This window comes from Natrinema gari JCM 14663 (assembly GCF_000337175.1).
GTDB lineage: Archaea > Halobacteriota > Halobacteria > Halobacteriales > Natrialbaceae > Natrinema > Natrinema gari.
Map to the genome: position 1 here is coordinate 1 of NZ_AOIJ01000039.1, position 57,671 is coordinate 57,671.

General features: G+C 63.5%; 51 protein-coding genes, 1 tRNA gene and 3 pseudogenes (1 of these 55 running past the window's edge). 33 read left to right on the forward strand and 22 right to left on the reverse strand.

The annotated features are described in order from the left end of the window. The 5 genes from C486_RS05135 to C486_RS05155 all read left to right on the forward strand — a co-directional run. Positions 1-699, forward strand: a 699-nt coding sequence (locus tag C486_RS05135) for a glycosyltransferase (protein ID WP_008453784.1), incomplete at its 5' end; no start/stop codon positions are given. Next, a complete protein-coding gene (locus tag C486_RS05140) occupies positions 696-1,784 on the forward strand; it encodes a glycosyltransferase family 4 protein (protein WP_008453786.1) in 1,089 nt (362 codons plus the stop codon). The genes C486_RS05135 and C486_RS05140, both read left to right, overlap by 4 nt. After that, positions 1,781-3,268 carry a sulfatase-like hydrolase/transferase gene (locus C486_RS05145; protein ID WP_008453788.1) on the forward strand — a complete coding sequence of 496 codons (1,488 nt, stop codon included), beginning with the start codon at positions 1,781-1,783 and terminating at the stop codon, positions 3,266-3,268. The genes C486_RS05140 and C486_RS05145 overlap by 4 nt, the downstream gene beginning before the upstream one ends. 67 nt (positions 3,269-3,335) lie before the next feature. After that, complete coding sequence (locus C486_RS05150) at positions 3,336-4,445, forward strand: sulfatase-like hydrolase/transferase (protein ID WP_008453790.1); 1,110 nt, start codon at positions 3,336-3,338, stop codon at positions 4,443-4,445. Then, positions 4,442-5,359, forward strand: a complete 918-nt coding sequence (locus C486_RS05155; protein ID WP_008453792.1) for an alkaline phosphatase family protein — start codon at positions 4,442-4,444, stop codon at positions 5,357-5,359. The genes C486_RS05150 and C486_RS05155 overlap by 4 nt, the downstream gene beginning before the upstream one ends. Positions 5,360-5,743: 384 nt before the next feature. On the opposite strand, the gene C486_RS05160 is transcribed toward C486_RS05155, so the two are convergent. Then, positions 5,744-5,818: transfer RNA gene (locus C486_RS05160), tRNA-Met, on the reverse strand. A 154-nt stretch (positions 5,819-5,972) separates the two neighbouring features. On the opposite strand from C486_RS05160, the gene C486_RS05165 reads away from it, so the two are divergent. From C486_RS05165 to C486_RS05175, 3 genes are all read left to right on the forward strand, one after another. Next, entirely contained in the window at positions 5,973-6,983 is a 1,011-nt protein-coding gene (locus tag C486_RS05165; protein WP_008453794.1) for a polysaccharide pyruvyl transferase family protein, read from the forward strand. Between the two features lie 91 nt (positions 6,984-7,074). Then, on the forward strand, positions 7,075-8,484 hold the full coding sequence (locus C486_RS05170; RefSeq protein WP_008453795.1) for a sulfatase-like hydrolase/transferase: 1,410 nt from the start codon (positions 7,075-7,077) through the stop codon (positions 8,482-8,484). Between the two features lie 99 nt (positions 8,485-8,583). Further along, a complete protein-coding gene (locus C486_RS05175; protein ID WP_008453797.1) occupies positions 8,584-10,020 on the forward strand; it encodes an oligosaccharide flippase family protein in 1,437 nt (478 codons plus the stop codon). Here C486_RS05175 and C486_RS05180 read toward each other — a convergent pair. From C486_RS05180 to C486_RS05190, 3 genes are all read right to left on the reverse strand, one after another. Continuing rightward, positions 10,017-10,835, reverse strand: coding sequence for a sensor protein (locus C486_RS05180; RefSeq protein WP_008453800.1), 819 nt, complete (start codon positions 10,833-10,835; stop codon positions 10,017-10,019). The two genes, C486_RS05175 and C486_RS05180, sit on opposite strands and share 4 nt — an antisense overlap. An 87-nt stretch (positions 10,836-10,922) precedes the next feature. Further along, positions 10,923-11,951, reverse strand: coding sequence for a 4-demethylwyosine synthase TYW1 (gene twy1 / locus C486_RS05185; protein ID WP_008453802.1), 1,029 nt, complete (start codon positions 11,949-11,951; stop codon positions 10,923-10,925). Between the two features lie 52 nt (positions 11,952-12,003). Then, on the reverse strand, positions 12,004-12,339 hold the full coding sequence (locus C486_RS05190) for a hypothetical protein (RefSeq protein ID WP_008453805.1): 336 nt from the start codon (positions 12,337-12,339) through the stop codon (positions 12,004-12,006). A gap of 184 nt (positions 12,340-12,523) precedes the next feature. Here C486_RS05190 and C486_RS20030 point away from each other — a divergent pair. Beyond that, a pseudogene (locus tag C486_RS20030) lies at positions 12,524-12,888 on the forward strand (hypothetical protein). A gap of 35 nt (positions 12,889-12,923) precedes the next feature. Here the strand turns inward: C486_RS20030 and C486_RS05200 are convergent. The 6 genes from C486_RS05200 to C486_RS05225 form a co-directional block, all read right to left on the reverse strand. Then, the gene (locus C486_RS05200; RefSeq protein WP_008453809.1) at positions 12,924-13,829 is read right to left on the reverse strand and encodes a hypothetical protein; all 906 of its coding nucleotides are present in this window, start codon (positions 13,827-13,829) and stop codon (positions 12,924-12,926) included. Between the two features lie 549 nt (positions 13,830-14,378). After that, positions 14,379-14,966: a hypothetical protein gene (locus tag C486_RS05210; RefSeq protein WP_008453815.1), complete on the reverse strand. Its 588-nt coding sequence runs from the start codon at positions 14,964-14,966 to the stop codon at positions 14,379-14,381. A gap of 86 nt (positions 14,967-15,052) precedes the next feature. Beyond that, the gene (locus C486_RS05215) at positions 15,053-15,736 is read right to left on the reverse strand and encodes an HAD-IIB family hydrolase (protein ID WP_008453817.1); all 684 of its coding nucleotides are present in this window, start codon (positions 15,734-15,736) and stop codon (positions 15,053-15,055) included. Positions 15,737-15,870: 134 nt separating this feature from the next. After that, entirely contained in the window at positions 15,871-16,257 is a 387-nt protein-coding gene (locus C486_RS05220; protein WP_008453819.1) for a hotdog domain-containing protein, read from the reverse strand. Between the two features lie 336 nt (positions 16,258-16,593). Continuing rightward, positions 16,594-16,734: a hypothetical protein gene (locus tag C486_RS21585; RefSeq protein WP_008453820.1), complete on the reverse strand. Its 141-nt coding sequence runs from the start codon at positions 16,732-16,734 to the stop codon at positions 16,594-16,596. After that, positions 16,731-17,087 (reverse strand): helix-turn-helix transcriptional regulator, encoded by a 357-nt coding sequence (locus C486_RS05225; protein WP_008453822.1) that lies wholly within the window; start codon positions 17,085-17,087, stop codon positions 16,731-16,733. Before C486_RS05225 ends, C486_RS21585 begins: the two co-directional genes overlap by 4 nt. Before the next feature lie 269 nt (positions 17,088-17,356). Between C486_RS05225 and C486_RS20835 the strand changes: the two genes are divergently transcribed. Further along, the gene (locus C486_RS20835) at positions 17,357-17,494 is read left to right on the forward strand and encodes a DUF7557 family protein (RefSeq protein WP_008453824.1); all 138 of its coding nucleotides are present in this window, start codon (positions 17,357-17,359) and stop codon (positions 17,492-17,494) included. A gap of 632 nt (positions 17,495-18,126) precedes the next feature. Here C486_RS20835 and C486_RS05230 read toward each other — a convergent pair. Continuing rightward, positions 18,127-19,203 (reverse strand): hypothetical protein, encoded by a 1,077-nt coding sequence (locus tag C486_RS05230; RefSeq protein WP_008453826.1) that lies wholly within the window; start codon positions 19,201-19,203, stop codon positions 18,127-18,129. 2 nt (positions 19,204-19,205) lie between these two features. Continuing rightward, positions 19,206-20,747 (reverse strand): glycerol kinase GlpK, encoded by a 1,542-nt coding sequence (gene glpK / locus C486_RS05235; RefSeq protein WP_008453827.1) that lies wholly within the window; start codon positions 20,745-20,747, stop codon positions 19,206-19,208. A 302-nt stretch (positions 20,748-21,049) separates the two neighbouring features. Here glpK and glpA point away from each other — a divergent pair, with 302 nt between their 5' ends. The 5 genes from glpA to C486_RS05260 all read left to right on the forward strand — a co-directional run bounded on the left by glpA (position 21,050) and on the right by C486_RS05260 (position 28,808). Further along, positions 21,050-22,759, forward strand: a complete 1,710-nt coding sequence (gene glpA, locus C486_RS05240) for an anaerobic glycerol-3-phosphate dehydrogenase subunit GlpA (RefSeq protein WP_008453829.1) — start codon at positions 21,050-21,052, stop codon at positions 22,757-22,759. Beyond that, positions 22,760-24,064, forward strand: a complete 1,305-nt coding sequence (glpB, locus tag C486_RS05245) for a glycerol-3-phosphate dehydrogenase subunit GlpB (protein WP_008453831.1) — start codon at positions 22,760-22,762, stop codon at positions 24,062-24,064. A gap of 85 nt (positions 24,065-24,149) precedes the next feature. After that, entirely contained in the window at positions 24,150-25,478 is a 1,329-nt protein-coding gene (locus C486_RS05250; RefSeq protein WP_008453833.1) for an anaerobic glycerol-3-phosphate dehydrogenase subunit C, read from the forward strand. Continuing rightward, a complete protein-coding gene (locus C486_RS05255) occupies positions 25,478-26,644 on the forward strand; it encodes a Cdc6/Cdc18 family protein (RefSeq protein WP_008453835.1) in 1,167 nt (388 codons plus the stop codon). The genes C486_RS05250 and C486_RS05255 overlap by 1 nt, the downstream gene beginning before the upstream one ends. Before the next feature lie 88 nt (positions 26,645-26,732). Further along, positions 26,733-28,808, forward strand: coding sequence for a hypothetical protein (locus C486_RS05260; protein ID WP_008453837.1), 2,076 nt, complete (start codon positions 26,733-26,735; stop codon positions 28,806-28,808). A 75-nt stretch (positions 28,809-28,883) separates the two neighbouring features. On the opposite strand, the gene C486_RS22570 is transcribed toward C486_RS05260, so the two are convergent. Together C486_RS22570 and C486_RS05265 are read right to left on the reverse strand one after the other, a co-directional pair. Further along, positions 28,884-29,018 carry a DUF7503 family protein gene (locus C486_RS22570; protein ID WP_007108947.1) on the reverse strand — a complete coding sequence of 45 codons (135 nt, stop codon included), beginning with the start codon at positions 29,016-29,018 and terminating at the stop codon, positions 28,884-28,886. Positions 29,019-29,607: 589 nt separating this feature from the next. Continuing rightward, positions 29,608-32,520 carry an oligosaccharyl transferase, archaeosortase A system-associated gene (locus C486_RS05265; RefSeq protein ID WP_008453844.1) on the reverse strand — a complete coding sequence of 971 codons (2,913 nt, stop codon included), beginning with the start codon at positions 32,518-32,520 and terminating at the stop codon, positions 29,608-29,610. Between the two features lie 166 nt (positions 32,521-32,686). On the opposite strand from C486_RS05265, the gene aglG reads away from it, so the two are divergent. Beyond that, positions 32,687-33,646, forward strand: a complete 960-nt coding sequence (gene aglG / locus C486_RS05270) for a glucosyl-dolichyl phosphate glucuronosyltransferase (protein WP_008453846.1) — start codon at positions 32,687-32,689, stop codon at positions 33,644-33,646. 14 nt (positions 33,647-33,660) lie between these two features. Here the strand turns inward: aglG and C486_RS05275 are convergent, their stop codons facing one another. Then, positions 33,661-34,827 (reverse strand): glycosyltransferase, encoded by a 1,167-nt coding sequence (locus tag C486_RS05275; RefSeq protein ID WP_008453848.1) that lies wholly within the window; start codon positions 34,825-34,827, stop codon positions 33,661-33,663. 425 nt (positions 34,828-35,252) lie between these two features. Here C486_RS05275 and C486_RS05280 point away from each other — a divergent pair, with 425 nt between their 5' ends. From C486_RS05280 to aglJ, 6 genes and pseudogenes are all read left to right on the forward strand, one after another. Further along, a complete protein-coding gene (locus tag C486_RS05280; protein ID WP_008453850.1) occupies positions 35,253-36,665 on the forward strand; it encodes an oligosaccharide flippase family protein in 1,413 nt (470 codons plus the stop codon). 94 nt (positions 36,666-36,759) lie between these two features. Next, a pseudogene (locus C486_RS20035) lies at positions 36,760-37,421 on the forward strand (IS6 family transposase). 542 nt (positions 37,422-37,963) lie between these two features. Beyond that, positions 37,964-38,902: a glycosyltransferase family 2 protein gene (locus tag C486_RS05285; protein WP_083865999.1), complete on the forward strand. Its 939-nt coding sequence runs from the start codon at positions 37,964-37,966 to the stop codon at positions 38,900-38,902. A gap of 230 nt (positions 38,903-39,132) precedes the next feature. Further along, positions 39,133-39,867, forward strand: coding sequence for a UTP--glucose-1-phosphate uridylyltransferase AglF (gene aglF, locus C486_RS05290; RefSeq protein WP_008453856.1), 735 nt, complete (start codon positions 39,133-39,135; stop codon positions 39,865-39,867). Positions 39,868-39,965: 98 nt separating this feature from the next. Then, a complete protein-coding gene (gene aglM, locus C486_RS05295; RefSeq protein WP_008453858.1) occupies positions 39,966-41,255 on the forward strand; it encodes a UDP-glucose 6-dehydrogenase AglM in 1,290 nt (429 codons plus the stop codon). A gap of 105 nt (positions 41,256-41,360) precedes the next feature. Next, a complete protein-coding gene (gene aglJ / locus C486_RS05300; RefSeq protein WP_008453860.1) occupies positions 41,361-42,368 on the forward strand; it encodes an S-layer glycoprotein N-glycosyltransferase AglJ in 1,008 nt (335 codons plus the stop codon). A 69-nt stretch (positions 42,369-42,437) separates the two neighbouring features. On the opposite strand, the gene C486_RS05305 is transcribed toward aglJ, so the two are convergent. Continuing rightward, positions 42,438-42,767: a DUF5789 family protein gene (locus tag C486_RS05305; RefSeq protein WP_008453862.1), complete on the reverse strand. Its 330-nt coding sequence runs from the start codon at positions 42,765-42,767 to the stop codon at positions 42,438-42,440. Between the two features lie 159 nt (positions 42,768-42,926). On the opposite strand from C486_RS05305, the gene C486_RS05310 reads away from it, so the two are divergent. Beyond that, positions 42,927-43,136 carry a ribbon-helix-helix domain-containing protein gene (locus C486_RS05310; protein ID WP_006186097.1) on the forward strand — a complete coding sequence of 70 codons (210 nt, stop codon included), beginning with the start codon at positions 42,927-42,929 and terminating at the stop codon, positions 43,134-43,136. 224 nt (positions 43,137-43,360) lie between these two features. Here C486_RS05310 and C486_RS05315 read toward each other — a convergent pair whose 3' ends face one another. Both C486_RS05315 and C486_RS05320 read right to left on the reverse strand, forming a co-directional pair. Continuing rightward, positions 43,361-43,783 carry a hypothetical protein gene (locus C486_RS05315; RefSeq protein ID WP_008453868.1) on the reverse strand — a complete coding sequence of 141 codons (423 nt, stop codon included), beginning with the start codon at positions 43,781-43,783 and terminating at the stop codon, positions 43,361-43,363. A 74-nt stretch (positions 43,784-43,857) separates the two neighbouring features. Then, positions 43,858-44,541, reverse strand: coding sequence for a hypothetical protein (locus tag C486_RS05320; protein ID WP_008453869.1), 684 nt, complete (start codon positions 44,539-44,541; stop codon positions 43,858-43,860). Between the two features lie 155 nt (positions 44,542-44,696). On the opposite strand from C486_RS05320, the gene C486_RS05325 reads away from it, so the two are divergent. Both C486_RS05325 and C486_RS05330 read left to right on the forward strand, forming a co-directional pair. After that, entirely contained in the window at positions 44,697-45,383 is a 687-nt protein-coding gene (locus tag C486_RS05325; RefSeq protein WP_008453871.1) for a VOC family protein, read from the forward strand. A gap of 91 nt (positions 45,384-45,474) precedes the next feature. Continuing rightward, a complete protein-coding gene (locus C486_RS05330) occupies positions 45,475-45,798 on the forward strand; it encodes a hypothetical protein (RefSeq protein ID WP_152419125.1) in 324 nt (107 codons plus the stop codon). Positions 45,799-45,851: 53 nt separating this feature from the next. On the opposite strand, the gene C486_RS05335 is transcribed toward C486_RS05330, so the two are convergent. Continuing rightward, entirely contained in the window at positions 45,852-46,142 is a 291-nt protein-coding gene (locus C486_RS05335; RefSeq protein WP_008453875.1) for a DUF5779 family protein, read from the reverse strand. Between the two features lie 250 nt (positions 46,143-46,392). Then, positions 46,393-46,848 (reverse strand): ferritin-like domain-containing protein, encoded by a 456-nt coding sequence (locus C486_RS05340; protein ID WP_008453877.1) that lies wholly within the window; start codon positions 46,846-46,848, stop codon positions 46,393-46,395. A gap of 465 nt (positions 46,849-47,313) precedes the next feature. Between C486_RS05340 and C486_RS05345 the strand changes: the two genes are divergently transcribed. The 8 genes and pseudogenes from C486_RS05345 (at position 47,314) to C486_RS05380 (ending at position 55,624) form a co-directional block, all read left to right on the forward strand. After that, positions 47,314-48,570, forward strand: a complete 1,257-nt coding sequence (locus C486_RS05345; RefSeq protein WP_241432467.1) for a LeuA family protein — start codon at positions 47,314-47,316, stop codon at positions 48,568-48,570. A gap of 326 nt (positions 48,571-48,896) precedes the next feature. After that, a complete protein-coding gene (gene ilvB / locus C486_RS05350) occupies positions 48,897-50,702 on the forward strand; it encodes a biosynthetic-type acetolactate synthase large subunit (protein WP_008453879.1) in 1,806 nt (601 codons plus the stop codon). Further along, positions 50,699-51,361, forward strand: coding sequence for an acetolactate synthase small subunit (gene ilvN, locus C486_RS05355; protein WP_008453880.1), 663 nt, complete (start codon positions 50,699-50,701; stop codon positions 51,359-51,361). Before ilvB ends, ilvN begins: the two co-directional genes overlap by 4 nt. Continuing rightward, a complete protein-coding gene (ilvC, locus tag C486_RS05360) occupies positions 51,354-52,409 on the forward strand; it encodes a ketol-acid reductoisomerase (protein ID WP_008453883.1) in 1,056 nt (351 codons plus the stop codon). Before ilvN ends, ilvC begins: the two co-directional genes overlap by 8 nt. A gap of 18 nt (positions 52,410-52,427) precedes the next feature. Continuing rightward, positions 52,428-52,712, forward strand: a complete 285-nt coding sequence (locus tag C486_RS05365; protein ID WP_008453885.1) for a hypothetical protein — start codon at positions 52,428-52,430, stop codon at positions 52,710-52,712. Continuing rightward, positions 52,709-54,130: a 3-isopropylmalate dehydratase large subunit gene (gene leuC / locus C486_RS05370; protein ID WP_008453887.1), complete on the forward strand. Its 1,422-nt coding sequence runs from the start codon at positions 52,709-52,711 to the stop codon at positions 54,128-54,130. The genes C486_RS05365 and leuC overlap by 4 nt, the downstream gene beginning before the upstream one ends. Continuing rightward, a complete protein-coding gene (gene leuD, locus C486_RS05375) occupies positions 54,127-54,762 on the forward strand; it encodes a 3-isopropylmalate dehydratase small subunit (protein ID WP_008453889.1) in 636 nt (211 codons plus the stop codon). Before leuC ends, leuD begins: the two co-directional genes overlap by 4 nt. A gap of 124 nt (positions 54,763-54,886) precedes the next feature. After that, positions 54,887-55,624: pseudogene (locus C486_RS05380) on the forward strand (transposase). A gap of 509 nt (positions 55,625-56,133) precedes the next feature. Here the strand turns inward: C486_RS05380 and C486_RS20840 are convergent. Together C486_RS20840 and C486_RS20845 are read right to left on the reverse strand one after the other, a co-directional pair. After that, a complete protein-coding gene (locus tag C486_RS20840) occupies positions 56,134-56,631 on the reverse strand; it encodes a hypothetical protein (RefSeq protein ID WP_152419126.1) in 498 nt (165 codons plus the stop codon). Positions 56,632-56,715: 84 nt separating this feature from the next. After that, positions 56,716-57,671, reverse strand: partial view of a hypothetical protein gene (locus C486_RS20845; RefSeq protein WP_152419127.1) — the 3' portion only. 22 nt of this gene lie beyond the right edge of the window; 956 of the gene's 978 nt are visible here — the last part of the coding sequence; its start codon lies off the right edge, out of view — the gene reads right to left on this strand; it ends in the stop codon at positions 56,716-56,718.

Sequence of the window (57,671 nt, forward strand, 5' to 3'; positions counted from 1 at the left end):
GACCAGTTCGTCGCGAACAGCGACCTGGTCCAGGACCGCATCCGGCGGTTCTACGACCGCGACGCGGCGGTAGTCTACCCGCCGGTCACCGGTGACTGGCGCAATGAGGGCGACGACGGCTACTTCGTCACCTGGTCCCGGCTTGCCCCCGAGAAGCGGATCGCTCTGATCGCGACGGCGTTTGCGGGGCTCGACGAACGCCTCGTGATCGCCGGCGACGGCGAACAGCGCGACCGACTCGAGACGGTCGCCGAGAACCACGACAACATCGAGGTACGCGGTTACGTCGAGGATGTCGAGTCGCTCGTCGCGCGAGCGAGCGCGGTCGTCTACGCGCCGAAACAGGAGGATTTCGGCCTCGTCGGGGCCGAAGCCATGATGGCCGGCAAGCCACTGCTCGGCGTCGACGAGGGGTTCACGCGGTATCAGGTCCGGGAGGGACGAACCGGGCTGTGCTTCGCGCCGACGGTCGCGTCCCTCCGCGAGACGGTCCGACGGTTCGATCCCGACGACTTCGACGCCGACGAGATCCGCGCGGCGGCCCGGCGCTACGAGTACGATCGCTTCGCCGCGGGGCTTCGCGAGATCGTTGCCGAGACGGCGGCCGGCGACGCTCCCCCGGAACCGGTGAGCGAATCGGCCCACGCGGACGACGTTCGCGGACCCGAGCGGCGTCCCGAGGAGGTGCTCGATCCGTGAAACCGACCGCACGCGATCGAGGCGATGACTCGATGACTCGAGCGCCGACCGAGACATCGCGTTCGCGGCAAGCGGCGACGAGCGACCGGTGTCTGCTCTATCAGAACAGCGACGCACACCCTGCCCACCGGGTCTTCGCCGACGCCGTGAGCGCCGATCGCCGCCACTTCGAAACCGGCACTCGACCGCCTGAACCCGGCGGCAACACCGACCGGACGCTCGACCGGCTTCGAACCGCCGGCACGTTGCCCGCCTACGAGACGCTCATCGCGGAGGGGAGCGCACCGCTCCAGACGGGACTGGCCTACAAACTGCGCCATCCCGGGACGACCCTCGTCTACCTCGCCGCGGACGAGACCTTCTATACGCTCGCCGAACGGCCGACGCGATACCTCTGGCGCGCCCTCAGACCGCTCACGAACCGGCTGCTCGACGGCGTGATCGCGGTCGGCCGCGACGCCTTCCGCTGGGCACGGCCGTACATCGGCGACGTCCCGGTCGCGTACGTTCGGCCCCCGATCGCCGACGCGAAGTACGAACGGCTCGCCGCGCTCTCCCCGCGTTCGCCCGCGGACCCGTTTACCGTTCTCTCGGCGGGCGAGGCCAAACCCGCGAACGGCTACGATCGGCTGGCTCGAGCCGTCGACCGGTTCGCCGGGGCCGTCGAGACAGCCGTTCGACTGGTCGTCCTCGGAGCGGGCCACGACGAGCAGCCGTACGCGGCACTGCCCCGCGTCGTCACGCCCGGCTTCGTCGATCCGGACGCGTTCGCCGACTGGTTCGACCGTGCGAGCGTCTACGTTCAATCCTCGCGGGGCGACGCGTTTCCCGTCGCCGCGCTCGAGGGACTCCTTTCGGGAACGCCGACGATCGTCACCGAGGCGACCGGAGTCCGGGAGTTGCTGCCGGCTCGACAGGTCGTTCCGCCGACCGAGGCGGGCCTGTTCGACGGGCTGGTGGCGTTCGCCGACCTGTCGCCCGCGGCGCGGCGGTCCATCGCGAGCGACCAGCGCGGCCTCGTCGCCGACCTGACCGAATCGACACAGCGGAAGCGCTTCAGCGACGCACTTCAGCACGTCACATGAGCGGAACGACCCGTCCGAACGTCGTCGTCCTCTGTCTGGACACCGTCAGGAAGGACATCTACGACCGGTACGCCACCCGCCTCCGAGAGATGGCGACGGTCCGGTTCGAGGGCATGCGGGCGCTCGCCGGCTGGAGCGTCCCGAGCCACGCCGGCCTCCTGACGGGGTCGGTCCCGTCGGAAACGGGCGTCCACGCCCACCAGCGCCGGTTCGACCCGATCGACGCCGCGGACACCTGGATCGCGGCCCTCGAGCGGCAGGGCTACGAGTCGGTCTGTGTCTCGTCGAACATCTACGCCAGCCCCGTCTTCGGGTTCGACCGCTTTTTCGATCGCACGGTCCCGATTTCGCCGAGTCGCCGGCTTCCGGCGGGGATGGACGTCCAGCGCCATATCGCCGATCGATCGACCGACGGCGTCGAGGCCTACGCCGCCTTCGTCCGTCAGGCCCTCGCACACGACCACCCGCTGCGGTCGCTGTGCAACGGCGTCCTGCTCAAACTCGACGACGTGAGTCGGAGGCTGCCGATCGAGAAACCGACCGACTTCGGCGGCCGCGCGATCGCCCGCACCCTCGAGCGGTCGGTTACCGAACCCGATGGACCGGTACTCGCGTTCGCCAATGTCATGGATGCCCACGGCCCGCATACGCCGTTTCGCGGGTTGGACGACTCGATCCACGGCGTCTCCGCCGACTTCCACTCGAGTTCGTTCCGCGATTCGGACGTGAACGCCGCGGACGGCCTCGGCGAGTTCGGTGCGGCGGTCGAACGCGTCCGCCGGCTGTACGCGGCGACGGTCGACTACCTCGACCGAGTCGTCGCCGACCTCGTGAGTGCCCTCGAGCGTGGCGACGACCGCGAATCGATCCTGGTCGTGACGGCCGACCACGGCGAAAACCTCGGCTACGAATCGGACGGCTACCTCATGAATCACATGAGCAGCCTCTCCGAAGGGCTGTTGCACGTCCCGTGCGACATCATCACGACCGGTGGTCACACCCTCGAGTTCGCGGTCGACGACGCACCACCCGCCCAGCGGGGCGCGGTCGCCGACGGCACTGCCCTCGTCGATGTCGACGGGCTCAGTTCCCACGCCGACCTCGGGAGCGTGATCCGAGCGCTCGCGAGCGAGGAGCCGTTCGATCCGTTCGCCTTCGAGCGCGAGCGCGCTCGCGCCGAGATCGTCGGCTCGGGCTCCGGCATCCCGGAGGGCGGCGACGAATCCTACTGGGACCGGGGCCAGCGGGTCGTCTACCGAGGTGCGTGGAAGTACTCCCGCGACCAACTCGGCACCGAGGCGGTGTACGACGTCTCCGGGCCGCCGTCGAAGCAGGCCGAACGTCCCGACGAGACGGTCCCGGACGGTTGCTTCGAGTCCGCCTTCGGCGACTGGGTGACCGCCGCCGAGCGCGACGAGACGGCGGTCGGCGAGACGGTCGACGCGGCGAGCCGCGCGCGACTGGAGGACCTGGGCTACCTATGAGTACGAGCGGATCACGGCGACCCACGAACACGAGTCCGCTGCCGACGGTGGACACGAATCACTACCCATGACGGAGACAACCTTGCTAGTCACGGTCGACTCGCTCAGAACCGATCACGTCCAGTCTATGCCCCGTACCCTGGACTTCCTGGATGCCACCCACGACGCCGCCTTCGCGACGAGCACCGCGACACCTGGCAGCTTCCCAGCCATTATCGGCGGGGAATACCCGGCCGGCAACGGCCTCGAGTCGACGGCGAGCGTCGCCCACGCGTTCGACGCTCACTGCGTCGGGATCACGACGAATCACCTGCTGTCCGCGGCGTACGGCTACGCGGCCGGCTTCGACTCGTTCACGTCGCCGAAAGGCGGCGGCGAGTCGCTGAAGGACAAGGGTGCGATCCTGCTTGAGCGCGGCTCGCTGCCCTACAAGCTCGCCAGTTGGGGCTACAACCGATACCAGCAGCTCCGGAGCTACGTCGACGAACCGGAGAAATCGTTCCGGCCCGCGGACGCCGTCGTCGACCAGTTCCTGGCCGAGATCGACGGCCACGAGGAGTGGTTCGGCTGGTTGCACTTCATGGAACCGCACCACCCGTACGATCCCGACGGCGCGACGATCGACCGAGCGCGAGCCCAGCGGGTCACCCGCCGCGTCCTTTCCGGGCGCGGCTCCGAGGCCGACGAAGCCCTCGTGCGGGACCTCTACCGCCGGGAGGTCGCCGAACTCGACGCGGTGCTCGATCGACTCTGGGATGCGGTTCCCGACGACACTCGCGTCGTCTTCTGTGGCGACCACGGCGAACTGCTCGGCGAGGACGGGCTGTGGGGCCACCCCGGCGAAATGCGACCCGAACTGCTGAACGTCCCGTTCGGCACGCGGAACGCCCCCGATCTCGGAGACGTCGTCTCGCTTGTCGACGTCCCGACGATCCTGACGGGGACCGAACACGGCGTCGGCACGCTCGATCGCGAGGTCGCCTTCGCCGCCTACGGGGACCGAAAGGCCGCCATGACCGCCACCCACATCGCGACGGATGACGGAACGTCTCGACTCGAGGACGGCAAGCGGGTGGCGGCCCCCGCCCTCGAGCGAAAACTCGAGCGGTTCGACCCCGCATACGTCGTCAAGGAAGACGCGCTGCAGGAGGATCTGGAGGATTTGGGATACGCATGACGGTCGTCGTCCTCGCGCTCGACGCGCTCGATGCCGGGTTGGTCGACCACTTCGATCTCGACGCGGTCCGCCTCGAGTCGGGCGGCGAGATCGAGACGTTCGCGAACACGCAGGCGGTTCCGTACACGCCCGAGGTCTGGGCGACCGTCGCGACCGGGCTCGAGCCGGCCGAACACGGGATCACCGGCAGCGGCACCAGCGAGTGGGCGAATCCGGCCCTCGATCTCGCGTCGACAGTCACCGGTCGCCTCGACGAATCGACTCGGGGGACGCTCGGCAAACTCGTTCGGTCACGGACTGGCACGCGCGAGCGCATCGGCGAGACGGATCGGGAATCGATGTTCGACGCCGACGACGCGGTCGTCCACAACTGGCCGGGCGTCGCCGACGGGCGGCCGCTCCAGCGTGCCTGGGACCTGATGAACGCCGTGGCGGAAGGGATGCCCCGCCACGCGTTCGAACGGGAACTGTTCGGACTCTGTGCCCAGCAGTTCGGCTGGGCCCGCGAGATGCTCGCGCATCCGGTTTCGATCGCCGGCGTCCACGTCCACACGCTGGACGCCGCGGGTCACGCCTACGCGGACGACGAGGCCGCACTGGGACGCGCCTACGACCGCGTCGGCGGGTTCGTCGACGAAATCGTCGCCGCTCTCGGCGAGGACGACGACCTCCTCGTCGTCAGCGACCACGGCATGCGAACCGCATTCTATCCGCCCGACGCAGGCGAGACCCCGGCAAGTCACTCCTGGCGCGCGTACGCGAGTTCCACGGCGGAGACCTGTCCGCGGTCGGTCTACGACGTCCGACGGTGGGTAGAGGAGCGCGCGGCGCAGTCCGAGACTGGCGCAGCCGGCAGCGACGAGGGGATCGACATGCCGACCGACCGCCTGCGCGAACTCGGCTATCTCGACTGACCGATCCCATCGACCGTCAGCCGGTGTCGCGGTTTAGTCGCCCGTTACGGCCGTCGCTCGTCACGGAGACGTGTCGTCCCGACTGAGTACGTGTGCGGCGGCGCGCGCTGTCGGCCGAACGACGGTGAGGCCGGGTGCCGATACTGCACGAGGGATGCGTAAGCGACCCACGGACCCACCGGATCGGCTGTGTGTCCTCGAGTTGTCCCGGTTCGGAACGCGTCGGCTCGAGGGGCACGACACTCGTCACCCCGTTTTACGTCGTTGTTCGCGTCGAAAAATAGCGGGAGGTAGATTTGAACCACGGTCGCAGCGAACCTGCTCCCTGGTTCAAACGACCACCGTGCGATGGATGCCGCTCACGGATTCGTTCGCGCCAGAACATAGCGGGAGGTAGATTTGAACTACCGGTCTGCGGGTTATGAGCCCGCCGGAATCTCCTGGCTATCCCATCCCGCTGTCTGTGCCTCTCTGCTGGCCACGATTAAGGCTTGGTATTCGCGCCCGGTCTCCCCACGCCGTGCCACGAGTAAACGGGCCCCGACGCCGAACCGAGCCCTTCGGGGGTGTAGCCCCCGCATAATTATGCCCGATTCCGGTGGACAGGGGCGCAATGCGAATCCTGCTTTTGCGGACGTGGACGACGAACATCGGGAACGGGTTCATCGACTACGGGGCGCGGGCGATGCTCGAGCGGGCGTTTCCCGACGCGGAGATCGTCGAAACGGGCGGGTATCCAAACCACGCGGCCGACACCGCGGCGCTGTGGCGGGGCACTCGAAAACTCGAGCGGATGGCGGGGTATAGTGAGGGCGACTACGAGTCGCCGACCCACCGACTTCGGCGGAACGCGGTGAACATCAGCGAACTGCTCGACGCCGATCTAGCCGTCCTCCCCGGCTGTGTGCTTTCCCGGCCGACGTTCCGGAAATACTTCGAGACGCTGCGTCGGCTCAGGGAACGGGATATTCCCATCGTCATCGTCGGTGGGGGCGGCGAGGAATACGACGCGGCCGAGCGGAACGATGTCGCGGCCGTCTTCGATGCGCTCGACATCGAGGTCCTGCTCACGCGGGACCGAACCGCGTACGAGGCGTACAGCGACCTCGTCGAGTACCGGTACGACGGCATCGATTGTTCGCTGTTTTTGGCCGACCGGTACCAGCCGCCCGCGGCGAATCAGGCGTTCGACGTCCACACGTTTGACAAACAGGCGGAACCCGACATCGAGGGCACAGCGACGATCATTCGGCCGGATCACGCGCCGTTCGACGAACCGTACCACTTTCCGGTCGGCGAGCGGGCGCGGGAGCTGGTCGGCCTCGAGACGCCGCTGTTCGAGACGGAAAACGCCTTCGTCTCGGATCTCGTGACTGATTACCTCTTTCTGTACGCCAACGCGGACGTGGTGCGGTCGGACCGAATCCACGCCTGCCTCCCGGCCCTGACCTACGGCAACCGGGCGCAGTTCTACTTCGACACGCCGCGAGCGCACCTGTTCGATCGGGTGCCGATTGACGGCGACGTTACGAGCGAACCGATCCGGTTCGACATGGACGCCCTCGAGCGCGAGAAAGCGGCACAGGTCGCGGCGCTCGAAGAGGGGATCGCAACGGTCCTGTGAGCGTGACGATGCCGATACACAGCGGACTGGCAGCGACCGTTCCGCGGTCGGTCATTGCCGGGGATAGGTTCTTCGGCGGAGGGCTGGTAGGATGAGCGGACACGCGACCATGGGAGACGAGCCATCCATCGCTCTCGTCGTGCTCGACACGCTCCGGGCGGATGCCTTCGACGAGCACTTCGACTGGCTGCCGGGCGTGCAGTTCACGAACGCGTGGAGCACGAGTCACTGGACGGCCCCGGCCCACGCCTCGCTGTTCACCGGCCGCTACGCGAGCGAGGCCGGCGTGACGATCACCTCACAGGATTTCGATCGGCACACGACGCGCCTCCCCGAACTGCTCCAGAGCCGGGGGTACCGGACGCGGGCGTTCAGCTGTAACGTCAACATCTCCGAACGGCTGGGCTGGCACCACGGGTTCGACGAGTTCGACGGCGGCTGGCGGCTCCGCGGACTCGGTGCGAACGTCTTCGACTGGGACGCGTTCATCGCCGAGCACCAGTCCGACGGCCCCGACCGGTACCTTCGGGCGCTCTGGCGCTGCGTCGACGGCGACTGCGATACGACGCAATCGCTGAAACAGGGTGCCCTGATGAAGCTCCGGGACATGGGGCTCAAGGGACGCCATCGCGACGACGGCGCGGGAGAACTGCTCGAGTACGTTCGTGACCGCTCGTGGGACCGCGATCGGGAGTTCCTGTTTGCGAACCTCATGGAGGCCCACCGGCCGTACGATCCGCCCGACGAGTACCGTACCGATCCGAACGCGGACCCGCCCCATTTCGACGGCGTGAAGGCCACGCTCGAGGAGCCGCCGTCCGAACCGGAGCGAATCACGACCGCGTACGACGACGCCGTCCGATACCTCTCGGACATCTACCGGGCCATCTACGGGGAACTCGCGTCCGAGTTCGACTACGTCGTCACGCTCGCCGACCACGGCGAGGCCCTCGGCGAGTACGGCGCGTGGGAACACGGCAGCGGGCTCTATCCGCCCGTGATGCGGGTCCCGCTCGTCGTCTCCGCACCCGGCCCGCACGCGAGCCACCGGACGCCCGACGCGAGCGGGACGCGAGCGACGCGGGACGCCCTCGTGACCCATCTCGACGTCTACGCGACGCTGCTCGACCTCGCCGGCATCGACGCTGATCACCGCCGGGGAAACTCGGTCCGGCCGCTGCTCTCGAGCGACCCGCCCGCGCTGGAACTCCGGTCGAACGTGCTCTCGGAGTTTCACGGCATTTCCAGGCGACGCCGGCTCTCGCTCGAGGCCGACGGCTATGCGGTCGCGCGGGTCGACACCGAACGTCACGGGCTCGCGACGGCCGACTGTTACTACTTCGAGGACCTGACCGAGACCCGAACGATCGGCGACTGCGAGCCGGCGGCGCTCGAGGCGGCACTCGATCGGCAGATCGCCGGCCTCGAGCGCCGCGCGGACCTCTCGGAGGCCGACCTCTCGGGTCTCGAATCCCAACTCGAGGAGCTGGGATATCTGTGACCCCGGTTCCGATGCGAGCGATCGACCGGATCGGCGGCGGCTCCGTCCGGGCATCGTCGAGCGAGCGACCGCGCGACGGCAACCGAGTTACCGGCAGCGATGAGTGACGCGACGACGGTCAGCCTCGGGGGCGAGACGGTCAAGGCAACGGCGGCGAAGTTCACGATGGCCGCGATCGGGTTCCTCGGTACGATCGTCTTCGCGCGGGTGCTCGGCCCGACCGGGTTCGGCGGCTATTACCTCCTGTTTGCGCTGGTGAAGCTCGCCGACCGGGCGGTCAACGGGTGGGGGACGGCGGTGAAAAAGCGATACTCCGAGGTCGACGCCCCGTCGGGGGAGCTGATCGGCAGTCAGGGACTGTTCACGCTCGTGTGGATGGCACTCGCCATCGCCGCGGCGATCATCGCGTCGGGGTGGCTCGTCTCCTACACGGGGCTCCCCGACGCGCCGCTCCTGTTCGTCGTCTTGCTGTTCGCGGTCACGCTCTTCGAACCGCTCGATCTGATCGTGCAGTCCCGCGGCCGCGTCGGGGCCTCGATGTGGACCGACACGCTCCGGTCGGTGCTCACCTTCCCGCTCCAGTTGGGCCTGATCGTGCTCGGGTTCGGCGCGGCGGGAATGGCGTACGGGCTCGCCGCCGCGACGTTCCTGACGGTTCCGGTCCTCTGGTATTTCGTCCGGACGCGACCGGTCGTACCGACCCGGGACACCCTCGCGAACCTCTGGTCGTACGCCAGATACAGCGTTCCCAACTCGTTTCTCGGACAGGCCTACGATCGGTTCGATATCATTCTACTCGGCTACCTACTCGCACCGGCCGCCGCCGGCCACTACGAGGTCGCGCTCAAGCTCACGGTCCCGGCGACGTTCGTCACGATGGCCGCCTCGAGCGGGCTGATGGCCCGCGTGAGCCACCGCCACAGCGAGGGCGAGTCGCTCGGACCCGACATCTCGAATACGCTCTCGTTTACCAGCATCATCGCGATCCCGATGTTCTTCGGTGCCGTCGCCATGCCGGAGCAACTCGTCGTAACGCTCTTTGGACCCGAGTACAGCGCGGCTGCGACGCTGCTCGTCGGCCTCGCGGCCTATCAGGTCGCCAAAACCCAGGCCGGCGTGCTCACGAGCGTGCTCTACGGAATCGACCGCCCGGACAGCAACACGCGGATCTCGGCCGTGACGCTCGCGCTCAACGTCGTCCTCGGCGTCGCACTGACGCTCGCCTACGGCGCGATCGGCGTCGTCGTCGCGACGGTCGTCGCGGAAACGCTCCGCTACGCCCTCTCGGCTGCCGTCGTCAAGCGCGAACTCTCGACGGTCGTCCTGTTCCCGCGGACGCTGGGCGAACAGTTCGCCGCCGGCCTCGTGATGTTCGCCGTGATCGTCCCCGTCGAGCGCGCTGTTGCCATCGACCACTGGTACCAGCTCCTCGCGATCATCGCACTGGGTGCGGCGGTCTACGGCGTCACGCTGGCGGCCATCAGCAGAAAACTCCGCGTGACGATCAGGGGCGTCGTCCGCAGTTCGCGACTCTAGAGCTCGCGGGCGATGTACGCGTCGATCGCCGCCACCCGATCCGGATCGTACGTCCAGAACCCGTCCCAAGTCCGCGGCTCGGTCTCGAGGCACACGAGCGCGACGGGACCGCTCGCCGACTCGGCAGCGGCGGCCGCTCCCGTCCCGGCCGGATCGTAGACGACGAACCAGGCGTCCCGATACTCGCTTCTCGAGCCAGTGTGGGCGGTCACGTCGAGATCGACCGTCGCGCCGTCGTCGATCCCGTACACGTGTGTCTCGACGTCGGTCGCAGCGAGTGTCGCGTAGACGTCCCGCGTGCCGATCTCGTCGCCGATACGCGAGAGGCGCTGGAACGCCGAGCGAAGCGTGCCACGACCGGTCGCCCAGGCGCGCTGTTCGATGTACCGGGAGACGATGATCAGCAGGAGTTTCTCCTTGTCCGAGAGCGGGTAGCCACAGAGCCGGAGTCGCATCTCGTCGAGGTTCGCGAGAACTGCCGGCAGTTCGATCTCGCCGACGCCGCGTGCACCAGTCACGAACAGGTCCGAGTTGATCGCGAGGATCGAATCATACAGGTCCCGCATCGGCGAGGCGGCGACGGGCTGTCCGTCCTCGAAGAGCACGGCCGTATCGCCCGCCGCCTCGAGCGCGCTCTCGATCTCGGGCCCGATATCGGAAGCCGCCGGGATCGTCACGCTCGATTCAACGCCGATCGGTTGCTCCGCGAACGTCTCCGCGAGCATTCGCTCGAGGGGCCCCGTCGTGTCGTCACTGATGACGGCGATCGTCCGGTCGGGAGTTCCGATCTCGTCGATGAACGATCGCAGGGACACCTCTGATTCTTCCGTCGTTCGGTACGTAAATGTTCTCGCCGCGGCCGGTCGGCGGCAGTGTGGCCATCACGGAACGGGCGGTCCGGCTCAGTCGCCCGTGACCGGGTCGCGCTCCCAGAACTCGCTGCCTTTCTGTAGTTTCGGCACCCACGTGTCTTTCGTCTGCGAGAGCAAGGCAACCCGGGACGCCGGCACTCCCATGACCTCGTCGAAGCCGGGCATGTGGTCCCGGATCTCCTCGGCGAACTCGATGACCTCGTCGTGCTCGGGCATCGCGGATCGGTCGAGTCGACCCCGCGAGTGGCCGACGTGCATGTACGCCTTCAGTTCGATGAAGTCGGGATCGGCCTGCTGATAGAAGCCGGCGTACCAGTCCGGATTGTGCATGTTCTCGCCCTTGACGAGCGTCGTCCGGAGTACGGTTCGGGTATCGTCCTTCTCCGCGAGGACGTGCATCGTCTCGAGGAGCTTTTCCCAGGCGTCGTCCTCCATTGCGCCGACGACCTGATCGAAGGTGTGGCGTTCGGGGGCGTCGACGCTGACGTAGAGCTGGGTCGGGTCACAGTCCCGGAGCATCTCGGGACGGGTCCCGTTCGAGACCAGGAAGGTGGTGATGTCGCGGTCGTGGAAGGCCTCGATGAGTTCGGGGAGATAGGGATACAGCGTCGGCTCGCCGTCCAGCGAGATGGCGACGTGACGGGGTTCCATCGCCTGCTCGAACACCTCGCGTGGGACCTCCTCGTTGCCGCCAAAGCCCGAGAGCAGTTTCTTCTGGAGGTCGATCGAGGCGTCGACGACCGCTTCGGGGTCGTCCCACGCGACATCGTCCATCTCGTAGGAGTGCCCCTGGTGGTCGCGCCAGCAGAAGACACAGCGCTCGTTACACCGGACGACCGGCGTCATCTGGATGCAACGGTGGGATTCGATGCCGTAGAAGATGTTCTTGTAGCACTTCCCCTCACCGCGCAGGGCGTTTGCCGTCCAGCCGCATGTCTGGGCGGCCGTGTGGTTCTCGCTGTGGTAGTCCGGGCTCGAGACCTGTGCCGGGCCGCCGCCGTCGGCCTCGGCGGCGTCGCGGGTCGCTCCGTCAGCGCCGGGATTCGCGGAGTCGCTCATGATGCCTGACGTTGGGCGGGCGCGGGCAAAAGGCCAGTGGTGTCCGGGCTGCCTACTCCTCGTTTCGGCGCTCGTTCGCACCGTCGCCGCCGGGACCGTCGGGCAGCGCGTGGGGATCGGCGGGTTCGTCCCCGTGTCTCGCGTCGTCGCGTTCGAAGAGGTACAGCGCCGGACCCGCGATTACCATCACGAGCAGCCCGGGAATCGGCACGTTCGGCGGGCCCAGATACGTGGCCAGTCCACCGCCACAGGTGACGGCCACGAACCCCGCCCACAGCGCCGGCCGCGAAATCTCGAGCCGGGTCGCATCCCTGTAGACGGCGGCGGCGGAGCCGAGGACGACCGCGAACCCGATGACGGCGACGGCGATCGCCTGCAGGGAAACCATATCCGGAGTTATCCCGCCGGCTGTAAGTCAGTGTCGCGATGCGCCGCCGGCTCGCGACGACGCGCCGACGGCCGGCAGTACGCGGGACCGGCGGCGAGAGCGGTCCGGGACGCGTCCGGCCGTCCGCGCCTCGCTTCCGTACGAAAGCCTCGCGCACTTCCCCGTTCCGGCCCACCAGTCGTGTATGATTGGTGCCTACACGATCGGCAAGAAGGCGGTCACCTTCGGCTACAAACGATACGGGATTCCGGGCGCGGTCGCCTTGGGCGGCGCGGCGCTGGTGGGGTATCTGATCGTCCGACGGGCGCTCGAGTCGTCGACGAACGACGGACGGGTCGACTCGGCGATCGATGCCGGCGAAATCCGGTCCGCGGTCGCGGAGAGGGGACTGAGCGCGGTCACCGAGAAAGAGACCCTCGAGCGGGCCATCGACGAGGAGGAGTCGACACGGAGGTGGACATCACCGATGTGCAGTCGTCCGCCGAGGCCGAAACCGACGAGTTCACCGACGGCACGGGTAGGGACGACTCGAACGCGGGAAAGAGGTAGCATAACGAAGGCGTCGCCGGCCGAAGCGGCCGCTTTCAGGGCTCGTAGTGTTGGCGGTGCACGACCCGTTCGTCGTCTCCGTCGATCGCGGTCACGACGATCTGGTCGCCGTCCGGATTCAGTTCGACGGTTCCGCTTGCGCCCGCCCAGGTCGATGAGAGCTCGCCGTTTTCGTCGTTATAGAATTCGATCTCCGTGCCGGCGATCGTCGATTCGATGCGCACGGTATCGGCGTCGACGCCCGGCGAGTCAGTGAGGTGGACCCGTGCCCACTCCGTCTCCTCGCCGAGGTTGGCCTGATCGAACTCCCAGTCGATCTTCGCGACGACATCGTTCTCCGCGTCCTCGATAGGCTCTTTGAACACCTCCGTCGGGTCCTCCGGCGTCTCGTCTTCGGTCCCGATCAGGAATACCTTCCACGCCTCGCCTTCCGTGACAAATACCCACACGTCGAGCTCTTCGGCCGTGAGCTCGTCGGACGCAACCTCAACGATCGCGATGTCGTTCGATCCGACTGCCTTTGCGAACTCGTCGTCCTCGAACCAGAGGTCGACGGTCGTCAGGTCGGATGCGTCCTCGACGGCGGCGTTTTCGATCACGCGCTCGATCTCGTAGCCGTCGATGTTCTCGTAAGCGTCGCCCTGGAACTCCCAGCCCGCTTCTTCCCAATCCGCCGGATGAAGTGGACTCGAGCCGTGGGTAAGCGTCGCGATCGTCTCGGTGTCTTCGGCGGCGGCCGCATCGAGATAGTCGTCGATGAGCGGCCGCAGTTCGTCCTCGAGCGCCGCCGATTCGTCGCCGTCCGTGATGTCACCGTCAGCGCTCGTCGGCTCGCCGTCGCCGCTGCTCGAGTCGCCGGCAGTGAGCGTCTCGCCCAGGCAGCCGGCAGTAGTCAGCACTGTCGTAACCGCACCGCCCTGGAGGACGCGCCGCCGGCTCATGGCGGTAGTCGTCGTCGATGATTCGCTCTCGCATTGTCGGGGGGACCGATTTCGGAGTCCGAACATTGCAATCATCTCGAACAATCACGGATAGGTAAATCCGGGCTCGAATTTCGCGGCCACGAACCGCCCATTAGCAGCCGTGAAATGGCTATTCAGGTGTTCGAGCCGAATCCCCCTCGACCGGAAGCGTCGCCGCTGTGAGGGTGCAGTTCGGACCGAAACGGGACCGCGGGCTGCCGGGACAGCGATGGATCTGGCGGGCGTCGGCCGGATGGACCGGATCGAAACGGATACCGATCGCGCTCGAGGCGCGAGCGGCGGGTGCGGACTCACCGATCCGTTCGTGCCTTGTCCTCGGACACTCGTTCGTCGAGACGGGGAGACGAAGCCGGCACCGACGCTCCCGGCAACGAACGCCCGCGGATGAACGGTGATCCCGGCGAACGAACGGTCAACGAGCAGTTCCGGTCCGAGGTTCGGCGTCGGCGTGGTCGAGAACCCGGTCTCGTGTCGCGACCGGCATCGCCGGTCGGGCAGTTCGTCGATTCAGTCGCTCGAGAGCGCGTCCGGTAGGACATCCCGAGACCGAAGCCAGCGTGCCCCCCGTTCGGTGAACAACAGCAGGAGGCTGATCCCGAACAGGTCAGCGGCCGTATCCCAGAGGACGATATCGCTCTCCGTGCCGATATCCGCGCCGACGACGGTCAGTCCGCCGCCGAGCGCGAACGCCACGAGCGTCAACTGAAACCCGGCGAGCACGAGCGTTCGGATGCCGGCCGTATCCCGCATCGTGAGAAAGTCCCGCGTGGAGAGCCGATCCAGCGGGGAGTCCGTCACGAGCGCCCGTTTCCCCTCCGGCGATAGGGGCCAGTCCGACGCCGGGTAATCGATGTAGTACAGCGTCACCGACTCCGGATACGTCTCGGTGGCGACGACATCGATCTCCTGGAGTTCGTGGAGGCGGTTTCGAACGGTCGCCTTGCTGATATCCGGCTTGACGAGCGCTTGCAACTGTCGAATCGAGAAGAACGGCCGCTCGGACTCGAACATCGTCTCGACGACGTGGCGTTGGGTCAGGGTGTTGTCGAGGTTCCGGTCGATCCGCTCATCGATCCAGTTCGGAAGGGCGGACACGGTAGTTCGACCTGTCGCCAGGAGATACATAAAAATAGGAGCGTATTTCACGGCCGTGAATCGGCTATTCGCGGCCCCGAAACCGGTCACTTCGTGCCACGAATCCGCTCGAGGACGGCGAGGGTCCCGTCGGCGTGGATGTCGTCGAGCACCTCGTCCGCGGCGGCTTTCGCCGCCTCGTCGGCGTTGCCGACGGCGAACCCGCGACCGACGGTCTCGAAGGTCGAGACATCGTTGATCGAGTCGCCGATGGCGACGCAGTCCGCGGGGTCGATGCCGACGTAATCGGCGATCCGTGCGACTCCCTCGCCTTTGTTCGGGTCGGTGTCCTTGACGTGGTAGGCGTAGCCGGTGTCGATCACTTCGAGACCGTGTTCCGCGGCGATCTCGCGTAAGGGCTCGAGCGGTTGGTCCAAGCTGACCGCGATCTCGGTCTCGCGCCAGCGGTTGACGGTGTCGGCCGCGCCCCAGCCGAGGTCGTAGCCGGCGGCCCGGTACTCCTCGACGACCGCGCGGGCGGCCTCACGATCGGCGGTGAAAAAGACATCGTCGCCGGTATGGACGACGCCGCCGTTCTCGGCGACGACGAGCTCCGGAATCCCGACGAAGTGACAGAGGGCGATGGGATAGGGAAAGGCCTTCCCGGTGGCGATCACGATCGGCGCGTCCCACTCGTACAGCGGTTCGAAAACGCGGGGATCGATCCCCCAACCCTCCGGGCGGGTCAGCGTGCCATCGATATCGAGGACGAGCGGCGGGGCAGCTGTCATAGTTCTCACTCGAGGATTGTACGACATAAAGGGGTCGGGTCGGGCCGGGTCGGGACCGACGGCGCGACGGGGGCCCTCGACGACTTCGTCGCGAGTCAGCCTCAGCCTGCGACACGCGGGCGACCACTCTGCTGTCAGGAGTCCTTCTGGATGATCCCCTCGGTTACCGCGGTCAAGACGACCTGCCCGGCCCCGTTCTCACAGACGACATCCGACGTGAACTCGTAGCGGTCGTCCCGTTCGAGGACCGTGTCGTACGTCGATCGACAGGTGATCGGGTCGCCGGTGTAGACCGGCCGATGGAAGTCGATCTCCATCGTACTGGCCAACACCTCGCTATCGCTTCCCAGTTTCGTCGGCAGGGTCGCCGTCAGCAATCCCTGCACCATCACTCGTCCGTCCGCGTCCGGCTCAGTGTGTCGGGGCTGGTCGTCACCGGTGAGCGCCGCGAACTGCTGGACGTCATCGACCGTGAACGTTCGCTCGTACGTTCGCGTCTCGCCTTCGATTGGCTCCGTCATCTGCCATGCAGATGATACGCCAGAATAATAAAGAATGTGCTTTGAGTTCAATGCACACTCAGCGGTGTTTCTGGGCACTCTGGAGAGCCGTCCACGCCGTCGCTCGAGGCGCATCGCCGAAGAGCCGATCCGGACTTGTGCCCAGTTCGGTACTCCGACACTTGCCTCGTCGATGGCAGACCGGTGAACGGAGTATAGAAAACGGATTACTGCTCATTGCTACCGTTAAAGAGACGGGGGACGGCGAATGGAGACGCATAATGCCTGATTGCCGGGCTTACAGGCTCGAGGACGGCGGCCCCGCTCGGACCGGATACCCGTGGTGGCGGGATTCGATCACGCGAGCCTGGAGCCGTCGTCGGCGAGAGCGAGCGGACAGTCGTCACAGAGCCACCAGCCCACGAGCGGGTCGCGTTCGGGGATCGGAGCCCCACAGCCGGAGCACTGTGGATGGCCGTCCCGTGAGTCGGTCGTCATCCGTCGGTCTCGCGCGTTGGGGTGCCGTCAGTACGGTCGACAATAACGAGCCCACAGGCGTCGGCGAGACGTTCGATGCGCGCCCGCAAGAGGGCCCGGCCGGCGTCGGTAGGTGTATACTCGACCCGGCCGTGGCCCCGCCGGTCCCCGCGCTTGAGGAGGGCATGACCGACGAGGACCGTGATCGTGGGGTACAACTGGGTGTCGTCGAGGGCCGGATACGTGTGCTCGAGTTCGCGAGCGAGCGCGGCTTGGTGAGTTGGTTCCCCCTCGCGCTCGAGGCACGCGATCCCCTCGAGACAGTCCCGCTGGAGGGCCGTGAGCGACGGCCACCTCCGTCCACTATCAGTCACAAGTCGATTTGATCCTGATTCGTCTGCTCGAGCGGGGGGTTCAAGCCCCCGCGGGTCGTCGTCGTGCATGGCTTCCGGGAGTGGGTTTGGGAGTTGATTGCGGTCCGGTGCTAGGACACCGGGCCGTCGATGTTGACCTGTGAGCGTCAGGTCTGTTTATGTCACTCCACATACCTCACCATCTCATGAAACAATAAAACCATTGGGTAATAGAACAGTCAAACTATGATATGGTGGATGCTTTGAAATCGGAGTTTCATAGCCATACTATGGCCGATGAGACGACAACAGTAACGGTGTCGACGGAGACCTGGAAGCGGCTTACACTGCGGAAAGATCCGGGTGACAGCTTTGACGACGTGATTACGGAACTGCTCGACGAAGTCGAAGGGACAGCCGAAGAATAGCGGTCTTGATGCAACACATCCGTCTCCTGCATCGTGACTCTCTCTGTGGTCTCGGCTCCCCGCTCGAGCGTTCCGAACGATGTCAGAAGCGGTCACAAACGGATCGCTGACTGCCTTGCGTCTCGCTTCACACCGTCACAGCGTCCGTGTTGATACCGTTGCAGAAGTCGGTTACGCGTTCAACGGCGTCCGATATGCGTAGTCTCCGTTCTTCCCTCTCGAGTGGGGCGTGTCGACCGGAGATGTGCGCGTGGTGGGTACAGGGCGCTGTGAGTTGTGGCGTTGTCCTCGGCGACACAGCTATGAATCTGCGATGACGCGCTCGTCGGAGTCCGCGTCTTCTTCGAGTCGTCGAATCGCCTCGTTGACTTCCTCCTGAGTCGCTTCCTCCATCGACTATCCCCGTACGTACCGCATCGGGACGAACTCCGTAAAGTAGTCTCAGCGTATTCAGAGCGAGAAAACACCGCCCCGGTGAGCATGGCCGCTATCGGACCAACTGCAACGATCGCGGCACTGATCGTCCAGCCGTCGTGCGAACAGGTGTGTCGTGACACAGCGGCTACGGGTGCCCCAGTTACAGCGGTCGCGAGGTGAAAATCCACGGCATTAGCCGTGGAACGAAATCGACCTCACAGGTTGAGGTAGCCTGGGTTGGGCAACAGCCCGGTCAGATATAGCAGCCCGAGCACGAACATGAACGCCGCGATAGCCATCGCTGGCGGGTCGACGTGCGTCCCGGAGTGGGAGTAGAACACGCGCTGACTCAGTTCGCCGATGAGACCGCTGATCGCGCCGAACGCACCGGCGACGAGCAGGGCGGCCGGCTGGCTACCGATGGCCGGCATCGCGATCATCGCACCCACAGTGCCCAGCAGCGTGATGTGGTGGGTAACCGGAATCTTCTCGACGCCGAGGTTGAGGAACAGCAGGCTCATCGCGGAAATCGCGTAGCCCATGAAGACACTCCCCGTCCTGAGCCAGATGAAGCCGCCGAGGAGACCGCCGACGAGACCGATCGCGGTCACGCCGGACCACTTGTACTGGTGTGGCAGCCAGGGCTCGGTCGCCAACCGATCGGTTTCGGTGCCGCCATCGGCCGCCACGCGCATTTCCTCGCGCTCGAACGGCGACATATCGAGCAGGCTCGAGCCGCCGACCTTGCCGACGATCGGGTAGCCGAACACGACGCGGGCGAGGAACGCCGTCGCGACGACCGAGAGCGCGATGTTGTCCGTCGGGAACCCGAGCCCACCCATCACCCGGGTGATGAGCATCCCGACGACGCCGAAGATCGCACCGACCGCGAGGATGTCGGGTTTGGTCCCGAACGCGTACAGGATGTCCTTCCCGAAGTGGTAGTCCCAGTCGTCGGGTTCCATCTCGGGATACTTCCGGCCGGCGTACGCCGTTGCGGCGACGCCGCCGGCGAAGGCGATGTGCGGACCGGTGACCGCGCCGAAGCCGATCGTCCCGGTAACGCCGGTGGCGATCTCCCCTACTCCGGCGACGTCGAGGCTACTCCCGATTTCTCGCTGCAGAATGCCGATCCCTTCGCCGAGGAAGACCACGAATCCCGTGAAGACGAACGAGGGCAACGCGCCGAGGGCCGCGCCGAACGCGCCGCCGGCGAGGGCGGCGATGAACAGGACGGCGAACCGCTCGAACTCCATGCCGATGACGGGGACCTGCAGTAGCACCTCTATCATGGTTACTCCTCCCCGTCCCGCGCCCAGTCACGTGCTCGTTCGACGGCGTCCGACCACCGATCGTACCGCTTGTCCGCGACCGCCCGATCCATCTTCGGTTCGAACTCCGCGTCAACCTGCCAGTTGCTGCGTAACTCGTCGGGATCGCTCCAATACCCGACGGCGAGGCCGGCCGCGTACGCGGAGCCGAGCGCCGTCGTCTCGTCGACGACCGGGCGGACGATCTCCGAGCCGATGATGTCGGACTGTAGCTGACAGAGGAAGTTGTTCTTGACCGCGCCGCCGTCAACCTTCAACGACGTCATCTCGATGCCCGAGTCGGCTTCCATGGCCTCCGCGACGTCCCGGGTCTGGTAGGCGATCGACTCGAGGGTCGCGCGAACGACGTGTTCCCGCCGCGTGCCACGGGTCATCCCGACGATGGTGCCGCGTGCGCGCTGATCCCAGTGGGGTGCGCCCAGCCCGGTAAAGGCGGGGACGACATAGACGCCGTCCGTCGAGTCGACGCTGCGGGCGAGCTCCGCCGTCTGGGCGGGGTTGTCGATCAGCGACATGTCCTCGAGCCACTCGATCGCCGCGCCGGTGATGAAGATCGACCCCTCGAGTGCGTACTGGACGTCTTCACCCGAGCGCTGGAAGCCGATCGTCGTCAGCAGGCCGTGGTCGGATTCGACGGCCTCGTCGCCGGTGTTCATCAGGAAGAACGAGCCGGTGCCGTAGGTGTTCTTCGCGTCGCCGGCGTCGAAACAGGTCTGGCCGAACAGGGCCGCCTGTTGATCGCCGAGCGCGCCCGCGACCGGAACCTCGGCTTCGAGGAACCCATCCGGATCGGTCGAACCGTAGGTCGCGTCGTCGCTCGAGGGGCGCACCTCGGGGAGCATCGCTTCGGGAACGTCGAACTCCGCGAGGAGGTCGTCGTCCCACTCGAGGTCGTGGATGTTGTACAGCATCGTCCGCGACGCGTTCGTGACTTCGGTGATGTGCTCACCGGTGAGGTTATAGATCAGCCACGTGTCGATGGTCCCGAAGAGGACCTCGCCTTTCTCCGCGCGGTCGCGGATGTCCTCCGGCCGGGAGCGCTCGAGTTTGATCGGATCGGCGTTGTCGAGCAGCCATTCGGCTTTCGTCGCCGAGAAGTAGGCGTCGGCCTCGAGCCCGGTCTTCTCGCGGATGGTCTCGACGAAGCCGTCCTCCTCGAGTTGTTCGACGCGGTCGGTCGTGCGACGGTCCTGCCAGACGATGGCGTTGTGGACCGGCCGACCGGAGTCGGCGTCCCACAGCAACGTCGTCTCCCGCTGGTTGGTCACGCCGATGGCCTCGAGTTGGTCGGGACTAATGCTCGCCTGCCCGAGCGCCCGTCGAATGACGTCTTTGGTGTTCTCCCAGATTTCGGTCGGGTCGTGCTCGACCCAGCCGGGTTCCGGATAGATCTGTTCGTGTTTTTCGTACGCGTTCGCGACAACTTGCCCCTCGTGATCGAACACGATAAAGCGCGTGCCGGTCGTTCCCTGGTCAACCGCACCGACATAGGTATTATTTGTCATAGGTGGTCACCCATGCTCCCACGGCCGATTTACTGGTGGAAGCGTGCTACTGGTAAACAACTCCTACGATCATTATAAATGTTTTCAAATTCATAAGTCATATTTCATAAGAAGGGATGTTGACCGTCTTTCAGACTATCTGAAATGGCTGTTTTCGACGGGTTAGCGACATCGGCCCCAAAGCCGTCGGGCGTTCAAACCCGGATCGAGACGCGCGCTATTCGAAACCCGTCAATTGTTATGGCCGTTATCGGATCGCCGATAAAATAAAGATGGAGGTGTCCGTAGAGGGTAGTGACAGAATGCCACGGGATACCGAGGTCCTCGTTCTCGGCGGTGGCTCGACCGGCTGTGGCATCGCCCGCGATCTGGCGATGCGCGGCCTCGAAGTTACGCTCGTCGAGCGGGGGAACCTCACGGACGGAACGACCGGTCGGATGCACGGCCTGTTGCACAGCGGCGGGCGGTACGCCGTCTCCGACCAGGCCAGCGCGACGGAGTGTATCGAGGAAAACGAGATCCTTCGGGAGATCGCCGGCCACTGCGTCGAGGAAACCGGCGGGCTGTTCGTCCAGCGACCCGAGGACTCGGACGAGTACTTTCAGGAGAAACTCGAGGGCTGCCGGGAGTGTGGAATTCCCGCCCGCGTGCTTTCGGGCACGGAAGCCCGCGAGGTCGAACCGTACCTCGCGGACGACGTAGCGCGCGCGATCGAGGTCCCCGACGGCGCGGTCGACCCGTTCCGGCTCTGCGTCGCGAACGCCATCGACGCCGAGACCCACGGCGCGCGGGTCGAGACCCACGCCGAGGTGGTCGACCTCTTGCGCGACGGCGACGACATCTACGGCGTCGAGGTGCACCACGAGTCCGGTCCCGGCAAGCGCACGCACGCCACGCCCGGCACTACCGAGGAGATCACCGCGGACTACGTGGTCAACGCGACCGGCGCGTGGGCCGGCCAGATCGGCGCGATGGCCGACCTCGAGATCGAGGTCCGCCCGTCGAAGGGCGTCATGACGATCATGAACGTCCGGCAGGTCGACACCGTCATCAATCGTTGCCGGCCGAAGGGCGACGCCGACATCATCGTCCCCCACGAGACGACGGCGATCCTCGGGACGACCGACGAGGAGGTCCCCGATCCCGACGACTATCCCGAGGAGCAGTGGGAGGTCGACCAGATGATCGACACACTCTCGGAACTCGTCCCGATCCTCGAGGAGGCCCGCACCATCCGCTCGTTCTGGGGCGTCCGCCCGCTCTACGAGCCGCCGGGAACCGGCACGCAGGACCCGACCGACATCACGCGGGACTTCTTCCTGCTCGATCACGCCGACCGCGACGGCGTGGCGGGGATGTCCAGCATCGTCGGCGGCAAGTTCACCACTTACCGGGCGATGGCCGAGGAGATCGCCGACCACGTCTGTGACAAACTCGGGGTGACCGCCTCGTGTTCGACCGCGGACGAGCCCCTGCCGGGCAGCGAGAACATCGAGACGCTCGAGGCGGGGATGGACGACTTCGGGCTGCGCTCCCCGGTCGCCCGCCGGAGCACGCAGCGGTTGGGGAGCCGGGCCAGCGAGGTGCTTGAGACGGACGACCCGAACCCGGTGATCTGCCAATGTGAGGGCGTGACCCGCGCGGAGATTCGGGACGCGATCTCGCAGTCGGGATCGGACCTGAACGCGGTTCGCATCCGGACGCGGGCCTCGATGGGCAACTGCCAGGGCGGCTTCTGCTGCCAGAACATGGCGAACGAACTCCATCCGACGTACGACGAGGAGACGGTGCGCGAGGCGCTCGACGAACTCTTTCAGGAGCGCTGGAAGGGCGAGCGTCACGCGCTGTGGGGTGAACAGCTCTCGCAAGCGATGCTCAACTACGCGCTCCACGCGACGACGATGAACCGCGATCGCGATCCCGCGAGCGCGACGGGAGACATCGACTTCGCGGCGTTCGACGGCGGCCGGCCGGCGAGCGATCGGGTCGACGGGACCCGGAGGGCCGACTGAATGGCGATCGAGGACGACATCCTCGTCGTCGGCGGCGGACTCGCCGGAACGACCGCCGCGCTCGCCGCCGCGGAGCGGGACGTGCAGGTACGACTCGTCTCGTACAGACAGAGCACGCTTCGCAACGCCAGCGGACTGATCGACATCCTGGGCTACACGCCGGCCGGGGACGGCCCGCTCGTGGACCCCTTCGAGGCCCTCGACGACCTCCCCGCGGGCCACCCCTACGAACGCGTCGGCAGCGAGGCGGTCCGCGAGGCCCTCGCGTTCTTCGATGAGATCGTCGGCGACGCCTACGCCGGCGCGCACACCGACGCGAACGCGCTCGTTCCGACCCACGGCGGCACCGTCAAGCCGACCGCGCGGTATCCGACCTCGACGGCGGCCGGCCTGGCAAGCGACGACCGCGACGCCCTGCTCGTCGGCTTCGAGACGCTACCCGATTTCGAGGCCCCGCTCGCGGCATCGCATCTCGAGGCGGCCGGCGCGCCCTTTGGAGCTCGTGGCGTCACGGTTCGGTTCCCCGGTATCGTCCGGGACGACGCGAAGGTCACGCGGTACGCACACCTCCTCGATCACGACGAACCTGTCGAGACGCCGGCCGGCGAGACCACCGCTCGCGAGGCGCTCGCCGAGACCGTCCGCACGCATCTCGAGGGGGAGTCCCGCGTCGGCTTCCCCGCCGTGCTCGGTGACGACCACGCCGACGCGGTCAGGGCCGACCTCGGCGACCGGCTTGGCGTCGACGTCTTCGAGGTCCCGATGGGGCCGCCGAGCCTGCCCGGCATCCGCCTCGAAGACATGCTCTACGAGGCGCTCGAGGCGGCGGGCGTCCGGGTAACGACCGGCGTGCCGGTCGTCGACTACGAGACCGGCGGGGAGGGGACGAACGCGACCGACCTCGAACGGATCGACCGCGTCATCGTCGATCGCAACGGGGCCGAGGTCCCCCATCGTGCGACCCAGTACGTCCTCGCGACGGGGGGACTGGTCGGGAAGGGGGTGCAGTCGGAGCGCGACGGGGTGTTCGAGCCGCTTTTCGACTGTCACGTCCCGCAGCCGGCGGACCGCTACGACTGGTTCGTCGACGATGTCTTCGGCGACCAGCCGTACGCGCGGTTCGGCCTGCCGGTCGACCGCGACCTCAGGCCGCTCGACGCCGGCGACGACCCGGAGTTTTCGAACCTGCACGCGGCGGGTGCGGTGCTGGGCGGGTACGACTTCGCGGCCGAGAAATCCGGCAGCGGCGTCTCGCTCGCGACGGGCTACGTCGCCGGCCGACGCGCTGCCGAGGGGTGTCGATGACGGCCGACCGACCCCGCTCGCGGAGTGGCATCGACCACCGAACGACCGAGACGAGCGACGGCGACGGATCGACCTACGTGTTCCCATGAGTGACGCAGAACAACCGACCGACGACGGCGTACCGGGCGACGACGAGTTCGAACCGATTCAGGTCTTCCCTGAAGCCGAGGAGATGGATCTCCGGCCGGGCGCGGACAACTGCTATAAGTGTTCGACCTGCGACACCAACTGTCCAGTCGCCGAGGTCGACGACGAGTTCCCCGGCCCGAAGTTCCAGGGACCAGAGCAGTGGCGACTCAAACGCCAGGACGACCAGGACATCGACGACTCCGTGATGAAGTGCTCGAACTGCATGCGCTGTGACAGCGCCTGCCCGTCCGACGTTCCCCTGTCGCAGATGCACAATACCGCTCGCGGGGAGTACGTCGAGGAACAGATGAACACGTTCTCGCGGGAGTACGTCCGCAATCGGATCCTCGCGAACTACCGCCGGCTCGCCCCGCTGGGATCGATGTTCCCGCGGACGACGAACTTCGTGATGGGACTGTCGGCGACCCAGTGGCTCGGCGAGAAGCTTCTCGGCATTACCGGCGAGCGGGAGTTCCCCGAGTTCGCGACCGAAACGTTCCGCGAGTGGTGGGCGAAGCGAGGCGGCGCAAACGTCGACAATCCCGACAAGCGGATCGCGTACTTCCATGGCTGCTATTCGAACTACAACACCCCCGAGGTAGCCAAGGCGCTGGTCCGCGTCTACGAACACTTCGGCTACGAGATCATGGTCCCCGACCAGCACTGTTCGGGGACGCCGATGTTCGCCAACGGGATGCTCGAGGACGCGCGCCGGTCGGCCGAGACGAACGTGCGGGAACTCGCCGCGGCGCTCGAGGACGGCGCGGATATCGTCGCCTCCTGTAGCTCCTGTTCGATGTCGCTGCGCCAGGAGTACCCCGAACTGTTCGACTTCGAAGGGACCGAGGCGGTCGCCGAGAACACCTGGGACGCCGTCGAGTATCTCCGGGTTCACGAGGACCTCGAAGGCGAACTCGAGGGGACTTCCGTCGACGAGTTCGACGACTTCGCCTACCACGCGCCGTGTCACGCCCGCAATCAGGGACTCGACGGTCAGACGACGGAAGTGTTGGCCCCCATCGACGGCGTCGCGGCTCACGACGTCGGCGACTCCTGTTCGGGTATTTCCGGCACGTATGGCTGGAAGGCGGAGAATTACGAAACCTCCATGAAAATCGGGGAGGAAATGTTCGACCACATGGAAGAGTCGGAGGCGAACACGGGACTCACGGAGTGTCCGACCTGTTCGATGCAGATGGAACACGGAACCGGCTACGAGATCACACACACCCTCGAAGTGCTCGAGGCGGCGCTCGTCGGGGACCGGGAGGCGGCCGCACAGTAATGGACCTACAGGAGCGCATCGCTCGTCGACGATCGGCGCGACGGGGCTCGCGCGTCGTCGTCGACCGCGAACAGCTCAGCCCGGTCGTCCACCGGCCGGAGCCGGTCGGTCGCGGCCCCGTCCTGGAGCAACTCCTCGACGCGCTCGAGCCGGTCTTCGATGGCGAACTCCCGCCGCCGGTCGCGGTGGTCGGGCCGTCGGGAGCGGGCACCTCCGCGATCGTGACGGCGCTGTTCGACGCGTTGAATCAGCAGTTCGGCGGCTCGGACCGGACGATCGCCACGACGACGCGGGGCGGGAGCACCGAGCCGGTCACGTGGTTCGTCACCGTCGACGGCCGCCACGTCGAGAGCCCGTTCGCGTTCTACCGGGCCGTCCTCTCGGGCATCTCGAGCGAGCGGGTCCCCGAAAGCGGCGTCGGGACCGACGACTTGCGCGAGCGCCTGTCCGACAGGCTCGCCCGCACCGATCGTCGCGCAATCGTCGCGATCGACCACCACGACGAACCGGAGACGCTCGGTGCCGAGCGCGTCCACGAACTGCTGGCACCGGTCGAGGACTGCACCGCCACCGTCGCGGTTGGACAGCGAGCGCCCGACGACCATCGAGGCCCCACGGTCACCGTTCCCGCCTACCGCGATCACGAACTCGTCGACATCGTGACCGACCGCGCCTCGACGGGGCTGGCTGCCGGCGTGCTCGATCACGACGCCGTTCGGGAACTCGCCGGCTGGGCCGACGGGAACGCACACGACGCGCTCGCGGCCCTGTTCGGAGCGGCCGTCCTCGCGAGCGAGGCCGACGCGGACCGGATCGAGCCGACCCACCTCGAGCAAGCGTGGGCCGACGTGCCCGACGACGGCGTCCACGTCAGTCGAGCGCTTGCGCTGTCCAAGACTCGCCAGCGGGTATTGATAGAACTGGTCGATCTCGGGCCGGGCGAGCGGTCGATTCGCGAGATCGCGACCGCGATCGCGGATCGGTCGTCGCTGACCGCCGGGACGGTCAAGCGGTTCCTCTACGAACTCGCCGACCGCGGCGTCATCGAACGGCTCCCGCTCTCGACCGCCGACAACGGTAGCGGTCGCCAGCCGAGCACGGTCGCGATTCGGTTTCCGACGATCGCGTTCCGAGCATTGAGCCCGATCGGACGGGAGTCGCCGTGAGCACCCCCCGGCCGCGAACGCGAGGCGGGGTCTCGACAGATGGACAATCTATTTTGTCACTCCCGGAGAACGGTCGTAGTAACCGGGTATGACGATCGAGTTCACTGAGACGGCGGACGAGACCGGGCTCGAGGTATACGACTCGATCGAACAACGCCGCCTTCACATCGGGACACCATCGCCCGTTTCGCCGGCCGTACTCGAACCCGATCGGTTCCGTTTCCCGATCGACAAGAAGTGCGCTATCGAGACGGACGCGCTCGTCTTCGACCAATTGTACTCCGTTACCGTTCACAACAGCACCGGGCAAACCGAAACGAGCCTCGACGCCGGAGAGACGGTTCGGCTCGAGGAACGGACCCAGTTCGTCGGACTGAGCGGCCCGATCAGACTGTACTGCCGGATCGATGCCGCCGGCACCATCGATATCGGGCTCACGTCGATCCGGATCACGTTCGACGAGGCGACCGAAATCGAAGTCGGTGCCCGGTCGCCACACGACCGACCGGCGGCGACGATCACGACGCCGCCGGACATCGAATCGATGATGGAGGCCGTGTCGGCGCTGCCGTCCGCTTTGAAGACGACATCGCCCGAGCGGACGTGGCCGACGCTGCGCGGCCATCCGCCGCTGATCGAACTCGGGGATCGACTCCGGATTCCGGACACCGTCGACCGACCGGACGGCGACATGATCCTCACGGTGCCACCGGAACGCAGTGCCCTCTATCAGGCGGCCCCGCTGGGATTCTTCCTTGGGGCAACGATTCGACCGGGCCGAGAGCCAACCCTCGAGACGCCGCGGTTCGAACACCCACTGACGGCCGAGCACTCGTTCGAAGACGCGGTCGCCAGACTGCTGAAACGGTTCTTCTTTCTCGACTGTCTGACGCGAACTGAGGGGTTCTATCGGTACGAACTCAGCGAACGGCGGCTGCTCGAGGACGAATTGCCGTACGATCTCGCGGAGATGTACGCGGCGGCCCTCCCGGAGCGACTCGACCGGTATCTCGACGTGCCATACGACCAACTGGCGTCGCACATGCCGCGCTGGCCGTTGACCGCACACGTGCCGCCGGAGCCCGACACCGTCGAACTGTTACCGTTCATCGTCAACGAACTCGGCGTCGTTCGCGACGTACACGGAACCCCGCCCGAAACGGTCCCCGAGTCCGGCAGCGCGACGGGACTCGCCCGGTCCGTGAGTCGGACCCGCGATTCGTCACGGACGCCACGACCCGACCGGTCGTTCGTCGTCCCCGACATCACTGACGAATCGGTCGAGCACGCCTGGTTCGGCGACGACGTTCCACAGCAGGCCTCGAAGGCAACGCTCGAGGCGTACCGCAATCAGCTCGCCCGCGACGCCAGAAACGAGTCGACCGAAATCCTGCTCGTCTGTAACGATGCGCGGATGCTCGGCGAACACGATGCGCTCGGTAACGTCTACGGGAACCGAGAGGCCCTACCGTTCGAGATCCACTCGGAATTCGGCGTCGATACGGACCGTCTCGCCGACCTGCTTACCGATGGCGGCTACGACTTCTTCCACTACATCGGTCACGCGACCGAGGACGGACTTCGCTGCCCCGACGGCGAACTCGACGTCCGCTCCCTCGAGTCGGTCGATCTCGGCGTCTTCTTCCTGAACGCCTGTCGATCGTACGAACAGGGGCTCGCGCTCACCCGTCGGGGTGCGTTCGGGGGCGTCAGTACGTACGCGGACATCGTCAACGACCGGGCCGTCGAGGCCGGAGAGACCATGGCTCGGTTGCTCAATCGAGGGTTCCCACTCCGGGCCGCGCTCGAAATCGCGCGGACGCACTCGTCGCTCGGGAAGCAGTACCTGATCGTCGGTGACGGATCGGCGGATATCGCACAGTCCGACGGCGGTGCACCCATGATCGTGGACCTCGAACGCGACGAGGGCGATCCGTTCGACTTCGCCGTCCAATCGTATTCGACCAAGGAGTTCAAACTGGGAACGGCGACGGAATCGACGCTTCCGACGGTCGCGGACCGTCACTTGAGCCCCGGTCGAACGTCGTTCTCGCGGGCTGACAGGGACGACGTTCGGGAGTATCTCATCTGGAACGAGGTGCCGATTCGGGTCGACAGCGAACTCCAGTGGAACGACGGCATCGGGTCACCGATCTTCGAGTAATCAATCGCGGGAGAACAGGAACGGATCGATACCGCGTCGTTCGGCAAACGCTTTTTCGCGAATCGAAGCGACCGATTACGGTCCGATTTGGGACGAACTTCCTGCAACCACCGTTCCGGCCTGACTGAGCAGGACGAACATGGTGAACAGCGCGCCGATCATTCGTGGGTTCTGTGCGAGATAGTCCTTCATGCTGTCTTTCGCGGACATTGCATTCCAACGGTTGTGGCCGTTGGAAATAAATTTATCTAATAGTTACATATATGAATTATTATAGCAGAAGTGAACTCCAATACAGGACGGTGACACCGGTCACACGCCGGATCTCGAGCCTGAAGGATGACTCACTGGGCCCGAAGTCACGGTCTCCCGGCGAGCGAATCGCCAGCAGTATCGTCGCCGGTGTCGAAATCGCGCCCACGGCCCTGTCTTCGTCCTCGACCACGCTGCCGCGAGTCGGTACCGCTCTCCGAACACGCCACTTCGGCGGTTTATCGAAGCGGATGTAATCGCCACTAAAGTGCTTTCACACTGCTCACGAAGCAGTCGTAGAGCGGGTATGCTGACTCACGGCCGCTCTCGGCCCCTATTTCTGACCTGATGTCGCCACTCGACCGAGCGGCGACTCGAGAAGACACGAGATCGTCACACCCGTACTGCGGAGACGCTACCGATCGACTCGACGAACATCCGCCGAACGACACCAGCGCGTATCTCGCTCGAGAGTGAGCGAGCGTTCGTGTAAGACCACCACGTTTTCCGCCGACCGTCAGTCACGACGAGCGGCGTTTGCAACGGCTTAGTGGGCCGGCTCGACCGCAACCGCGGAGATCGATGCTGCCGATTCGTTCTCGGCCGTTCCGTCGTCCGCCGATCCGGCGTCGCTCGAGTCCGCAGTCCCATCGTCGGCGGTTTCGTTGCCGGTCGTTTCGTTGCTCTCGTTGCCACTGGGCTGTTCTTCGGTCTCGACTTCCTCGAGACTGACATCGACCGTGTCGCCGTTGACGACGGCCGTTTCGGAGACGGCCGTCTCGCCGTTGTACTGCGTCGTGCCGTCGTCGCCCGAAACCACCGCGCCGATGGTGTAGTTGCTCGTGGCTTCGACGCTGCTGTTGGTGTAGCCGTCGTCAACGCCGAGTGCGTCGTCGGTCGCGTACGGCACGGTCAACTCGAAGCTTCCGTCCGCAGCGGGGTCGGCCTGCTGCGTGTACGTGAACGTTCGGCCGGTGTCGGTCTCGAGTTGGACGCCGGCTCTGACCGTCGCGTTCTCGGGATCGATTCCGCTCGCGCCGTCGATGTTCCCGGTGATGGTTGCACCCTCGACGCGCTCGAAGGTCTTCACCGACGAGACGACGTGGGCGTCCCACATCGGGGTTCCGAGGCCCTGATACACCTGGTTGTTACTGCGGGCTGCGGCGAGTTGCGTCTGGAGCGATTGCGTCTGGTTACTCCAGCCGGAGCCTCTGAGCGAGACCGAGTTCCGGGGCAACAGCCCACCGCGTCCCCGCATTCCGCCGACGACGGAATACTCGTCGCTTTCGTGAACGAGCCGGTAGTGTTCCATCCGCGCGGCGTCTTGGAGGTACAGCGACGCCATCGTCGTGTTATCGTAGTTGTCGTTTACGGTCGGTGCCCGTACCGTTTCGTTACCGACCTGGAACTGTTGGTTCTCGACGTACGAGCCGTAATCGGGCCCCGACCACTGCGTGATCGCCCCGAACTTCCCGCCGGCCATCTCGTCGTCGATCATGACGTATCGGATCTCCTCGTCGGTCTCGTTCCCTTCCACGATCGACTCGAGTTCCGCGGAAGACTTATCCGCGACGGAGCCGCCGGCGGCGATCCCGTCGAGGATCAGTTCCGCTCGCTCCTCGGACTGGGCAGTCAGATACGCCGACGACGACCTCGCGTTCTGCTGGAACGGGTTCGAGTGGGGGATCCGTTCGGCCTGGGTCGTCACCAGGTGGCCGTAGTCCCACCAGGACATGACCCCGTACGACCCGTCGGGATAGTCGTAATCACCGTCCTCGGGGGTGTACGTGCCGTAGTAATCGAGCTGACTAGCGTTATCCGCACCGCCGTAGTTGCCGACCGCGGGCGTGTTCTCCTGGAGCCACTCGTTCGACCCCTCCCACTTCATCGAACTCGACTGTGGCCCGGTCTGTTCCGCCTGCCCCCAGGCCGTTGCGGCTGCCAACGGCGGCAACAATGGAGCAAACAGGAGCAAGACGACCAGCGCGATCGCGATGACTTGATAGGTCTCGACCGATCGCAGCGACTCGAGACCGCCCGTCAGATCCAGACTGAAGAGTTGGACGAGTTCCGCGACGAACGCGGCGTTAACGATCGCGACCGCGAGGAGGAGGTAGTACGAGAAGCGGATCTGGGTCGCCGCCATGCTGATCAGGAACACCGACCAGACGACGACGAGCGTGTGTTCGGCGCGGAACTTGCGGCCCAGAAGGGGACGAAGCAGGAGGAACGCCAGTCCGGCAACCATCGTGACGAACGCGCTCCCGAACTCGGCGAACGTGTGGTTCAGGAAGTTCTCCGGCGGGGATGCTTCCTGAATGGTGATGTCGGTAGTCGTCCCGCCGAAGGGAAGCATCCGTCGGGTCGCGTTCCCGACGATCGTATCGAACAAGTCGGGGAGAGCGAGCCACATTACCAGGAACGTCGCGGCGATGAGTCCACCGACCGCGACGGGATAGTATCGGCGGTCGAGGTGCCGATCGTTCCACTGTCGGGCGAGCCAGGCCATGAAGACACAGCCAGCAGCCACGAGGACGGCGGTCAAGGGCTGGAGGAGACCGAAGCTCGTCGAGCCGGTACTCCCCGGTGCTTCGATGAGCAGTGCGGTCAACACGGCAGTCACGCCGAGACTCACTGCACCGACGAATGCGATGTGATCCGGCGAGACCCCGCGTACGTAATCGAGCGAGAGCTGGACGGTAAAGAACACCGCGAGGATTCCGATCAGTAGGACCGCAGACGGCCAGATCCAGATGTAGAGCGTGAGCGCGAGTCCCGCCAGCCCGCTGTAGATGGCGGGCGTTCGGAGTGCGTTCCAGTCTCGATCGGCGACGAGTTCGTAGATCGGCTTTTCGCGTTCGGCGACGGTGACCGCGACCATCATCGCGAGGACCGCGAGACCCATAAACAGGACCTCGGCGACGTGGTGGTCGAGTTGCCCGACCGTCGATCGACTCAGGAACTGGCCCCGGGAAAGAGCAAGAATCAGCACGGAGACGATCCCGCCGATCGTGCCGCCGAGCCGGCGACCGGCGTAGAAGACCGGAATCGCCACGAGCGCGGCCATGACCGGAATCGAAAGCAGTGAGACCGTATACAGCGTTTCGGCCGACGGATTACCGAGTCCGACGATCATCGCTACAGTGACGATGAGTTGGTCGAACAGCGTTCCGAACTGGCCGACGTAGGTGCCGGTCGGGAACCCGGTCCAGGCCTCGTACGGCATCGTGTGCGGATAGTTCTCCGCCGTCCAGTTGATCGTCCGCCAGTGATACCACGAGTCGATGCCCGCCAGCGCGGGCGTTCCGTCTTCGGTGACGAACCGGCCGTACGACTGGGTTCGCAACCAGACCATAAACAGCATCACGACCCCCAGAACGGGGAGGTGATACCAATCTCGGAACGACTCGAGGAGGGTCGCTTCGGTCCCGTCCTCGACGCGTTCGGTGTCGGTACTCATTAGCTTGCACCAGACCCAACCCAAGAATAAGTCTTATTATATACACGCGGCCGTTGGAGCCCCGGTCTCGAACCGTCTCGACCGCGCGTCTCACTCCGGCGTGGCCGTCACGGCGACCTCATTCGAACGAAAAAGCTTATTCTCGACTCACCGAAATCCGACGGTAATGAAGGTTTCCGTCGTCGTCTGTACCTACGCGATGGACCGCTACGATGTCTTTTCGGCGTGTGTCGACAGCGTCCTCGCTCAAACCTACGAGCCGCTTGAGGTCGTCCTGGTTGTCGACGGGAACGAGGCGGTTTTCGAGCGAGTCCGGGAAGACTATGGCGGCCTCGATGACGTTGTCCTGCACTGTAACGACGAAAACCAAGGGATTTCCTACAGCCGAACGCGTGGCGCGAAGATCGCGACCGGGGATGTCGTCGCGTTCATCGACGACGACGCCGTCGCCGAGGACGACTGGGTGGCGGAGTTGGCTCGCGTCTACGACGAGACGGACGCGATCGCGGTCGGCGGTCACGTCGCGGCGGACTGGGTGACCGAAAAACCCGACTTCTTCCCCGCGGAGTTCTACTGGCTCGTCGGCTGTGACGAGCGCGGCATGGGTGAGCACATGGCGGAGTTGCGGAACACGTACGGCTCGAACATCTCGTTCCGGCGAGACGTGTTCCTGAACGTCGGCGGATACGACGAGAACACGGGCCGCAAGGGGGACCGGCACATTCAGGCCCACGAAGCGCCGGTCTGCATCAGAATGGCGAACGCGTACGGGAAAGGCGTGATCTACAACACCGACGCGGTGGTTCATCACAAACTGTTCGACTATCGCGGAGACTTCCGGTGGCTCGTGTTCCGTTCGTTCTGGCAGGGGTATTCGAAACGGATCATGGACCTGTTGTTACCAGAGGCGTCGGGAGACAAAAACGAATACCTGCAACAGCTTCTGCTCGAGTTCGTCCCGAGTCGGCTGTCGGATCTCGTTCGGCGACCCTCGAGTGCGAAGGGCCAACAGCTCGTGACCATCTTCGTGTTCACTGCTGCGGTCGGCTTCGGCTACCTCTATGGACTTGCCGAAGTGGATCGGGCGGAACTGACCGACGAACGCGAGGCTCCGAGCGGCGCGTAAGCCTGCACGATCGATCATTCGCCGGCCTCGTACTCCTCGTACCACGATGGCGTGATATCGGCGCTCGAGACGGCCGCATCGACCGCCGCCCGCATCCCCTCGTGGAACGCGTCGACGGAGAACCGATCGGCGAAGGCGGCGATCTCCGACGGCGACCAGTCGACCCCCTCCGTCTCGAACCGCCGAACCGTCTCGGTCAGCGACGGGCCGGCCTCGCCGGCTCGCGTGTGTGAGTAGCCGTTCTTCCTGTCGACGACCTGAAACTGTGTCATCCCCTCTTTAACGCCGAGCAGCGGTGTGCCGGCCGCCAGCGCCTCGACCGGAGCGATCCCGAAGTCCTCGTCGCGGCCATTGAACACGAAAGCCTTCGCGCCCGACAGCAAGCGTCGTTTCTCGGCCTCGTCGACGTAGCCCAGGAACTCGACGTTGTCGCTGGCCAGTCGCTCGAGGCGCTCGCGTTCCGGGCCGTCGCCGGCGACGAGCAATCGACTCTCGAGGTCGTTGAACGCCTTGACGATCCCGTCGACGTCTTTGTGCCAGTCCAGCCGCGAGAGGGTCACGTAGTACTCGCCGGTCTCCTCGTCGTTCGGGTCGTATTCGTGGGTGTCGACGGGCGGGTAGACAACGCTGATCTTCTCGCTCGGGACGCCCCAGTAGCGCTCGACGCGGCGCTTGACGAGTTCGGAGTTGACGACGTAGCGGTCGGGCCGGTGAGTGTTGTGATCGAACAGGACCCGGATCGCGTAGTGAAGGAGCAATCGGAGCCGGGAGAACCGGGCGGAGTCGACCTCGCTGATCTGGTCGGACTGTCTGCGGTTCGTGTGATGGACGTAGGCGACCCAGGTCTGTTCGGTCGGGGCGACGTAAAATAGCGGCTCGTTCCCGCTGGTAACGAGAACGTCGTACTCTCGCAAGGGCTCGGCGAGCTGCCAGCCCACGAGGTGTGCGAGCTGCCGCGCCAGTCCGCCCCGCTCGAGGGCGCGGTTCAGTACCCGGCCCTGGATGAGCTGTTCAGCTTCGATATCGGCCGGCTCGATGGACTCATCGCGCCACCCGACGTAGAACGGTGCGTCCTCGAAGACGCGAGCGAGTTCCCAGGCGAGGCGATCGCCGCCGCCGTTTGCGTGTTCGCCCCAGTGGGCGATCGCAAGGCTCGAGCGAGGGTCGGGATCTTCTGCCATTTCCCGTGGGTCCCTCCTCTAAGCGCATATTGTTCACGGATCGAATATCCATCACAGCGCGCAATGATTTTCAGCTGGCGACTATAGCACGCACTGTCGATCCACACACCAACGGAGAGATAGCGCCCCGCAGTATTCGAATTTGAGGGTCAGAACGCTGATGGATGGTTGCCACTGGGAAGATACGACATCGGGAGACGTTGGGGTGGAGACGATCAGATTCAATGGTGATACTTTACTCCAAACAATGCTGGCGATGAAAGAAAATATTAGGATGATAGGACGATTTTAACACACTACCACCAATAATTATTAGTTAGAAATTCGACACTTGTTGTAGGAACCGAGGTATTGATACAGGAGGGGTAAAAATCGTATCAGTAGCTTAGAAGCGCGTATTCACTATGAGATATGGCCGTACTTCGATGATCGATTTCCTGTCGAGGCTGGTAGTGTCGTTTTCAGGGTTTGTCGCCACTATCGTTCTTACCAGGACGCTCGGCCAAGCACGATACGGCACGTACGTAGTCATCATTTCAGTACTGGCTTGGGCTATGATCGCAAGCAATCTCGGCCTTGATCAAGCAATCAAGAAGCGAGTGAGCGAAGCCACCGATGGCAACTATGTCATCGCCGGAGCGATCGTACAGATCGGTCTGTACGTGATCGTTGCCGGCTGTCTCTGGCTTGCCAGTCCATACCTGAACGCGTACATGGGGTTTGACGCGACACTAATCCTCATTGGACTCCTCGCAGTTCGCTTAGTCGGGAACTTCGTTCGGACCGTCCTCAACGGTCAGCATCTTGTCCACGTGTCCAGTCTTCTTTCGCCGATCGAGTTGACGAGTCGGAGCATTGTTCAGATACCCCTCGTCATCGCCGGGTTCGGTGTCACTGGAGCGGTCGCTGGATACGCGATCGGCGCTGTCGTCGCTGCCCTTATCGGTTCGTATTTCATTTCTTTTGATCCGTCGCTGCCATCCCGCCAGGACTTCACCCGCCTCAAGTCGTACGCCCAATTCTCGTGGCTCGCGTCAGTGAAAGGACGGACCTTCCTTTCGATGGATACGCTTGTCCTCGCGCTCTTCGTCTCAAACAGCCTGATCGCAGTTTATGAGATTGCTTGGAACCTCGCGTCGCTGTTTGCTATTTTCGGATCATCGATCAGTAGAACGCTCTTTCCGGAGATCAGTCAACTCTCCTCGGAGGAGGGAGTCAGCGGTGAAGTCGTCGGACTACTCCGCGTTGCGCTCGCCTACGCGGGGCTTTTCATTATCCCGGGTTTAGTCGGGGGGACATTGGTTGGCGACATTATTTTACAGATATACGGTCCAGGGTATGATACAGGGTACTACATTCTCCTCATGTTGACGTTTGCGCGCTTGCTGTATGGCTACCAAAGACAATTTCTCACCACACTCGACGCGATCGATCGTCCTGATCTCACTTTTCGGATCAACGCAGTGTTCGTGGCAGCCAACCTCGTACTGAACCTCGCCTTCACCTGGCAGTTCGGCTGGTACGGGGCGGCGGTTGCGACCACGCTTTCGGCTGCGCTCGGTCTAACGCTTGGCTACTATTACGCCTCGACAGTCATCACCGTCGACATCCCGTTCGATGAAATCGGAAAACAGGCCCTCGCCGCGGGAATCATGGCCGGGGTTGTTTATTCACTACGGACTTTCGTTGATGACTCTCTACCCCTCGTTTTGCTGTTCGTCGGTGTCGGAGCCGTCACCTACTTCAGCGCGTTGTTCGTACTTTCCCACGAGTTCCGGACGACGGTTGCGGACAATTTGCCATTCAGGATTCCAACATTGGTGTGGAGTTACTTATAGATAGCAATTTGGCGCTGTTCAGATTAGAGTTTGAAGAATTGAGGCAGTAGAATTCCGATCTCTTACACTCGAATTAGGGGCGTTTTGGAGATATATTATCGGGACCCAGTTAGATTTTGTGAAGCACGAGCAGATACCGGTCGGGCTAACGCAGTTGCGTGTCCAACTCCAACTGCGTGGGTTATCATTTTCGGATACTGTTTCTGTCTTAGAGAGGTTCGGTGCCGAACGGACACGATTGATCGTCCATAGCTGGGTACAGAAAGCCGATTTACATCTGATTGCTGGAAAACAGCCGGATCACGTCGCAGTTGCCGGACCCGTGATCCAACTCAACGATCAGTGCTACTATAGCAGCAATTGAAAGTCATTACACATTTGACTGCACGACAGCGTTACCATCAGTGTATAATCCGTTTCAGTTGCTACTATAGCTGTACGCCGCCGTCAATCCCGAGACAATCATATTTTCAACGCTAAGATGTTTTCAACTCAGAATGAAGGTGTTCTCTCTATCCTTCTCTCAGAACTCACCGAGAAACATGATGTCGAAGACACTGTGTTTCTCACTGACTCTGCCACGTGGCTCAAAGTAGTACTCCATCATCATGGACTTCGTTTTCGATACGAAGAACATGGAAATCGGAACGCTGTCGAACGTGTCTTCAGAGAAACAAAACGCAGAGCAACGCCAAAGCTAAACCAGTCGACAACCGACTCAAATCATTCAACTTTGCATGGAATCAGTTTATCTGAATACAATGTTGAGCGGGAATCGGGATATTGATACAGTAGGGGTAGAAATCGCGTCGGTAGCTTAGAAGCCCGTGACCACTATGAAATACGACCGTCTTTCGATAGTAAATTTTCTGTCGAAGTTGATAATGCGTTTTCAGGGTTCGTCACCACTATCGTCACACCAGAACGCTTAGTCAAGCACGATTCGGCGCGTACGTGATGATTCTGAGCCAAGTATCGATACCAGACGGATGCTCGCGAGACTTTCGACCATGTGGTGGGCGGTAAAGACATGCTAACGACGGTTGTAAACGCACTCAAACAGAACGAACTTGATCCACTATACTATACTGTCCCGCTACGTAAGGAGACAGGTCAACATGTAGTAAGCGTCTCGAACATGGCCAAACGGTTCACCGAGAACGACATCCACCAGGGAACCCCTCAGCGTTGAGGAAGCTAAGCGCCAGTGCAGACTCGAGAATCTGGGGGACGGATCAGCCACAGACACCACCAGCACCAATACACGATAGTTTCAGACGGAGAACCCTCCAAAGAATATGAGTCAGACACGGTCAGAGAGGAACGAGCCAACGATCAGCGTCGTCATCCCAGTCTACGAACAACCTCAGTTACTCGCCGAAGCGCTTGATAGTGTAATGGATCAGACAATTGGTGGCATCGAGGTAATCGTCGTCGACGACGCCTCGGACACGGACTTCAAGCCAATTGTCAACCAATACAGTGACCGAGTACGACTGCTTACACACGACGAAAACAAGGGTGCAGCGGAGGCCCGAAATACGGGTATCGATGCTGCCCGCGGCGAGTACGTGGCGTTCCTCGATGCCGACGATAGATGGGCACCGACGAAACTCGAAAAGCAACTCGAGGTATTCAAACGAGAGGATGTCACTCTCGGCCTCGTTTACACGGGGTTTGTGCAGTATCAACTGGACGGAACCGAATGGGAACGCTATCCTGACGCAAGAGGGGAGATCTACCGTGACGAGTTAGTACGAGATCGCGTCCATCCGACATCGACGGTGATGGTTCGCTGGGAGTGTTTGGAGCGTACTGGCGGGTTCGATCCGTCATTACCGAGCAGACAGGACTACGACCTCTGGATCCGGATTGCGGACCACTATGAGGTCGATTACGTGGACGAAATCCTCGTGGACAAACGCGAACAGCCTGACAGTATCTCGAAGGACTTCGATCGCAGGATCGAAGGTGATCTTGCTGTCTTCGAGAAGGTAAAAGGCCGGGCGGCAGAGTTCGGGATCGTAACACGGAGCCGAATTTTCTCGTATCATCACCACGTGATCGGTCGAGACTACGGGTCTAATGGCAAACGGTGGAAGGCCTTGCAACACCTCGGACTTGCCATTATTCGATATCCGTTCCGCCCGATCTCATGGGCGATGTTCGTGATCACCTTATTGGGTATCGACCGGAACGGTCAGTTGCTGACGTTCGCAAAGCAGTGTATTCGATAGCGAAATGACCATCTGAGCCAATGGAGTTGGATACGCAATCGCATCAGCCCGCACAGTGTCGCTTTCCGCTCCACAAAATCTACTGAAACGTCGCTATTAGCACCGTTGGCTCGAGATCGATTTCTGGCAGGAACCACTATCAAATCGCACTGCCTCGCCCCCTCCTCATCTGAACACTGCTGACAGTGATCCCCGAAGACATATACTGCTCAAGTGTAATCGGTTGGCACATGCAAGCAGTCGTTTTAGCCGCCGGGAAGGGAACCCGCCTCCGGCCGCTCACCGAGGACAAACCGAAGGTCCTCGTCGAAGTCGACGGCAAGCCGCTCATCGAGGACGTCATGGACAACCTCATCGAGGTCGGTGCGACCGAATTCGTCCTCGTCGTCGGCTACATGAAAGAGAAGATCATCGAGCGCTACGGCGACGAGTACGAGGGCGTTCCGATCACGTACGCTCACCAGCGCGAACAACTCGGGCTCGCTCACGCCATCCTCCAGGCCGAACCGCATGTCGACGACGACTTCATGCTCATGCTCGGTGACAACGTCTTCCGGGCGAACCTCGGCGACGTGATCAACCGCCAGCGGGAAGAACGGGCCGACGCCGCGTTCCTCGTCGAGGAAGTCCCACACGAGGAAGCCTCGAGATACGGCGTCCTCGACACCAACGAGTACGGGGAGATCGTCGAGGTGATGGAGAAACCGGAGGATCCGCCGTCGAACCTCGTCATGACCGGCTTCTACACGTTCACGCCTGAGATCTTCCACGCGTGTCATCTCGTCCAGCCTTCGGACCGCGGGGAGTACGAACTACCGGACGCGATCGACCTGCTCATTCAGTCCGGCCGGACCATCGACGCTATCCGGATGGACGGCTGGCGCATCGACGTCGGCTACCCCGACGACCGGGACCGCGCCGCCGAACGGATCGCGGAGCAGGAAGCCGAACCGATCGGGCAGTAATCCCCGTCCCCACTCGAGCGCCGGGTCCGTCCGCGCGTCGATGACCGACCCGGGGATGACCCAAAAGCGACTAATCACCGCCAGTCCTCTCACGCTACATGAACGTCTCCATCATCGGGAGCGGCTACGTTGGCACCACCGTCGCCGCCTGTCTCGCGGAGCTCGGTCACGACGTCGTCAACGTCGAAATCGACGAGGAGATCGTCGAGATGATAAACGCCGGCGAGGCCCCGATCCACGAGTCGGGACTCGCGGAACGGATCGCGGCACACGCGGGGACGACGCTCCGCGCGACGACGGAGTACGACGCGGTTCGCGAGACGGAGGTTACGTTCCTCTGTCTGCCTACGCCGCAGACGGACGACGGCAGTCTCGACCTCGCGATCATGGAGGCCGGCGCGGAGTCGCTCGGTCGCGCACTCGCCGAGAAAGACGACGAGCATCTCGTCGTCGTCAAGAGCACGGTTCTCCCCGGGACGACCGAAGACGTCGTTGGGCCCGTCCTCGAGCGCGAGTCCGGCACCGAGATCGGCGACGGGCTCGCGCTCGCGATGAACCCCGAATTCCTCCGGATGGGAACGGCGGTTCGGGACTTCCTCGAGCCGGACAAGGTCGTCTTCGGAACGGCCGACGACGAGGCCGCCGCGACGCTACGAGAGCTCTACGCGCCGATCCTCGAGCGAGCCGAGACGGACCTCGTCGAGACCGAGATCCGCGAGGCCGAACTCATCAAGTACGCGAACAACGCGTTCCTCGCGTCGAAGGTCTCGCTGGTCAACGAACTGGGGAACATCGCCAGGGAGTACGGCGCGGACGCCTACGAGGTGCTCGAGGCGGTCGGGCTCGACGAGCGGATCTCGGAGCGGTTCATGCGGTCGGGACTGGGCTGGGGCGGTTCCTGTTTCCCCAAGGATGTCAACGCCTTGCGGGCCGGCGCTCGCGAGCAGGGGTACGACCCCGAGCTCCTCGATGCGGTCGTCGCGGTCAACGACGAGCAACCGCGACGGCTCGTCGGATTGCTCGCGGATCACGTCTCCCTATCGGGGGCTCGAATCGCGGTGCTGGGTCTGTCGTTCAAGCCAGGTACCGACGACGTCCGCAAGTCCCGTGCGCTCGACGTGATCGCGGAGTTGACAGCGCGCGGTGCGGATGTCGTCGCGTACGACCCCGTGGCGATCGAGAACGTCCGGCCCGACTACCCCGATATCGAGTACGCCGACGCGGCCGAGAGTGCGCTCGCGGGCGCGGACGGTGCCGTCGTCGCGACCGATTGGCCGGAGTTCGACGACCTCTCGTTCGACGGAATGGCCCGCGCGGTGGTCGTCGACGGGCGTCGGATCGACATCGACGAGGCCGCGCTCGACGTTTACGAAGGGCTGACCTGGTGATCCGCCTCGGAATCACGTCGCATGAACTCACCTCGTACCGTCCGTAAAAACCCGACAGTGGGCAATCAGTAACCTTTTGCAGTTCGATAGGGGAGTTACTGCCCGATGGAGGACGACGCGGTCGACACGGGTGTGAGCGTCCGCTCGAGCGGCGGCGAGACGATCGCCGCCACAGAGGGGGCAAGCGAGATCTCACCCGACGAGGTGTGCGTTCTGATTCCGACGCTCAACGAGGCTGCCACGATCGCGGACGTGATCGAGGGCTTCTCCGAACAGGGGTACACGAACGTCGTCGTCGTCGACGGCGACTCGAGCGACGACACCCGTGAGATCGCCCGCGAGCACGGGGCGGAGGTGTTGGTCCAGTCCGGCGACGGAAAGGGCCAGGCCGTCCGCGAGGCCCTCGAGTACATCACGGTGCCGTACGTGGTGATGCTCGACGGCGACGGCACGTACGATCCGGCCGATGCCGACACAATGCTCGAGCCGCTGGCTCGAGGGTACGAACACGTCATCGGGAACCGGTTCGCCGATATGGATGACGACGCGATGCGGGCGCTCAACGGCGTCGGGAATCGGCTAATAAACCGCGCGTTCGGGTTCGTTCACGGAGCCAACTACGAGGACATTCTTTCGGGGTATCGGGCGTTTACCGTCGACTCGTTCAGGCGACTCTCGCTCGATTCGGACGGGTTCACGATCGAAACCGAACTCGCCGTCGAATGTGTCAAACACGGCGTCGAGACGACGGTCGTGCCGATCAGTTACAGCGCCCGTCCCGACGAGTCCGAGACCAATCTGCACCCGGTCAAAGACGGCGGGACGATCCTCCTGGCGCTGTACTCGCTGGCGAAGACCAACAACCCCCTGTTCTACTTCGGAAGCCTCGGGATGGCCGGAATCGTCTCCGGCGGCTTCATCGCGGTCTACGTCCTCTGGGAGTGGCTCCGCTACCAGCAGGGCCACGAGATCATGGCGCTCGTCTCGGCCGCCGCGATTCTGCTGGGCGTCCAACTGCTCATGTTCGGCGTTCTCTCGGACATGCTCGTGACCTTACACCGCGAACAGCGCCGACGCCTCGAGCGGATCGCTCGCAACGAGCGCGACGAGTGAGCGTGCGGGCGATCGGAACCGCAGACACGTGACGACGGCGTTCCCGATCGAGCGGGCGCGCGACCGTCCTCAGAACGGGAGCAGGGAGCGGACCTGCGCGACGACGCCCCCCGAGTTGTTCCGGCGGTACGCCTCGAACGGTTTGTGGAGTTGGTTCAACAGTTCCTGCCGGGAGTCGAACTCCTCCGTCGGCACTTCGGCGAGCATCTCGCTCAGCGGCACGTCGTTCCCGTGTACGTCGTAGGGAATGCGCTCGTGGCCGAGTTCGCCCTCGATGTCGTCTTTCGTGGCCGGAAAGGACAGGTCGGCGTCTCTGAGATGAGCGTCGACGGCAGCGATGCCGAACTCGATACTGTCGGGTTCCTCGTTGTCTCCGCTCGATGGTGGCCGAACTCCCATGCCTGTACGTCTCGCTACGGAGCCGACTATAAAAATGGCTTGGACGCGACCGGCGAGGGACGGCGGTCGCCGTAATCGGTACCGCCCCGCCCCGGCCGCCGAGCATCGTCGCCGCCGTCCTGTCGACACTCCTTTGGGCACCGCGCCGGAGTATGGCGTATGACCGAGTACACCACGGTGTCGATCCCGAAGGACCTCGCGGATCGGGTCGAGGAGACGATCGAGGGGACGAGCTTCCAGAGCACGAGCGATCTCGTCCGGTTCCTGCTGCGCAGCATCGTTATCCAACACCAGAAGGAAGGCGAACTCACCGAAGCGGAGTTCGAAGAGATCACCGAGCAACTCCGCGGCCTGGGCTATCTCGAGTAAGCGTCTCGCGATTGGGGCTCGCGGGGCGACCCGCCGCCGTGGCGTTTCCGCCCGGAACAGTGCTGTCCCGCTTCGACACGAGTCGTCCCGACTGGGGGGCCAGACAGAGGCCGCATATTCCGGACCTCCCGTCACGGGACGCTGCCGAGTCCGCGGACGATCGAGACGAACGAACGCCCGAGCGCATCATCGACGCATCAGTGTTCGAGGACGCAGCCGTCGTTTCAGTCGGTCAGCGACTGTCCCGGCGGCGAGGCGTCGATGATCTCGAGGGGCTGGCGCTCACCGCTGCGGTCGAACGCACCGAAAGACCGGTCGTCGACTTCCCAGGGCGGCACGGCCACGAAGATGACCTCCGCGAGATCGTCCCGCCGCGTCACCTCGAGTTCGCCGACAGGGTGGGAGACGAACCGGCCCTGTGCCTGCCGGGCAGGCGTCGAGAGATCGACCCCGAAGACGGCGTTGACCGGGTTGCCGGGATCGGGGAGGAAGAAATCGGTGAAAACCGGCGTGTCGTGTGGGAGCCCGTCGGCACCGTCGAGTTCGCTCGCGGGGACCACCGAGACGCCGGTCGTCACGTCGTCGGGATCGGCGTCGCTGGCGAGCGCCAGCAGGATATCGACGAGTCCGCGGGTTACGTAGACCACGGGTGTGCTATGAGTGGCCGGTAGTTAGATGTATGCCATCGGCGGCTCGAGGCGAGCGGCCGACACCGGGAGCCTCAGATCGGCAGCATCTCCCACGCCGTTTCCGCGTATAGGCGAGGCGCTCGCCTGCGGGACCGGGAGAGTGCCTCCTCGAGAACGCGCGCGGCGTCGTCCATGACGCCGGCACCGTGGCCGACGAGCACGCGTTCGGGTGCGACGCCGCGGAGGGCCCTCCGAGGGGGGGTCAGTCGCAACATCGGGTGGACGCCGAGTTGCTCGTCGCCGGTCAGGAAGTAGTCGACCGCCCCGACCGATTCGGGAACGACGAACGTCCCGTCGGCGGGGTTATAGAGGGCGACCTCCTGCCAGAAGCGGCTGTCGAGTACCGGTATCGCACGGATACCGGTATCGGAGAGTTCGTCGTCGAACCGGGCGACGGCGGCGTCGATGTCGTCGGTAACGCCCTCGAAGAACGACGGGAGATAGACGGGCACGTTGTGGCGGTTCGCGATCGCGGCGGCGTCGCGTTTGTGCCGGTCGAGTCCGACCACGACGCCGGCCACGTCGCCGAACTCGGCGACGAGTTCGTCGATCCCCTCGGCGTCGACGGGGTCGATGATCCAGACCTCGCCGTCCACCGCGATCGCGTGGCTGGCGCGTTGCATCCGTTCGTCGGGATGGGCGATCCAGCCGACGCCGCCGTCGAAGCGATCGATCTCGCGAAAGTCGGTCGCACGCTCGTCGGCACGAAAACTCATGTTGACGGGTATGGTCGCTCAGTCCATAAACGTGGGTAAACGGTACGTCACGCAGTCACCGTTGTCGGCTCGAGACTATCACTTCGATGACTACTCGCGGTCGGTGGAATCGTGTGGGCAACGCTTCTATGCACGCGCCCCGCGTACGACCGTCCATGCTAACCCGGCTGGCTTGGCTGGCGCTCGAGGCGACGGACCTCGAGCCGGTACGGAAGTTCTACGCGGAGCGGCTTGGACTGACCGTCCGCGCGCAGCGAGCGGACGAACTCGTCTTCGCGGCGGGCGAGGCCGACCTCGTGTGTCGTCGCCCCGATGCGTTCCCGCGGGGCGGATTGCACACCCACTACGCGTTCTCGATTCCCGCCGGCGAGTACGACGACTGGTGGGCCCGGCTGGCCACGACGTACGATCTCGAGGAGGCCCAATTCGGCTCCGCACGGTCGCTGTACCTGTACGATCCCGAGGAGAACTGCGTCGAACTCGGCCAGCGGGACGTGGCCGGCCCGGGCATCGACGGGATCTTCGAAGTCGTCCTCGAGGTCGAAAGCCTCGAGCGTGCGCGGGAGTTCTACGAGGACCTGGGCTTCGAGACGGTCGATACGGGCGACGACCGCAAGCGCGTGCGATTGCACGGGCCGATGGCACTGGAACTCTGGGAACCTCACCTCGGTATCGCCGACGCCCGCGGCGGCGTCCACGTCGATCTCGGATTCGAGACGGCCGCTCCCGAAGCGGCGCTCGACGCAGTGGCCGATCGCGTTCGCTCGGTCGAGCGGGCGAGCGACGACGCGGTCGTCGTACGCGATCCCGACGGTCATTTCCTGACGTTCACGTCGGCGTGAGTGGCCGGAACGGCGCGACCTGGGCTCGCGTGACTTCACGCTCTGACACTCCGAAGTTAGGACTTTACAGTCTCACCCCCTCGTGGCGACCATGTCGGTGTCCGCTCGCAGCGTGGCTGTCGTCTCCGGCAGTCTCGTCGCCGTGCTCACTGCACCCACCGGGATTGGAGCCGTCCTTGGTGGCTGGCTCGCTGCCAGCCGGACGGATGGCCCGAACGCGGGAGTGGTCACGGGCGGGACGGTCGGCACGCTCGCCGCGATCCCGTGGATGACCCTAGTGTACCTGGCAAGTGCCGGAGTAGTCGGCCGAATCGGCTATCGCGGCGAGTGGGTACGGATCGGCCTCACTCCGGCCGCGCCCGAAACACTCGGTCCGACCCAGGAAGTCACGCTTACCGTTCTCGTCGGGGCCTGAATCGTTACCGCCGCCGTTGCGGGCGGGTTCGTCGCCGGTCGGTCGGGCCACGATTAGAGCCGCTCCGTACTCACGTCGACGCCCGGCGGCGTGACGATCAGAAAGCCACGGAAGTGGACGAGTTCGCCGCCCGACTCCTTGATATCCCGTGCGAACCCGGCGGCCAACTCGTTGACATCGCCGTCGACGTTCAGAATGAGGACGTTGCCGTTTGAAATCGTCTCGAGCCACTCGTCGGGCGGCGTTTCCCCGTCGAGGACGCCGAGGACGAGGCTGCCCTCGAGATCGAGTTCGTCGTCGATGTGTTCCTCGACGGCCCGAAGATCGAGGTCGAAATCGCTCATACGGGGTGGGTCGAACCGGGGCGAGAAAAACGTTCGCCTCCAACCTTTTACGCTGCGCTCCCTCGCATTCGCTCGGTCGCTCGGTAAACGGCTGATCAAAAGCGCTCCTCTCCGTTTCGGCTCGCTACGCGAGCCTGGCTCACGGCTTCGCCGTTCGCCTGAGTGCGGCGCTACGCGCCGCGCTCTCCACATCGGTCGTCGGCCCGCTCGTTCACTCCATTCACTCGCGGCTGCTATCGAAGACAACCGATCAATCCATCGGGAACTCCTTTTGGAACCCGCGGAACTCGGTGCGGTGGGCCTCCTCGTCGGCGAGGATCGTCACCGCAACGTCCTCCGTGACGGGGTCGTTGGCCTCGGTTGCGGCCTCGATCAGCGACCGGTAGGTCTCGATGGCGTCCTCCTCGGCCTCGAGGACGCCCTCGATGACCGACTGCACGTCGGTCGTATCCGCGGGCGGCTGGAGGTCGTGTTGGTTGGCCGCGAACGATTCCGAGCCGGGTGGCGACTCGTCGAGTTGTTTCAGCCGTTCGCCGAGCAGCCGTGCGTGGTCGAGTTCCTCCTGAATGTCCTCCTCTAAGCTCGTCTTGACCTCCTCGGCGTGGATGCCGTCGAGGACGATCGCGTTGGTCTGGTAGTTCATCGCGGTCTCGAATTCGTCGATGTACGCCCCCGTCAGCAGGTCGGTGATCTCGTCGGTCGTCATAGACGCCGTCCTACCACGAGCAGCTACAAAACACTCACACGTGGTCCGGCTCGTCCGCTCCGCCGACGGCAGGCGTTCACCGGTTCTATCGTGACTCGAGGGGATGGAAGCACCGACGTTCGTTCCGGCGCAGGTCGGATCGATACCTGTGGTTGGACGAATGCCAAGTTATGTATTCATAACTCACTGAGATATGTATTCCAGAGGCTGATGGGGGAGGGGGGATGACCGAACGTCTATCGACGACCGCGCGCCAGCGCTCGCGGGTGCCGGCCGCGGCGGAACGGAGTATAATTCGCGGGGAATATTCGAGAATCGAGCCGAACGGCGAACTCCATCTAAACAGTACTAGGAGATACGATCAGATAATAGGTCGGTGCCGTCGTGCGGTTTTGTGATTGCCATGGTCGATGATGTTTAATTTGGCCGCCGAACATCGTTGGTTGCAGCGGTAGTTTTATATACATGGTCGCACCTCGGGTTGAGACACAATGTCTTCACAAGACAGCCCATCCTCTGATACCAATCAGGGGGGTCGAGTTCTTCCAGGGCACGTTAGATTCAACTGACGAAATAGAGTCAGCACGTGTCTTCGATACGACCCTCCGGGACGGCGAACAGTCGCCCGGCACTTCGTTCTCATACGACGATAAACGGCAGATCGCGTCCGTTCTGGACGAGATGGGAACCCACGTCATCGAGGCCGGGTTCCCCGTCAACTCCGACGCGGAGTTCGAAGCCGTTCGTGATATCGCTTCGGCAACGAGTTCGACGACCTGTGGGCTCGCCCGCGTCGTCGACGGTGACATCGAAGCGGCCCTCGATTCCGGCGTCGAGATGGTGCACACGTTCGTCAGCACCAGCGACGTCCAGATCGAGGATTCGATGCACGCCACCCGGGAGGAAGTCGTACAGCGCGCAGTCGAGTCGGTCGAACGCATCACCGAGGCAGGCGTAACCTGTATGTTCTCGCCGATGGATGCGACTCGAACCGACGAGGAGTACCTGCTCGAGGTGATCGAAGCGGTCACCGAGGCGGGTACCGACTGGATCAACGTTCCCGACACCTGCGGCGTCGCCACGCCGGGTCGGTTCCGGGCCATGATCGAAAAGATCTGTGCCCACACCGACGCGCGGGTCGACGTTCACGCCCACGACGACTTCGGGCTGGCCACCGCGAACGCCCTGGCCGGCATCGAAGCGGGCGCGGCGCAGGCGCAGGTCTCGGTCAACTCGATCGGCGAGCGGGCCGGCAACGCCGCCTACGAGGAGTACGTGATGGCCGTCGAGTCGCTCTACCAGTGTGACACCGGGATCGACACGACGCGCATCGCCGAACTCTCGGAGATCGTCGCGGAGAAAAGCGGCATGGACACGCCCGGCAACAAGCCGGTCGTCGGCGATAACGCCTTCTCCCACGAGAGCGGTATCCACGCCGCCGGCGTCATCGAAAACTCCGATACGTTCGAACCCGGCGTCATGACTCCCGAGATGGTCGGTGCCAAGCGCCGACTGGTCATGGGGAAACACACGGGTACCCACTCGGTCCGCGAGCGACTCGTCGAGCGCGGCTTCGAGCCTACCGACGAACAGGTCCGAGCGGTCACTCGTCGCGTCAAGGACTACGGGGCCGAGAAGCGCCGCGTCACCGTCGACGACCTCGAGCGCTTCGCCGAGGAGGCTGACATCGACCGTCAGTCCCAGGAGGAGGTGCGCGTCTGAGCGATGTCCGCCCCGTTTGCCACCGTTCGCGAGCCCTGGCTATCGCGTTCGAGCGATCGGAGCCGGATGACTCGTAAGGGTTATATCCCTCGAGGAAGCTATGTAGACAGTAATGACGGTCCGCGCTTCCCTGTCGACATCCGCACAGGCGGTCGACAGCAGCGCGCTCGCCTCGATTCGTATTGTAGGGGCACTATAGCCCCTCATCTAGTCCTTCATCACTTCAGTCCCGAATTCGCCGCATCGTTCTCCGAGCGATCAGCAATCCCCCAGATGACACACTACCGTACACCACCCGATCGCCGGCCCACGGCGGGAGGCAACCGATGAGCGAACGCGCAGCAAAGATTCCGCCAGCGGAAGAGGAACAGGACGGCGACCCGATCACCGACAGCGCCGCGCCCGACGCGGTCGCCGAGACCGCCGACTCCGAGACGACCGACCCCGTGACCACGGGTGCCGAGGCCGTCGTCCGCGCATTGGAGAACGCGGGCGTCGAGTACGCCTTCGGCGTGCAAGGCGGGGCGATCATGCCCGTCTACGACGCCCTCTACGATTCGGACATTCGGCACGTCACGATGGCCCACGAGCAGGGCGCGGCCCACGCGGCCGACGCCTACGGCATCGTCTCGGGCGAGCCGGGCGTCTGTCTCGCGACCTCTGGACCCGGCGCGACCAACCTCGTGACCGGCATCGCCGACGCCGACATGGACTCGGACCCGCTGCTCGCGCTGACGGGCCAGGTCCCGACGGAGTTCGTCGGCAACGACGCCTTCCAGGAAACCGACACGACCGGCGTCACGACCCCGGTCACGAAGGACAACACCTTCGCGAGCGATTCGGACCGCGTCGGCAGCGACGTCAGCGAGGCCTTCGCCCTCGCTCGCGAGGGCCGTCCGGGACCGACTCTGGTCGACCTGCCGAAAGACGTCACGAACGGCGAGACCGACCGCGAGCCCGACGCCCCGACCGTTCCGGACACTTATCAGGTCCAAGAACGGGCGGAGTCGGACCTCGTCGCCGCGGCGGCCGAGCGGATCGAGAACGCGTCCCGTCCGGTCATGCTGCTCGGCGGCGGCGTCATCAAGGGCGACGCCACCGACGCCTGCCGCGAGTTCGCCATCGAACACGAGATCCCGGTCATCACCACGATGCCCGGCATCGGCGCGTTCCCGGAGGATCACGAACTCTCCCTCGAGATGGCGGGCATGCACGGCACCGGCTACGCCAACATGGCGGTCACCCACTGTGATACGCTGCTCGGGATCGGAACCCGGTTCGACGACCGCCTGACTGGCGGCATCGAGACCTTCGCGCCCGACGCGGAGGTCATCCACGTCGACATCGATCCCGCCGAAATCTCGAAGAACATCTACGCTGACTATCCGCTGGTCGGCGACGCCGAAACGGTCGTCGAGCAGTTAGCCGCAGCCGTCGACGAGTCGCCCGAAGCCACGAAGTGGCGCGCCCAGTGCCAGCAGTGGAAATCCGACTACTCGATGGCCTACGACGCGCCGGAGGACAAGCCGGTCCAACCGGAGTTCGTCGTCGAGGCCTTGGACGAGGCCACGGGCGACCGCGCGATCGTCACCACCGGTGTCGGCCAACACCAGATGTGGGCCTGCCAGTACTGGACCTACACCGAGCCACGAACCTGGGTCTCGAGTCACGGGCTGGGCGCGATGGGGTACGGACTGCCCTCGGCGATCGGCGCGCGGCTCGCGGCCGACGACGATCAGGAGGTCGTCTGCATCGACGGCGACGGCTCGTTCCTGATGACGCTGCAGGGGCTGTCCGTCGCCGTCCGCGAGGAACTCGACATCACCGTCGCCGTGCTCAACAACGAGTACATCGGCATGGTTCGACAGTGGCAGGACGCCTTCTTCGACGGCCGCCACTCCGCGTCGGACTACGGCTGGATGCCCGAATTCGATAAACTCGCAGAGGCGTTCGGCGCTGAAGGGTTCCGGATCGACGACTACGATGACGTCGCCGACACGATCGATGCCGCGATCGCCTACGACGGCCCCTCGGTGATCGACGTCCACATCGATCCCGACGCGAACGTCTACCCGATGGTTCCGAGCGGCGGCGACAACGGCCAGTTCGCGCTGGCGGAGGAGCAGCTATGAAGCGCGGACTCGAGGGACCACCGCCGGAGGAACGGCCAACCCCCGCGGGACGGCGCAACAAGCAGGGCATTCGCATCGATCCCGAGGTCGAAGCGACCCACGAGCCCCGACGCACCGTCATCTCCGCGCTGGTCGAACACGAGCCCGGCGTGCTCTCGGACGTCTCGGGACTGTTCTCGAGGCGGCAGTTCAACATCGAGAGCCTGACCGTCGGCCCGACCGAAGACGAGGATCGCGCGCGAATCACGATCGTCGTCGAGGAGCCCGACCCGGGGATCGATCAGGTCGAGAAACAACTGCGCAAGCTCGTGCCGGTCATCGCCGTGCGCGAACTCGAGCCCGACGCGATGCGGCGCGAACTGGCGCTCGTGAAAGTCGCCGCCGCGGACCCCGCAGCGGTCAGCGCCGTCGCGGACATGTACGACGCGACGGCCGTTGACTCGAGTCCCGAGACTGCCACCTTCGAGATCACGGGCTCGCGACAGAAGATCGAAGCCGCGGTCGAGACGTTCAGCCGGTTCGGGATTCGAGAGATTTCCCGGACGGGGACGACGGCGCTGGCACGCGGCACGGACCGGACCGCGGCCCCCGGAGCGACAGCACAGTCCGCCGACGAGGCGAACCACAACGAGACATCCCAGACAGCAGACGATGACTGACGAATTCACCACCGACATTTACTACGACGACGACGCGGACGTATCGACCCTCGACGACGACACCGTGGCCGTGCTCGGCTACGGCAGCCAGGGCCACGCCCACGCGCTGAACCTCCACGAGAGCGGGGTCGACGTGGTCGTCGGGCTGCGCGAGGGATCGGCCTCGCGATCGGCCGCCGAAGCGGACGGGCTGACGGTCACGACGCCGGCCGACGCGGTCTCCCAGGCGTCCTACGTCTCCGTACTGGTGCCCGACACCGTGCAGGCGGACGTGTACGCGAACGCCATCGCGCCGAACCTCGAGGCGGGTGACACGCTCCAGTTCGCCCACGGGCTGAACATCCACTACGCCCAGATCGAGCCGCCGGAGGACGTCGACGTGACGATGGTCGCCCCCAAGAGCCCGGGTCACCTCGTCCGGCGCAACTACGAGAATGACGAGGGGACACCCGGCCTGCTGGCGGTCTATCAGGACACGACTGGCGACGCCGACGAGCGCGCACTGGCGTACGCGAAAGCCATCGGCTGTACGCGAGCGGGCGTCATCGAGACGACGTTCCGGGAGGAAGTCGAATCCGACCTCTTCGGCGAGCAGGCCGTCCTCTGTGGCGGCGTCACCTCGCTGGTCAAACACGGCTACGAGACGCTGGTCGACGCCGGCTACTCGCCGGAGATCGCCTACTTCGAGTGTCTCAACGAACTCAAACTGATCGTCGATCTGATGTACGAGGGCGGCCACGCCGAGATGTGGGATTCCGTCTCCGACACCGCCGAATACGGTGGACTGACCCGCGGCGACCGCATCGTCGACGAGACCGTTCGTGAGAACATGGAGGAGACCTTAGCGGAGATCCAGAACGGCGAGTTCACGCGCGAGTGGATCCTCGAGAACCAGGCCGGCCGCCCGAGCTACAACCAGCTTCGGGAGGCGGAAAAGAACCACGAGATCGAGGCGGTGGGCGAGCGACTGCGCGATCTGTTCGCGTGGGCCGAGGAAGAATCGGACGAAACCGACGACGAGTCCGTCCCGGTGCGGGCGGACGACTAACAACGACCCCGAACAACCATGAACGAAACCGACGACACGACAGAGACGATGGCCACTGTCAGCCACACCAACCCCTACACGGGACGGACGGCCGGCCAGCTGTTCAGCCGCGGACCGACCGTCGTAGCGGACGGTGGCGAGCCCGAATCGACCCCGACCGAGACCGACGAGGAGGACGAACAGGCGGAGCGACGAACGGAGATGCGCGACGTCGACCACACGCCGCCGCACAGTGCCGACGACGCGAATCGCGTCTTCGAGCGCGGCGTCGAGCACGGCGACACCGTAGAGGACGAGGAATGAGCGCGGAAACGCTGTACGACAAGGTCTGGGATCGCCATACGGTCACCACGCTCCCGACCGGGCAGGACCAGCTGTTCGTCGGGCTCCACCTCATCCACGAGGTGACGAGCCCCCAGGCGTTCGGGATGCTCCGCGAGCGCGACCTCGAGGTCGCCTATCCGGAACTGACCCACGCGACGGTCGACCACATCGTCCCGACGGCCGACCAGTCCCGTCCCTACGAGGAGGACGCGGCCGAGGAGATGATGGCCGAACTCGAAGAGAATGTCCGCGACGCGGGCATTGACTTCTCGGACCCGACGACGGGCGATCAGGGAATCGTCCACGTCATCGGCCCGGAGCAGGGCCTGACCCAGCCCGGCAAGACGATCGTCTGTGGCGACAGCCACACTTCGACCCACGGCGCGTTCGGCGCGCTCGCCTTTGGCATCGGGACCTCCCAGATCCGCGACGTGCTCGCGACGGGCACCGTCGCCATGGAGAAACAGAAGGTCCGCAAGATCCAGGTCGACGGCGAACTCGGCGACGGCGTCGAAGCGAAGGATATCATCCTCGAGATCATCCGTCGCCTGGGCACCGAGGGCGGCGTCGGCTACGTCTACGAGTACGCCGGCGAGGCCATCGAGAGTCTGGGCATGGAAGGGCGGATGTCGATCTGTAACATGTCCATCGAGGGCGGCGCTCGCGCGGGCTACGTCAACCCCGACGAGACCACCTACGAGTGGCTGAAAGAGACGGACTACTTCCAGGAGAATCCGGAGCGCTTCGAGGAACTCAAACCCTACTGGGAGTCGATCCGATCCGACGAGGACGCCGACTACGACGACGTCGTCCACATCGACGCCGACGAACTCGAGCCGGTCGTCACCTGGGGAACCACGCCCGGACAGGGGGTCGGGATTTCCGACCCGATTCCGGAGCCGGAGTCGCTGCCCGCGGAGAAACAGGACACCGCCCGACGCGCGCAGGAACACATGCGCGTCGAGCCCGGCGAGACGATGGCGGGCTACGACATCGACGTGGCCTTCCTCGGGTCCTGTACCAACGCCCGCCTGCCTGACCTGCGACGCGCGGCCCGGATCGTCGAGGGTCGGGAAGTCGCAGACGACGTCCGCGCGATGGTCGTCCCCGGCAGCCAGCGCGTTCAGGAGGCCGCCGCGGAGGAAGGGCTCAAGGACACCTTCGAGGAGGCCGGCTTCGAGTGGCGCAACGCCGGCTGTTCGATGTGTCTGGGGATGAACGAGGACCAACTCGAGGGCGACGAGGCCTGTGCCTCTTCCTCGAACCGGAACTTCGTCGGTCGACAGGGCTCGAAGGACGGGCGGACCGTCCTGATGAACCCGCGGATGGTCGCGGCGGCAGCGATCACCGGGGAAGTCTCCGACGTACGCGATCTGAAGGAGGTGACCTCGGTATGACGGACGAGGTCGAGATTCCGGCAGTCGACTCCGTTTCGGGGTCGGGCGTCCCGATCCGGGGCAACGACATCGACACCGACCAGATCATTCCCGCACGGTTCATGAAGGTCGTCACCTTCGACGGGCTGGGTGAGTTCGCGTTCTTCGATCTGCGGTTCGATGACGACGACGCCCAGAAGGAGCACCCGTTCAACGAGGACCGCTATCAGGACTCCTCGGTACTGGTCGTCAACAGCAACTTCGGCTGTGGCTCCTCGCGCGAGCACGCCCCGCAGGCGCTGATGCGCTGGGGGATCGACGCGATCATCGGCGAGAGCTTCGCCGAAATCTTCGCCGGCAACTGTCTGGCGCTTGGCATCCCAACCGTCACAGCAGACAGCGAGACGATCGAAGCCCTCCAGGACTGGGTCGACGCGAACCCCGACGGCGAACTCGAGATCGATGTCGAGGCCGAGGAAGTGACCTACGGCGATCGGACCATCGATGTCACCGTCGACGATGCCCAGCGGAAGGCCCTCGTGGAGGGCGTCTGGGACACGACGGCGCTGATGAAGTCCAACGCGGACGCAGTCCGCGAGACGACTCGAGCGTTGCCCTACGTCGACGACGCGGCGATTCCCGAAGCGGAGTAGTCTCGCACTCACCCGCTCGAGTGCGGGCTTTGATCGATTTATTATTCATAAGAAATTTAATACTTCTGAGCGGTCGCTACAGAGGCGAAGAAGACTGGGTACCGCGTCAGCGGTGCGGACACGAATAATTCTGCTTGATCTGTTTGGGTCGGAATCGGTCGCAGCGGATCTATTGGAGCAAGTTCGCTGATGTGAAGGTATTACCTGACCACATTACCGTCCTGACCGAACAGTCAGAAACGGAAGTTACAGAGATTTTCAACAGTATTTGTGTGATGATTTCGATCACATCTTCAGGACGATTCACGGGCGCATCGAGCGCCCTGTCGAACCGCTCGATGCGCCTTCTCTCGATCTCGTTAGACTGGTCTAAGTTGATAAAGTGTAGTCTCTGCCGGAAAAGAGGACGCGAGCGCGACCAGATGTCGCGCTCGCGTGGCTTGTCTACATGTGGACGAAGTTCGTACGGAAGCGACAAACCACCCGTGTTCATTCTTGCTGATCGTGGTACCAGCGACCGCTACGTAATTTCGATGAAAGCCGCAGACGAATCGAAGGTTCGGCTCCTGCTGGCCGACTGCCAGCAGAAGTCGCTAACCTTCTTTACTGATGGCTTTTGAGCGTACGAACCGCTTGAGGGGGATGATGAATTCGACCGGGAATACGTTGTCCATGGTGACGGCGAATACGCTGATGACAAGGTCCATATCAATACCTGCGGGGCCACTGTCGCGTCAGCGACGCGCGGCTTTTGTCCCATCAGGCATCGCTAAAAACAAGTTGACGAAATATCTTAGAGCGGTCCAACCCCGGTCGGGAATTATATCAAAAACCGGGACGACTACGTAAGAACGTTGATTAATACACACTCTAGTTGATTTGAGTAGACTGGGATCGTTTCTACTCGTGGTGGCTTGAGTTCCGTAACATAGAAATCTGTGTGGATGTGTTGAAGTTCACTTCTTGGGGTGTTATGAGCAGGTGATCTGCGAACCCCCGCAGTAATTTCATCTGTATACTTATCATGAGTTTCATGTCGGGTTCTAAAGTAAGGAACTGGAATATCAACTATGGTTGATCATTTCTTTTTGTCATCAAAATATCTGTCTATTCTAAGCGGGTAATTCTGTATTTCAGTCTGTGAATTTGGAACACGATGAATATATCTCTAACAAGTAGTGCGAAAGTGATATAATCAGGTGGAATAACTGTCCAATTTGGCTAAATCAATCTAATTTTCGCTTGCTGTTGGTGAGGTAACGGTGTCGTTTCCCTGGTTTACCGGTAGGGACGTTGGAACCGATCGTAGAGTCGGATAGGGAAATTGGATCACCGATGACATTCTCGGCTAGTTATTAAATATCACAGAGGCTATCTCGAAATATTTGTAAAGTATTCGGTCTTTTCTCTGTATTTTTGGACCTTTTTAGGATCTATCCGCTCGACCGACCAGATGAGTGATTCACCATTGGGATGGACATGTCCGTATAGTCCAATATATTCACTTTCTTCAGTAGCTTCACCAATCGTAGAGAACTGTTTGTCTATTCCACTGATCTCTCCCGTCACTTCGAAATATTCCGCTTTCTCCTCCCAAATATTAGGTACATACTCTTGATACGGTGGTATCGAGGTATTATCTATGTCCTTCCCGTGTTGATTTGATTCTATCGTTATCGTTTCAGCTACCGGTTCTGACTCGGCAGCACGAATCATCACTGTTATATCTACACTTTCACCATACATATTTATTATTGATATGTATATTAATCGTACCTCTTCGGAAATTAGGTGCGAAGCACAACCGGCAGTACTCGATATAAGTCCGACAGCAGCTTTTCCAAGTAGATTTCTTCTTCTGGAATCCATTTGAATAAGAGTTGTATTTGACCCACACTATAATAGATATATTGATTGTGATTCCTATGATATTCTATTTTAATTATATATGAATTACTTATTTGGGTTAAAAGTTACGTCACATTCGACAGAGGCATTTTTGCTCCAGTATAATTTTTCATCATTCTTCACTGACCGTTGCATAAGGATTGGTGGAACGCCTTCTTCCATCATTTTCTTTGTTTCATTAGGCTTAATGGGTACGATACCGTGATCTCTGAGTTCAGACTTACTTAACGACTCTATACGAGATTGGCCCGCGGATTGGGAAGTTCCACTGTATGTTGTTGGTGGGAGACCTCCATTTGAAAATTGGAGTTGATATTCGGCCTCGGACTCCCACGCAGAATACGAGGGATCGATTTTACTATTTACCGTCATATATGTAACTGGGCAACTGTCTTCACATATTTCTTGATCAACAACCAGCCAAGAATAATGCGAAACAGATTGGCGTCCGGCCCACCACGATTCACTCCACTTGATTCTATCAGAAGATCCAGAGTCAAAGTCTCCAGATGAAGTATATGCATCATAAAGTCCAGAGAAAAATGAATAGGGCGGTGCAAATTGTCCGATTGCGAATTCGACTGTCGATTTTGCAATTTCGTCCACATTTCCCCCGTCCCCATCAGAAACATTGGTCCACTTCCATATCGCCTCAGACGAATTTGGTTTCAGATTGAACTCACCTGCTCCGTGATCTGCTAATTCTGCTTCCAAGGAATGACCTTCAATGCCGAACGATCCTTGCCCGTGCGGTGTTATGTTTGTCCAGCAACTACAAACGTCAAAAACGTATTCTTCGCGATCCCCTATCGGTCTAGAAACTGTATTTGATCCCCAGAATCTCAAAACAGATGAGAGAACCATATCAGCGTCCTCGTCTCCGCCAACTTTTCCAGGATCATAACATTTCCACTGATCTTTGTAATCGTGATCATCAGCTGCAGCGTGCGAAGCGAGTCCAGTACCTGCGATTATTGATGCTGACGTTCCAACCGTGTGCA

Excerpts from the sequence above, each read along its gene's own strand:
- ilvC (WP_008453883.1), top strand. The coding sequence starts at position 51,354 with ATGACTGACGAATTCACCACCGACATTTACTACGACGACGACGCGGAC.
- C486_RS05310 (WP_006186097.1), top strand. The coding sequence starts at position 42,927 with ATGACCGAGTACACCACGGTGTCGATCCCGAAGGACCTCGCGGATCGG.
- C486_RS05285 (WP_083865999.1), top strand. The coding sequence starts at position 37,964 with ATGAGTCAGACACGGTCAGAGAGGAACGAGCCAACGATCAGCGTCGTC.
- C486_RS05150 (WP_008453790.1), top strand. The coding sequence starts at position 3,336 with ATGACGGAGACAACCTTGCTAGTCACGGTCGACTCGCTCAGAACCGAT.
- C486_RS05260 (WP_008453837.1), top strand. The coding sequence starts at position 26,733 with ATGACGATCGAGTTCACTGAGACGGCGGACGAGACCGGGCTCGAGGTA.
- C486_RS20835 (WP_008453824.1), top strand. The coding sequence starts at position 17,357 with ATGGCCGATGAGACGACAACAGTAACGGTGTCGACGGAGACCTGGAAG.
- C486_RS05215 (WP_008453817.1), bottom strand. The coding sequence starts at position 15,736 with ATGACAGCTGCCCCGCCGCTCGTCCTCGATATCGATGGCACGCTGACC.
- C486_RS05305 (WP_008453862.1), bottom strand. The coding sequence starts at position 42,767 with ATGGGAGTTCGGCCACCATCGAGCGGAGACAACGAGGAACCCGACAGT.
- C486_RS21585 (WP_008453820.1), bottom strand. The coding sequence starts at position 16,734 with ATGACGACCGACTCACGGGACGGCCATCCACAGTGCTCCGGCTGTGGG.
- C486_RS22570 (WP_007108947.1), bottom strand. The coding sequence starts at position 29,018 with ATGTCCGCGAAAGACAGCATGAAGGACTATCTCGCACAGAACCCACGA.
- C486_RS05320 (WP_008453869.1), bottom strand. The coding sequence starts at position 44,541 with ATGAGTTTTCGTGCCGACGAGCGTGCGACCGACTTTCGCGAGATCGAT.
- ilvN (WP_008453880.1), top strand. The coding sequence starts at position 50,699 with ATGAAGCGCGGACTCGAGGGACCACCGCCGGAGGAACGGCCAACCCCC.
- C486_RS05155 (WP_008453792.1), top strand. The coding sequence starts at position 4,442 with ATGACGGTCGTCGTCCTCGCGCTCGACGCGCTCGATGCCGGGTTGGTC.
- C486_RS05365 (WP_008453885.1), top strand. The coding sequence starts at position 52,428 with ATGAACGAAACCGACGACACGACAGAGACGATGGCCACTGTCAGCCAC.
- ilvB (WP_008453879.1), top strand. The coding sequence starts at position 48,897 with ATGAGCGAACGCGCAGCAAAGATTCCGCCAGCGGAAGAGGAACAGGAC.
- C486_RS05220 (WP_008453819.1), bottom strand. The coding sequence starts at position 16,257 with ATGACGGAGCCAATCGAAGGCGAGACGCGAACGTACGAGCGAACGTTC.
- C486_RS05325 (WP_008453871.1), top strand. The coding sequence starts at position 44,697 with ATGCTAACCCGGCTGGCTTGGCTGGCGCTCGAGGCGACGGACCTCGAG.
- C486_RS05265 (WP_008453844.1), bottom strand. The coding sequence starts at position 32,520 with ATGAGTACCGACACCGAACGCGTCGAGGACGGGACCGAAGCGACCCTC.
- C486_RS05200 (WP_008453809.1), bottom strand. The coding sequence starts at position 13,829 with ATGAGCCGGCGGCGCGTCCTCCAGGGCGGTGCGGTTACGACAGTGCTG.
- aglM (WP_008453858.1), top strand. The coding sequence starts at position 39,966 with ATGAACGTCTCCATCATCGGGAGCGGCTACGTTGGCACCACCGTCGCC.
- C486_RS05330 (WP_152419125.1), top strand. The coding sequence starts at position 45,475 with ATGTCGGTGTCCGCTCGCAGCGTGGCTGTCGTCTCCGGCAGTCTCGTC.
- C486_RS05170 (WP_008453795.1), top strand. The coding sequence starts at position 7,075 with ATGAGCGGACACGCGACCATGGGAGACGAGCCATCCATCGCTCTCGTC.
- glpA (WP_008453829.1), top strand. The coding sequence starts at position 21,050 with ATGCCACGGGATACCGAGGTCCTCGTTCTCGGCGGTGGCTCGACCGGC.
- C486_RS05255 (WP_008453835.1), top strand. The coding sequence starts at position 25,478 with ATGGACCTACAGGAGCGCATCGCTCGTCGACGATCGGCGCGACGGGGC.
- glpK (WP_008453827.1), bottom strand. The coding sequence starts at position 20,747 with ATGACAAATAATACCTATGTCGGTGCGGTTGACCAGGGAACGACCGGC.
- aglG (WP_008453846.1), top strand. The coding sequence starts at position 32,687 with ATGAAGGTTTCCGTCGTCGTCTGTACCTACGCGATGGACCGCTACGAT.
- C486_RS05190 (WP_008453805.1), bottom strand. The coding sequence starts at position 12,339 with ATGGTTTCCCTGCAGGCGATCGCCGTCGCCGTCATCGGGTTCGCGGTC.
- aglF (WP_008453856.1), top strand. The coding sequence starts at position 39,133 with ATGCAAGCAGTCGTTTTAGCCGCCGGGAAGGGAACCCGCCTCCGGCCG.
- C486_RS05145 (WP_008453788.1), top strand. The coding sequence starts at position 1,781 with ATGAGCGGAACGACCCGTCCGAACGTCGTCGTCCTCTGTCTGGACACC.
- aglJ (WP_008453860.1), top strand. The coding sequence starts at position 41,361 with ATGGAGGACGACGCGGTCGACACGGGTGTGAGCGTCCGCTCGAGCGGC.
- C486_RS05340 (WP_008453877.1), bottom strand. The coding sequence starts at position 46,848 with ATGACGACCGACGAGATCACCGACCTGCTGACGGGGGCGTACATCGAC.
- C486_RS20840 (WP_152419126.1), bottom strand. The coding sequence starts at position 56,631 with ATGGATTCCAGAAGAAGAAATCTACTTGGAAAAGCTGCTGTCGGACTT.
- C486_RS05345 (WP_241432467.1), top strand. The coding sequence starts at position 47,314 with ATGGTCGCACCTCGGGTTGAGACACAATGTCTTCACAAGACAGCCCAT.
- C486_RS05335 (WP_008453875.1), bottom strand. The coding sequence starts at position 46,142 with ATGAGCGATTTCGACCTCGATCTTCGGGCCGTCGAGGAACACATCGAC.
- glpB (WP_008453831.1), top strand. The coding sequence starts at position 22,760 with ATGGCGATCGAGGACGACATCCTCGTCGTCGGCGGCGGACTCGCCGGA.
- C486_RS05275 (WP_008453848.1), bottom strand. The coding sequence starts at position 34,827 with ATGGCAGAAGATCCCGACCCTCGCTCGAGCCTTGCGATCGCCCACTGG.
- C486_RS05250 (WP_008453833.1), top strand. The coding sequence starts at position 24,150 with ATGAGTGACGCAGAACAACCGACCGACGACGGCGTACCGGGCGACGAC.
- twy1 (WP_008453802.1), bottom strand. The coding sequence starts at position 11,951 with ATGAGCGACTCCGCGAATCCCGGCGCTGACGGAGCGACCCGCGACGCC.
- leuD (WP_008453889.1), top strand. The coding sequence starts at position 54,127 with ATGACGGACGAGGTCGAGATTCCGGCAGTCGACTCCGTTTCGGGGTCG.
- C486_RS05230 (WP_008453826.1), bottom strand. The coding sequence starts at position 19,203 with ATGATAGAGGTGCTACTGCAGGTCCCCGTCATCGGCATGGAGTTCGAG.
- C486_RS05280 (WP_008453850.1), top strand. The coding sequence starts at position 35,253 with ATGATCGATTTCCTGTCGAGGCTGGTAGTGTCGTTTTCAGGGTTTGTC.
- C486_RS05175 (WP_008453797.1), top strand. The coding sequence starts at position 8,584 with ATGAGTGACGCGACGACGGTCAGCCTCGGGGGCGAGACGGTCAAGGCA.
- leuC (WP_008453887.1), top strand. The coding sequence starts at position 52,709 with ATGAGCGCGGAAACGCTGTACGACAAGGTCTGGGATCGCCATACGGTC.
- C486_RS05165 (WP_008453794.1), top strand. The coding sequence starts at position 5,973 with ATGCGAATCCTGCTTTTGCGGACGTGGACGACGAACATCGGGAACGGG.